The organism is Desulfovibrio sp. Fe33, from assembly GCF_028532725.1.
In the GTDB taxonomy this organism is placed as follows: domain Bacteria; phylum Desulfobacterota; class Desulfovibrionia; order Desulfovibrionales; family Desulfovibrionaceae; genus Pseudodesulfovibrio.
This window is the reverse complement of sequence record NZ_JAQKGU010000007.1, coordinates 115,344-173,014: the sequence shown is the minus strand read 5'-3', so window position 1 is coordinate 173,014 and position 57,671 is coordinate 115,344. Positions and strand designations below refer to the sequence as shown.

General features: G+C 59.1%; 49 protein-coding genes and 1 tRNA gene (2 of these 50 cut by a window edge). 19 read left to right on the top strand and 31 right to left on the bottom strand.

Features of this window, described 5'->3' with window-relative positions; all coding sequences use genetic code 11:
• The 7 genes from PSN43_RS10950 to ybgF form a co-directional block, all read right to left on the bottom strand.
• Positions 1 to 500, bottom strand: the 5' portion of a protein-coding gene (locus tag PSN43_RS10950) for a GGDEF domain-containing protein (protein WP_272700759.1). The gene continues 463 nt to the left of window position 1, outside the view; only the first 500 of its 963 coding nucleotides appear in the window; its start codon is at positions 498 to 500; the stop codon falls past the left edge of the window.
• A gap of 498 nt (positions 501 to 998) precedes the next feature.
• Positions 999 to 2,540 carry an SLC13 family permease gene (locus tag PSN43_RS10945; protein ID WP_272700758.1) on the bottom strand — a complete coding sequence of 514 codons (1,542 nt, stop codon included), beginning with the start codon at positions 2,538 to 2,540 and terminating at the stop codon, positions 999 to 1,001.
• A 659-nt stretch (positions 2,541 to 3,199) separates the two neighbouring features.
• Entirely contained in the window at positions 3,200 to 4,036 is an 837-nt protein-coding gene (locus PSN43_RS10940; protein WP_272700780.1) for an HDOD domain-containing protein, read from the bottom strand.
• A gap of 2 nt (positions 4,037 to 4,038) precedes the next feature.
• Entirely contained in the window at positions 4,039 to 4,437 is a 399-nt protein-coding gene (locus PSN43_RS10935; RefSeq protein WP_272700757.1) for a hypothetical protein, read from the bottom strand.
• 73 nt (positions 4,438 to 4,510) lie between these two features.
• Entirely contained in the window at positions 4,511 to 4,783 is a 273-nt protein-coding gene (locus PSN43_RS10930; RefSeq protein ID WP_272700756.1) for a TMEM165/GDT1 family protein, read from the bottom strand.
• A 15-nt stretch (positions 4,784 to 4,798) separates the two neighbouring features.
• Positions 4,799 to 6,028 (bottom strand): DNA-processing protein DprA, encoded by a 1,230-nt coding sequence (gene dprA / locus PSN43_RS10925; RefSeq protein ID WP_272700755.1) that lies wholly within the window; start codon positions 6,026 to 6,028, stop codon positions 4,799 to 4,801.
• A gap of 87 nt (positions 6,029 to 6,115) precedes the next feature.
• Positions 6,116 to 7,006 carry a tol-pal system protein YbgF gene (gene ybgF / locus PSN43_RS10920; protein WP_272700754.1) on the bottom strand — a complete coding sequence of 297 codons (891 nt, stop codon included), beginning with the start codon at positions 7,004 to 7,006 and terminating at the stop codon, positions 6,116 to 6,118.
• A 195-nt stretch (positions 7,007 to 7,201) separates the two neighbouring features.
• On the opposite strand from ybgF, the gene PSN43_RS10915 reads away from it, so the two are divergent.
• The gene (locus PSN43_RS10915) at positions 7,202 to 8,128 is read left to right on the top strand and encodes a hypothetical protein (protein WP_272700753.1); all 927 of its coding nucleotides are present in this window, start codon (positions 7,202 to 7,204) and stop codon (positions 8,126 to 8,128) included.
• A gap of 72 nt (positions 8,129 to 8,200) precedes the next feature.
• On the opposite strand, the gene PSN43_RS10910 is transcribed toward PSN43_RS10915, so the two are convergent.
• The 6 genes from PSN43_RS10910 to PSN43_RS10885 all read right to left on the bottom strand — a co-directional run bounded on the left by PSN43_RS10910 (position 8,201) and on the right by PSN43_RS10885 (position 17,351).
• Positions 8,201 to 9,829 (bottom strand): amidohydrolase family protein, encoded by a 1,629-nt coding sequence (locus PSN43_RS10910; protein WP_272700752.1) that lies wholly within the window; start codon positions 9,827 to 9,829, stop codon positions 8,201 to 8,203.
• Between the two features lie 207 nt (positions 9,830 to 10,036).
• Positions 10,037 to 12,931 (bottom strand): chemotaxis protein CheA, encoded by a 2,895-nt coding sequence (locus tag PSN43_RS10905; RefSeq protein WP_272700751.1) that lies wholly within the window; start codon positions 12,929 to 12,931, stop codon positions 10,037 to 10,039.
• Between the two features lie 83 nt (positions 12,932 to 13,014).
• Positions 13,015 to 13,383, bottom strand: coding sequence for a response regulator (locus PSN43_RS10900; RefSeq protein ID WP_071546983.1), 369 nt, complete (start codon positions 13,381 to 13,383; stop codon positions 13,015 to 13,017).
• A gap of 59 nt (positions 13,384 to 13,442) precedes the next feature.
• Entirely contained in the window at positions 13,443 to 14,318 is an 876-nt protein-coding gene (locus tag PSN43_RS10895; RefSeq protein ID WP_272700750.1) for a CheR family methyltransferase, read from the bottom strand.
• A 15-nt stretch (positions 14,319 to 14,333) separates the two neighbouring features.
• Positions 14,334 to 16,265 (bottom strand): HEAT repeat domain-containing protein, encoded by a 1,932-nt coding sequence (locus PSN43_RS10890; RefSeq protein WP_272700749.1) that lies wholly within the window; start codon positions 16,263 to 16,265, stop codon positions 14,334 to 14,336.
• A 39-nt stretch (positions 16,266 to 16,304) separates the two neighbouring features.
• Positions 16,305 to 17,351 carry a protein-glutamate methylesterase/protein-glutamine glutaminase gene (locus PSN43_RS10885; protein WP_272700748.1) on the bottom strand — a complete coding sequence of 349 codons (1,047 nt, stop codon included), beginning with the start codon at positions 17,349 to 17,351 and terminating at the stop codon, positions 16,305 to 16,307.
• Positions 17,352 to 17,592: 241 nt separating this feature from the next.
• Here PSN43_RS10885 and PSN43_RS10880 point away from each other — a divergent pair.
• From PSN43_RS10880 to speB, 8 genes are all read left to right on the top strand, one after another.
• Positions 17,593 to 17,669: transfer RNA gene (locus PSN43_RS10880), tRNA-Pro, on the top strand.
• A 361-nt stretch (positions 17,670 to 18,030) separates the two neighbouring features.
• Entirely contained in the window at positions 18,031 to 18,948 is a 918-nt protein-coding gene (locus PSN43_RS10875; RefSeq protein ID WP_272700747.1) for a hypothetical protein, read from the top strand.
• 49 nt (positions 18,949 to 18,997) lie between these two features.
• Entirely contained in the window at positions 18,998 to 19,408 is a 411-nt protein-coding gene (locus PSN43_RS10870; RefSeq protein WP_272700746.1) for a hypothetical protein, read from the top strand.
• A gap of 369 nt (positions 19,409 to 19,777) precedes the next feature.
• Positions 19,778 to 20,959: a formate-dependent phosphoribosylglycinamide formyltransferase gene (gene purT / locus PSN43_RS10865; RefSeq protein WP_272700779.1), complete on the top strand. Its 1,182-nt coding sequence runs from the start codon at positions 19,778 to 19,780 to the stop codon at positions 20,957 to 20,959.
• Between the two features lie 535 nt (positions 20,960 to 21,494).
• The gene (gene speA, locus PSN43_RS10860) at positions 21,495 to 23,408 is read left to right on the top strand and encodes a biosynthetic arginine decarboxylase (RefSeq protein ID WP_272700745.1); all 1,914 of its coding nucleotides are present in this window, start codon (positions 21,495 to 21,497) and stop codon (positions 23,406 to 23,408) included.
• Positions 23,409 to 23,452: 44 nt separating this feature from the next.
• Positions 23,453 to 24,643: a saccharopine dehydrogenase family protein gene (locus PSN43_RS10855; RefSeq protein WP_272700744.1), complete on the top strand. Its 1,191-nt coding sequence runs from the start codon at positions 23,453 to 23,455 to the stop codon at positions 24,641 to 24,643.
• Entirely contained in the window at positions 24,643 to 25,812 is a 1,170-nt protein-coding gene (gene nspC / locus PSN43_RS10850) for a carboxynorspermidine decarboxylase (protein ID WP_272700743.1), read from the top strand. The genes PSN43_RS10855 and nspC overlap by 1 nt, the downstream gene beginning before the upstream one ends.
• Before the next feature lie 10 nt (positions 25,813 to 25,822).
• Positions 25,823 to 26,677, top strand: coding sequence for an agmatinase (gene speB / locus PSN43_RS10845; RefSeq protein ID WP_272700742.1), 855 nt, complete (start codon positions 25,823 to 25,825; stop codon positions 26,675 to 26,677).
• A gap of 183 nt (positions 26,678 to 26,860) precedes the next feature.
• On the opposite strand, the gene PSN43_RS10840 is transcribed toward speB, so the two are convergent.
• The 16 genes from PSN43_RS10840 to PSN43_RS10765 form a co-directional block, all read right to left on the bottom strand.
• Positions 26,861 to 28,975, bottom strand: coding sequence for an FAD-dependent oxidoreductase (locus tag PSN43_RS10840; protein WP_272700741.1), 2,115 nt, complete (start codon positions 28,973 to 28,975; stop codon positions 26,861 to 26,863).
• A gap of 24 nt (positions 28,976 to 28,999) precedes the next feature.
• Positions 29,000 to 29,575, bottom strand: a complete 576-nt coding sequence (locus PSN43_RS10835) for an electron transport complex protein RnfA (RefSeq protein WP_272700740.1) — start codon at positions 29,573 to 29,575, stop codon at positions 29,000 to 29,002.
• A 3-nt stretch (positions 29,576 to 29,578) separates the two neighbouring features.
• A complete protein-coding gene (rsxE, locus tag PSN43_RS10830) occupies positions 29,579 to 30,268 on the bottom strand; it encodes an electron transport complex subunit RsxE (RefSeq protein WP_272700739.1) in 690 nt (229 codons plus the stop codon).
• Positions 30,269 to 30,278: 10 nt separating this feature from the next.
• On the bottom strand, positions 30,279 to 30,848 hold the full coding sequence (rnfG, locus tag PSN43_RS10825; protein ID WP_272700738.1) for an RnfABCDGE type electron transport complex subunit G: 570 nt from the start codon (positions 30,846 to 30,848) through the stop codon (positions 30,279 to 30,281).
• Between the two features lie 2 nt (positions 30,849 to 30,850).
• Positions 30,851 to 31,822, bottom strand: a complete 972-nt coding sequence (locus PSN43_RS10820; protein ID WP_272700737.1) for an RnfABCDGE type electron transport complex subunit D — start codon at positions 31,820 to 31,822, stop codon at positions 30,851 to 30,853.
• Between the two features lie 48 nt (positions 31,823 to 31,870).
• The gene (locus PSN43_RS10815) at positions 31,871 to 33,016 is read right to left on the bottom strand and encodes a 4Fe-4S dicluster domain-containing protein (protein WP_272700736.1); all 1,146 of its coding nucleotides are present in this window, start codon (positions 33,014 to 33,016) and stop codon (positions 31,871 to 31,873) included.
• Positions 33,017 to 33,019: 3 nt separating this feature from the next.
• Complete coding sequence (locus PSN43_RS10810; RefSeq protein ID WP_272700735.1) at positions 33,020 to 33,496, bottom strand: cytochrome c3 family protein; 477 nt, start codon at positions 33,494 to 33,496, stop codon at positions 33,020 to 33,022.
• A 647-nt stretch (positions 33,497 to 34,143) separates the two neighbouring features.
• Positions 34,144 to 35,187, bottom strand: a complete 1,044-nt coding sequence (locus tag PSN43_RS10805) for an FUSC family protein (protein ID WP_272700734.1) — start codon at positions 35,185 to 35,187, stop codon at positions 34,144 to 34,146.
• A gap of 127 nt (positions 35,188 to 35,314) precedes the next feature.
• Positions 35,315 to 36,655: a sigma-54-dependent transcriptional regulator gene (locus PSN43_RS10800; RefSeq protein WP_272700733.1), complete on the bottom strand. Its 1,341-nt coding sequence runs from the start codon at positions 36,653 to 36,655 to the stop codon at positions 35,315 to 35,317.
• Positions 36,655 to 38,145, bottom strand: coding sequence for a PAS domain-containing sensor histidine kinase (locus PSN43_RS10795; RefSeq protein WP_272700732.1), 1,491 nt, complete (start codon positions 38,143 to 38,145; stop codon positions 36,655 to 36,657). Before PSN43_RS10795 ends, PSN43_RS10800 begins: the two co-directional genes overlap by 1 nt.
• 133 nt (positions 38,146 to 38,278) lie before the next feature.
• The gene (locus PSN43_RS10790; RefSeq protein WP_272700731.1) at positions 38,279 to 38,965 is read right to left on the bottom strand and encodes a hypothetical protein; all 687 of its coding nucleotides are present in this window, start codon (positions 38,963 to 38,965) and stop codon (positions 38,279 to 38,281) included.
• Between the two features lie 4 nt (positions 38,966 to 38,969).
• A complete protein-coding gene (locus tag PSN43_RS10785) occupies positions 38,970 to 40,247 on the bottom strand; it encodes a sulfite exporter TauE/SafE family protein (RefSeq protein ID WP_272700730.1) in 1,278 nt (425 codons plus the stop codon).
• Between the two features lie 60 nt (positions 40,248 to 40,307).
• Entirely contained in the window at positions 40,308 to 40,691 is a 384-nt protein-coding gene (locus PSN43_RS10780; RefSeq protein WP_272700729.1) for a response regulator, read from the bottom strand.
• On the bottom strand, positions 40,688 to 41,098 hold the full coding sequence (locus PSN43_RS10775) for a response regulator (RefSeq protein ID WP_336314033.1): 411 nt from the start codon (positions 41,096 to 41,098) through the stop codon (positions 40,688 to 40,690). The genes PSN43_RS10780 and PSN43_RS10775 overlap by 4 nt, the downstream gene beginning before the upstream one ends.
• Positions 41,099 to 41,101: 3 nt before the next feature.
• Positions 41,102 to 41,533, bottom strand: coding sequence for a response regulator (locus tag PSN43_RS10770; protein WP_272700728.1), 432 nt, complete (start codon positions 41,531 to 41,533; stop codon positions 41,102 to 41,104).
• Positions 41,526 to 43,241, bottom strand: a complete 1,716-nt coding sequence (locus tag PSN43_RS10765; protein WP_272700727.1) for a sensor histidine kinase — start codon at positions 43,239 to 43,241, stop codon at positions 41,526 to 41,528. Before PSN43_RS10765 ends, PSN43_RS10770 begins: the two co-directional genes overlap by 8 nt.
• 550 nt (positions 43,242 to 43,791) lie before the next feature.
• On the opposite strand from PSN43_RS10765, the gene PSN43_RS10760 reads away from it, so the two are divergent.
• Both PSN43_RS10760 and PSN43_RS10755 read left to right on the top strand, forming a co-directional pair.
• The gene (locus tag PSN43_RS10760) at positions 43,792 to 44,175 is read left to right on the top strand and encodes a response regulator (protein WP_272700726.1); all 384 of its coding nucleotides are present in this window, start codon (positions 43,792 to 43,794) and stop codon (positions 44,173 to 44,175) included.
• A 109-nt stretch (positions 44,176 to 44,284) separates the two neighbouring features.
• Positions 44,285 to 45,310 carry a glycosyltransferase family protein gene (locus PSN43_RS10755; protein WP_272700725.1) on the top strand — a complete coding sequence of 342 codons (1,026 nt, stop codon included), beginning with the start codon at positions 44,285 to 44,287 and terminating at the stop codon, positions 45,308 to 45,310.
• Here PSN43_RS10755 and PSN43_RS10750 read toward each other — a convergent pair.
• Both PSN43_RS10750 and PSN43_RS10745 read right to left on the bottom strand, forming a co-directional pair.
• The gene (locus PSN43_RS10750) at positions 45,277 to 46,914 is read right to left on the bottom strand and encodes a glycosyltransferase family A protein (RefSeq protein ID WP_272700724.1); all 1,638 of its coding nucleotides are present in this window, start codon (positions 46,912 to 46,914) and stop codon (positions 45,277 to 45,279) included. The two genes, PSN43_RS10755 and PSN43_RS10750, sit on opposite strands and share 34 nt — an antisense overlap.
• Complete coding sequence (locus tag PSN43_RS10745) at positions 46,911 to 48,152, bottom strand: glycosyltransferase family 2 protein (protein WP_272700723.1); 1,242 nt, start codon at positions 48,150 to 48,152, stop codon at positions 46,911 to 46,913. The genes PSN43_RS10750 and PSN43_RS10745 overlap by 4 nt, the downstream gene beginning before the upstream one ends.
• A gap of 241 nt (positions 48,153 to 48,393) precedes the next feature.
• On the opposite strand from PSN43_RS10745, the gene PSN43_RS10740 reads away from it, so the two are divergent.
• The 8 genes from PSN43_RS10740 to PSN43_RS10705 all read left to right on the top strand — a co-directional run.
• On the top strand, positions 48,394 to 50,592 hold the full coding sequence (locus PSN43_RS10740; protein ID WP_272700722.1) for a malate synthase G: 2,199 nt from the start codon (positions 48,394 to 48,396) through the stop codon (positions 50,590 to 50,592).
• A 5-nt stretch (positions 50,593 to 50,597) separates the two neighbouring features.
• A complete protein-coding gene (locus PSN43_RS10735; RefSeq protein ID WP_272700721.1) occupies positions 50,598 to 51,959 on the top strand; it encodes an L-serine ammonia-lyase in 1,362 nt (453 codons plus the stop codon).
• 169 nt (positions 51,960 to 52,128) lie between these two features.
• Positions 52,129 to 52,857: an amino acid ABC transporter ATP-binding protein gene (locus PSN43_RS10730; protein ID WP_272700720.1), complete on the top strand. Its 729-nt coding sequence runs from the start codon at positions 52,129 to 52,131 to the stop codon at positions 52,855 to 52,857.
• A 74-nt stretch (positions 52,858 to 52,931) separates the two neighbouring features.
• The gene (locus tag PSN43_RS10725) at positions 52,932 to 53,756 is read left to right on the top strand and encodes an ABC transporter substrate-binding protein (RefSeq protein WP_272700719.1); all 825 of its coding nucleotides are present in this window, start codon (positions 52,932 to 52,934) and stop codon (positions 53,754 to 53,756) included.
• A 74-nt stretch (positions 53,757 to 53,830) separates the two neighbouring features.
• Entirely contained in the window at positions 53,831 to 55,594 is a 1,764-nt protein-coding gene (locus PSN43_RS10720; protein ID WP_272700718.1) for an amino acid ABC transporter permease, read from the top strand.
• A 530-nt stretch (positions 55,595 to 56,124) separates the two neighbouring features.
• Positions 56,125 to 56,517, top strand: coding sequence for a cytochrome c3 family protein (locus PSN43_RS10715; protein ID WP_272700717.1), 393 nt, complete (start codon positions 56,125 to 56,127; stop codon positions 56,515 to 56,517).
• A gap of 223 nt (positions 56,518 to 56,740) precedes the next feature.
• Entirely contained in the window at positions 56,741 to 57,121 is a 381-nt protein-coding gene (locus PSN43_RS10710; protein WP_272700716.1) for a hypothetical protein, read from the top strand.
• Positions 57,122 to 57,320: 199 nt separating this feature from the next.
• Positions 57,321 to 57,671, top strand: the start of a protein-coding gene (locus PSN43_RS10705; RefSeq protein WP_272700715.1) for a TrlF family AAA-like ATPase. The gene runs 2,277 nt beyond the window's last position; 351 of the gene's 2,628 nt are visible here — the first part of the coding sequence; the start codon lies at positions 57,321 to 57,323; the stop codon falls past the right edge of the window.

Genomic DNA, 57,671 nt, shown 5'->3' with positions numbered 1-57,671 from the left:
GCGAACTCGTCCCCGGAGTCGATGAGCTGCTGGATACGCTGGATGATGGAGGTGTTTCCCGGCAGCTTGGATAGAGGATTGGCGTCCAGCGCCCGCATGGCCCGGCATAGGGTCAGATTGATGCGATCCCGCACCTCGGGGGGATTGAGGGGCCGCACCAGGAAATCGTCCACCTCAAGTTGCTTCCAATTCCACGGCTCATCTTCCTGGACAGCGTCCAGGCACAGGACAACGGGGAGCTGCCGGTAAACGTTCTCGCTCTTGACCAGATTGGCGACCTCTCGGCCGGAGATGTCGGTCAGCCGATCGTCCACCACCAACAAGTCCGGCGGGTCCGTGAACATAAGCTCAATGGCCCGCGCCCCCCTGTCGAACACCCGGAACTCCAAAACATCCGGAGACCAGAGCCGTTGCAACAGCTCGGCCAGGGCTTTGTCGGGTGATAGCAGAAAGGCGGTCTGCTTGCGCTGAAACAGCGAATCTCCAAGGGTATTGGTCATATGGAGAACCTAGCACCACCTACCCTGGAGGTCAAAACAAAGGGGGACTACCCCTTTAACTCCCTAAAGAGGAAAATCAGGCGTTGAGAGCCGCTTCGCGGCAATGATCAGGTGATTTCGCCTCCGGCGGGCAAGGGTTCGCCCCCTTGCATCCCGAGTATGCGCCTTCGGCGCGGACTTTTTCCCCCGTGGCGTTCTGCCTCGAAAGTGAGAATATATTGACCGCAAAAAGGGAAGCTAGCCCTTTAACTCCCTAAAAAGAATAATCAGGCGTTGAAAGCCGCTTCGCGGCAATAATCAGGTGATTTCGCCTCCGGCGGGCAAGGGTTCGCACCCTTGCATCCCTTGTATGCGCCTGCGGCGCGTTTTTTTGTCCGTGACGTTCTGCCGCGAAAGGATGAGGTATAAGATCATGAAACAAACCCCCTCCGCCGTTGGGCGGAGGGGGCGCGCCTGATCGGCTCCTCCGGAGCTGCTCACTTCTCCGGAGGGGAATCCCTATTTTATGATTACCGCCCACTCCGGCAGGGTGTGGAGGTCGACACCCCATACGATGGGCAGCAGATAGAGGACAAACAACGTAATCATGACCGTACCTATAATGTTCAGCCATATGCCCGTCTTGACCATCTGGCCGACGGATATGCAGCCGCTGCCGAAAACCACGGCGTTGGGCGGCGTCGCCACAGGCAGCATGAAAGCGAATGACGCCGCTACGGCCGCGCCCACGATGGTGGCGTAGGGGTGCACGCCTAGGGCGATAGCAGCTGCACCCATAATAGGCACCAGGAGCGTGGCCGTAGCGGTGTTGGAGGTGCTTTCCGTAAGCAAGGTGGTCAACCAGACCACAATTGCCACGAACAACATCAGGTTCAAGCCGTCCAGGCCGGTCAACAGCGAAGCGATGTAAGCGGCCAGTCCGGTTTTCGCAAATCCGTTGGCGATGGCCAATCCGCCGCCGAAAAGCAGAATCACGTTCCAGGGAATCTTAACGGCGGTCTGCCAGTCCAGAAGGAACTGCTTCTTCCGCAGGTTGGTGGGGATCGCGAACATCAGCAAGGCACCGATAATGCCGATGGTAGTGTCATGCACAAAGCTAAAATCCGGGAAAATATCGTTTACGATTGGAAGACTTTCCAGAAAACCACGGCTGAGCCAGCAGATGGCGACAAAGGAACTGACCGCAATAATGCGCTTTTCTTCCGGCTTCATCGGCCCGAGCGCACGGAGTTCGTTTTCAATGATCTCCTCGCTGCCGGTCAGCGTAAGCCCATCCATGGGAAACAGCACTCGGGTCATCAACACCCAGGCGACGGCCATCATGGTTACGCCCAAGGGGAGCCCGAACAGCATCCACTGGCCGAAGCCGATCTGTACGCCGTACATTTTTTCCATCATGCCGACCATGACGGTATTCGCCGGGGTGCCTATAATGGTGGCCACGCCGCCCATGGAAGCGGAATAGGCTATGCCGAGCATCAGGCACTTGCCGAAATTCGACTCCGGTCCGGTGGACGAACAGGCCTTGATCATCCCCGCGTCAAAACCGGTAGCCTGCTTGATGACCGCCAGACCGATGGGAATCATGAGCATGGTGGTCGCAGTGTTCGATACCCACATGGACAAAAAGCCCGTGGCTATCATGAACCCCAGAACCATCCGCCCCGGACTGGCCCCCACAAGGCGTATGGTGTGAATCGCGACGCGCTTGTGCAGATTCCAGCGTTCCATGGTCACGGCCAGGAAAAAACCACCCATGAAAAGGTAGATCAAATGGTTGCCGTAAGGCGACGTGGCCGCACTCGACTTCATGATGCCGAGCAGCGGGAAAAGCGCAATGGGAAGCAGCGAGGTGGCCGGGATGGGGATGGACTCCGTCACCCACCAAATGGCCATAAGGACTGTCACCGCCGCCACACGCCAAGCCTGAATATTCAACCCCGGCGGCGGGGGCAGCATCAACATGGCCACAAAAATCAACGGACCGGCAAAAAAACCGATGTACGCCGCCCTGTCTCCGCTCTTCAACTTGCTACTCATTTCTCCTCGCTCGCGGTTTGCGCTCATCTTCGACACTTCCCGAAGGGGAAAGAGGCAACCATCATGTGCGCCGGCGGTTCAAGGATGCGCTCGCTCAACCTACGTGCTCAACGAACCCGAAACCATGCTGCAAAAGCGATTTTCTGCCCCTCTTGTTACCTGAAACCATTGAGCGGAAAGCAACAGACATGCCATGCCCGTTATACAGAGGAAAAGTCACGAATTTATTGAACCACTTAATATCACAGCTTTTTTAATCGGCAACAATCCGCCTATTCGCCCATTTCATCGGCAGTAAAACGCCAATGCCGTTTTGACGGCGCCCAAGGACAACTTCAATGAGGCAACCTCCCGCACCAACGCCAACGCCGCACCTCCGCAACCGTCCGTCATGATTGATTGACCACTCAACCAATATTTTGCAGCCTATGAAAGCAACGGAGAAAATCAAGCGGACTCCCCCGCAGAATCGGGCTGAATATCGAAACGGAAACGGAGCGATTTTACTGTATATGCATTAATTTATCGGCGGAAATTCGCCGATACGCAGAGAGAACAGGCATTGGATCAGGAGCGTGAAATACCCGCCCGAAGCGCCGCAAGCGGATTGAGCGCGTACCGCGCAACAAACGGAATGAAGGGAAATGGAACCGACAGGATCAGAAGGTCAGGTCAGAAACTTCGAGGAGTTGCCCGGCCATCTCGTCCATGACCTTGTCCAGATCGCTCATGCGGAACTTGAGCTCGATAAGAGCCTCGGGTCGGAGGTAGGCGGTCTGGTCATCCCCGGCGTTGCCGAACTCCAGAAGCCGGACAAGGAAATCGCCGACATGGACGACGCAGGACATGGGCTTGTAGAACTCGGCCAGTTGCGGGGCGTGGTGGCGTGTCATGGCCTCGCGGATATTCGGCGGCAGTCCCCAATGGCGGGCAAGCCAGGCATTGATGCGGTCATGGCCGAAGCCGAGCACGTCTTTCTCGGCCTGAAAGTAGTTCAGGTCCTTGGTCCGAACCGACTCAAGGATGGCGGCGTGGGTATCCGGAAGCTGAACGGCCGTGACGACCTTGCCCAGATCATGAAGCAAACCGGCCACGGCATATTCCTCCGGGTCTTCGAACCCGGCCCGGCGGGCGATGATGTTGCAGGCCGTGGCGCAACCGAGGGAGTGCTCCCACAGCCCCTTCATGGCCTGAACCATCATGTCGAAAACCGAGGTGGAGATGATGATGCCGCGCACCACGTTGAAACCGAGCAGAACAAGGGCGTGCTGGATGGAGCTGATTCGGCCGGGGAAACCGTAGATGGGCGAATTGACCATCTTGAGGACCTTGGCGGAAAGTACCTGGTCCGTGGCGATGACCTTGGCGATGGCCTCGCTTGACGCGTCGGGGTCTTCCACCAGCCGGGTGACCTTGTCCAGCACATTGGGCAGGGTCGGCAGGTCCTTGACCTGCAATATCTCGCCCTTGATGCGGGTTTTGAGATGGTCGTCCATGCTCACGCGCCCTCTCCGCCTTTTTCGGAAGGCTCCCCTTCCCCGGCGGCGTCCGCCTGCTTCACGGCCTTCATCTTCGCTTCCTGAGCGGCGGCCTTGATTTGGAAATACTGGCGCATACGCTCCTTGACCCGCGTCATCCACCTGTCGCCCGAATACCGCCTGAAAAGATGATCCAGACGATCCCGTCGCTCGCCCCAACGCGTCCCGGCCCCGGCGCCGCCCATGTCCACAGGATGGCCTTGCACGGTGATGCGCTCGATATTCATGGCCTCAAGCCGCGAAATGAGACTTTCGGTCAGCTCCATGCCTTCGGCCATGATGGTCATGCCCCCCTCCTTGGTGACGGGCTTGGCCAGCTTCATGCCGGGTGCTGCGAGATTGATGGGTATTTTCTGCATGGCGATTCATTGTAGGAACTGCGGCCCAGGGAATCCAATACACTGCGGCCGCGCGTCCCACAACCCCGCTTAATCAAATCTTATCAAAGAAGATCAGACAGCCCATGACCACAAAAGCCACGGCGGCAATTTTTTTGATGACCTCGGGGGAAATATACTGACAGATGAACTGCGCGAACATGACTCCAAGGAAACTGACCAGGACCAGCGCCAGGGATGAACCGAGAAAGACGGTCCAGGGTTTCTGAGTCTTGGCCGTCATGAGCATACAGGCAAGCTGTGTCTTGTCCCCGAGTTCCGCCACAAACAAGGTGCCGAAGGTGGTTACGAGAAGTTTCCAATCCATATTATCCTCAAATAATCATTCTTCCCGGGCAAGGTACCACATGCCGGGCAGTTGGCTTACCGCGCCGCGCATCTCCAACATGAGAAGAACGCGGCTGACCGTGGCCGAGTCCCAACCGAGCTCTCGCCCCAGGGAATCAATATGCATTTTATCGACGGAATCGAGAATATCCATAATCCGCTTCTCGTCCGCGCTCAAAACCATCGCCTCCCGTTCAACCAGGGGCGGCCGTTTCCGAGGTTTCCGCCCACCGCCGCAATCAGCCATGGCGGGCGCTTTCTTCTTTTTGACCACGGCTCGGGCCACGTCAACCCCCGCGTCCCCGCCGTCGGGGTCAGGGTCGGGGACTTCGGCCAGCTCACGGGCGAAATCGAAGCGCAATATCTCAACGATATCCGAAGCGGACTCCACAAGCGCCGCTCCCTGCTTGATAAGCTTGTGGCAGCCGGTGAAGGTCGGCTGGCCGAGGGGACCGGGAAGGGCGAAGACGTCCTTGCCCTGCTCTCCCGCCAGTCGGGCGGTTATCAGGCTGCCGCTGTTGTGAGCGGCCTCCGCCACCAGCACGCCCAACGACAGACCGCTGATGAGCCGGTTGCGCACCGGGAAATGCCTGCCCCGGGGCTCCATACCCGGAGCGAACTCGCTGACGACAAGACCTTTGCCGTAGAGCTCCCGGCGCACGTCGCTGTTGCCCTGGGGATAGTCCACATTCAGGCCGCAGCCGAGTACCGCGATGGAAGATCCAAGCCCCTTGAGGCCGCCCAGATGCGCCTGGCGGTCAATGCCGAGCGCCAGGCCGGAAATGACCGTTATGCCTATCTCGGAAAGCTGCGCGCTGATCCTTCCGGCGGTTTCCAGCCCGAGCCGGGTGCACTCCCGGGCTCCGACCACGGCGACGCCGGGGTTGCCCAGAAGGGTCGTGTCGCCGCGCACGTAAAGCAAGGCTGGAGGGTCGGGAATTTCCTTCAGGGAAGCGGGAAACCGGGGATCGAACCAGGTGACCACGTCCATGTCCAGCCGCCTGGCCTCCTTGAACTCGGCCTCGGCCTTTTCCCGCCAGACTTCCCGGGCGCAGGCCCGGGCCTGGGCGCGGGACGACAACTCCCGGTCGTACCAGGATGCGGCGTCGCGCACGGCTTCATACGCGCTCGGATACACGGCGAAAAGCTCGCGCCACACCTTGGCCCCCAGCCCGGGAGTATGCTTGAGAGCCAGACAGGCGAAGAATTCTCGTTGCAGGTCCATATACCCAGCTCAACCTCTTAAAAAACGGCAAGGCCGGTTCCCGGACAGGGAAACCGGCCCTCCGACACGCCTGGACGAAACGGCTGACTAGCCGCCCAGCCTGGCCAATTCCTTGCGGCCAAGCCCGGCTGCGGAGGACTTGGGAAAATCCTCCACCAAAGCGCGCAGGTAGAAAATCGCGTTGTCCGGGTCGCCCACCCGGTCGTAGGACATGCCGATCTTGAGTAAAGCCGCGGCGGCCTTGTCATGCTTGGGGAACCCGCCCGTGACTTCCTTAAAGGTCAGGATGGCCTGGGCGTAATTCCGTTCGGAATAATAGGTCTCCCCCTTCCAGTACAGCGCGTTTGCCGCCAGTTCGTCTTTCGGATACCTGACCGCGAAATCGTCGAAGATTGTCCGTGCCCCCGCAAAATCGCCTGCATTGTACAGGGCGTATCCCCGTTCATAAAGCGTCTTCGGGTCAGATGCAGGCGCAGGCTTCGGAGCCGCTTTGGGAGCGGCCTTGGGAGTCGCTTTGGCCGGAGCGGGCGTCACGACCTCGGGTTCGGGCGGGGTCTGGGCGGGGCCGGGCACCTTGGCCCACGGCTGTTCCGCTTCACTTTTCACAGCGGACGTTCCTTCCTCAACAGGCTTGACGCCTTCCACCCAGCCATTTTCATCGGGCTTGAGTTCCTCGGCCCAGGGACTGTCGCCGGACGTGCCCTCGGTCGATACCGCCCCCCCCCCGGCCTGCCCGGCGCGCAATGCGGCCAGTTCGGCCTCGGCGGCGGCGATGCGTGCTTCTAGCTTACTGCGTTCCAAGGCATCCGCGTCCGCCATCTTGCGCTGTTGCTCCCGAAAATTGAGAAAGCTCTCTTCAAGGCTCTTGATGCGCCATTCCGTGCTCGCAGCCTCGGTCCCGGCGTTTTTCCCAGTGGAGGCACAGGCGACCAGCGGCAGGCAGGCCAGGGCAAGCAGAAGAAGTTTCAGGCATTTCATTGGAAGGAATCTCCGCGCGGTCTTGTTTGAACGTTTCATAGGCAATAGGCGATACACGGATTTTTTGCAAGGAATCAGATGGGCCACGTCATCTTCGGCCGGGAAATGCGCCCTTGCGCGCAACACGTTTTTCAGGCAAAAAAGCGCCCACGGGGCACGGTCTCGCCTCGGCAACCCTACCGGAGTCCATCGATCATGAACACCCAAGAAACCCTGGTTCTCGTCGGCTACATGCTGGCCCCCTCCTTTTTCAGTCTGCTCGGCATGGCCGCCCTCGGCAGTCCGGCCATCGCGCTCCTGGCGGAACTCACCGCCAAAAGCAGGAAAAAAGTCTTTTTCGACAAATACGGCCAGCAAACCGCAAGCTTGGGGCTTGTCCTCATTATTGCCCTGGTTCTCCTCTGCGGAGCCTCCATGGGCATCACCATGACCAAATTCCCGACCCTCTATGAGGCCTATCTCACCCCCGGCTCGCCCTTCTTCAACGGCCTGGCCGCCCTGGGCGTGTTCGTGGTTGCCGGACTGATCTATTTCCTGACCTGGAAAAAGCTGCGCAACGCCAAGGCGGCCCACATCGCTTTCGGCATGTTGGCTTCCCTGGGAGCTTTCATCGGGCTGGCCATCATCCTTCCGGCCAAGCTGGCCTTCAATTTTTCCCAGGCCGAACCCGCTGCGGACGCCCTGTCCAGCACAACGATCCTCGCCCTGCCCATGTCGGCTATGTACGCCCTGCTCATCCTGTCCGCCGCCGCCGCACTGAGCCTTCCCTACGTCATCACCCGCAGGAAGAAGGACGATTTCGGACGCGATTACTACAACTTCGCCCTTCGCATCGCCGCCCGCTGGTCCCTGCTGCCCATGATCGGCTTCCTGGCCTGCCAGGGCTGGCTTTTCTCCAGGTTGCCCGAAGACATCAAGACCCTTGTTCTGGGAACCCCGCTCGCCTACGTCTGGGTCGCGCTGGTCGCCATCGGCGCGATCTGCGCCTTCATCTGGCTGTTCATGGGCCGCAGCGAATCCCCCCTGCGTCTCAAGGGGCTGGCCTTCCTTGCGGCCGCCCTGTTCTGGGTCATGCACGCCCTCAACGTCACCCTGTTCATCAATTTCATAACCATGATGTAACCCGACGACGCATGACGGCAAAAAAGGCCGGGAAGCTCTCGCTTCCCGGCCTTTTTGTTGGGTTTGTCCCGTCTAATGAATGCGCGGCTGGGAACCGGGCACGCCGCCGCCGAAATCTACAGGAGACGCGTAAAAAGTCTGCATCCACTCATTCTCGTCAAGCGGTTCGAACCTGCTCTTCACCGGCTCGAAACGAATCGGCAGCCCGGCATTCACACCTTTCAGCGGCTCCTGATCCTTCATGGCCACCTTGCCGTTGACTATCACGTGCAGGATTCCCGTAGAGGGCAGGGTCCCCTTGGCATAGGTCGAATTGTCGGTCACGGTCTCGGGGTCAAAAATCGTAATGTCAGCAATCATGCCCATCTGCATACGACCGCGTTCCCGCATGTCCCGCAAGCCAGTATCGCCCAACGGCTTGGCATAATTATAGCTCGTCATGGCAACCGCCTGCATCAGCGGGATGTCGTTTTCCCTGGCGATACGCAACACCTTGGCGAATGACCCGGCAAAACGGGGATGGGTATTCGGAAAATTTTCGTAAGGGGTATCCCAGGTCAGGCCGTCATCGGGAAACAGCGGCATTCCGTCGCTGCCGATGGCCACTCCGGGCAGTCTGATCCAGTTTACAACCCACTCGTCCGGGCATTTGTAAACGATAACCGCCCGGGTGGGTTCCTTTTCAAGCATCTCCTCGCGGGTCTTCTGGGTATAGAATTCCCCTGTCGCCACGTCCTGAAGAGTCTCTTCATACTTGTTGCCCAACGTTTTCACCCAGACTTCCGGCTCCAAAAAAACGGCGTTCAGGGCGGTGGAACCTGCGCTGTAGGGATAAATCTCGCCCCAGACGTTATACCCCCGCCCCCGCATGTTCACCAACAACTCATGCACGAGGTTATAGCCAGCGTTATTGAAATGCGCAGCAATGGCGGACGAGCCCAGTGCGGCGGCATTGGCCAGCATTTCCTGAATGCCGTTTACTTCGCCGACATCGTCCCCCGGCGTATAGCGGAAATGCATGTCGATAAAACGGCCGTATCGGTTGCCAAGGCGTTGCAGTTCGTAGACCTCGCGGGCCGAAACCCCGGCGCGCATATACCCCAGGGTGGACCCGATGCCGAGACCTCCCTGCTGCAACCCCTCATCGATATTCGCAAGAATCCTGTTGCCCTGCTCCAGGGTCGGACGGGTTATGGACCACCCCTGCTTGACGCGGGAATAAATGGCGTCCGGGGTATTGATATATTTCCACCCGTTGAAGCCGTCGAGTACTGCCGCTCTGGCGAATTCATGCGAAACGGCCACACCGAAATTGACCGAGGCCTGGCCTTCGCGCTGTTTGTACCATTTGTCGACCAACGGACCATAGGCGCCCACTTCCAAGTCCATGATGGTTGTGCGGCCATCCCGAAGCATCAGCCGATAGGCATATGGCTCAATGCAATGCTGATGTCCGTCGATGAATCCCGGCGCAACGACCAGCCCTTCAGCGTTGAGTGTTTCCCGGCCCGAAATCTTGCCTTCGGTGATGATCGCGATGCGACCATCCTTGACGCCGACGTTGGCGACCTTGTCGTATTCCGTTTCCGGGTCCATTACCCGCCCGCCCAGAATAGCAATATCATATTCCTCGGCCATGCCCGATTTCACAGCGACCAAAACGATGGCTACAACCGACAATAATATAAATATTTTTTTCATGCCCACCTCACAAATTTACGGGTAACACACCAAAAGAATCACGATTTCATCTTACCCCCATCTTATTAATTCGCAACCCTATATCGCCCTGCGCGATCATTCAAACTAGACGCAAGGAAAGGTCCAATCGATACACTTCCGGAAAAGAAAAGAGGGAAAGCCCGTTATGCGGCTTTCCCTCTTGCTTTCTCTGGCGTTAGAAACTCTCTATCGGCCGGGAATGGCCCCCGCCACGACAAGCGGCTCCTTGCGGCCAAGCTGGGTGGAGAGGCTGTAAATCTCATGCGGATCGAGAATGAGGACCACCGATCCGTCGCCCATGATAGTCGCGCCGGACAGTCCCTTGAGATTAAAATTGTTGAGATACTGGCCAAGCGGCTTGATGACGATCTCCTGCCTTTCGAGGAGCCGGTCCACGACCAGTCCGAGCCGCCGGTCGTTGTCCTGAATAACGACCATGGGCAGAACGTCGCGCTCTGCCATGGACTGAGGCATGTCGAGCAGTTCGGCCAACTCGACGATGCCGAGAACTTCGCCCCGCAGGGTGACGGCCTTGCGGTTGTTGATATCCGAGAGCTTCTCCACTTCGATCTTGGTGGTCTCGGACACGGCGTCCAGGGGGATGGCGAAGGTGTCGCCCGCTACCTGAACCATGAGCGCGTCGATAATGGCCAGGGTCAGCGGCAGGGTCAGGGTCAGTTTGCTGCCCTTGCCGACTTCGGACTGGGTGTTCACGCTGCCCTTGAGGTTCTTGATGTTGGTCTTGACCACATCCATGCCCACCCCGCGCCCGGAGATGTCGGTGACTTTTTCGGCGGAGGAAAAGCCCGGCGCGAAGATAAGGTCCAACGCCTCGCGGTCATCCATTGCATTGGCCTCTTCCTGGGTGATGATCCCCTTGCGCACGGCCACTTGCCGAAGTTTTTCCGGGTCCATGCCCCTGCCGTCGTCCTCCACCTCGATGGCCACGGAGTTGCCCTTGTGGTAGGCGCGCAGCCAAACGTGGCCCTTGGGCTTCTTGCCCGCCGCTATGCGGGTCTCCTCGTCCTCAAGACCATGGTCGACCGCGTTGCGGACCAAATGGACCAGCGGATCGCCGATCTCCTCCACCACGGACTTGTCGAACTCGGTTTCCTCGCCTTCCATTATCAGTTCAACCTGCTTGCCGGACTTGCGGCTCAGGTCTCTGACCAGGCGGGGGAAACGGGAAAAGACGGTCTGCACCGGCACCATGCGGACCTTCATGATGGTGTCTTGGAGGTCGTCGGAAATGCGGGCCATGGCGTACGTGGTCTCGGTAAGCTGCTGCGCGACCACATGCACGTCCTCCTGTCCCTCTTCCAGGGCTCGGGCGAGCATGGCGTAGCGGTTTCGGTTGATGATAAGCTCGCCGATGACGTTCATGAGGTGATCCAGCTTATGATGATCCACGCGGATCGTGCTGGACGCCTTGGGTTTGGCCGGGGCCTGACCGCCGCCGGTCTTGGCTGGGGCGGCGGAAGCGGCGTTCCTTGCCGTCGGAACGGGCTCGGCCTCAGGCTTGGCGGCGGGACGCGCGGCCGGAGCGGGCTTGACCTCGGCTCGGGGCGCGGAAGGCCGCGCCGGAGCGGGTTGCGGAGCCGGAACAACGGCCTCCACCGGTTCGGGCTCAGCCCCGGAAACGGCTTCATGCACGGCCCCGCTCTCGGGAACGCCGGGCAAATCCTTGATGGCCGCCATAATCATGTCCTTCAAAATGGCGTATTCCTGCTCCAAGATGTCGAGCATCAATGAAAAATCCATGTCCGAGTTGCGGGCTTGGTCCACCAGCCCCACCGTCCGGGCCGCGTATTCCTTGATCTCGTCGAATCCCATATAGCCCGTGGAATTCTGAATGGTCTGGAAAGCCCGGTACAGACCGTCGATGATATCCTTCTGGCCGGAATCTTCGCGGAGGAGCCGGAAGGCGACCACCACGGCCTCAAACTGCTGCTCGACGGTCTGAATGAACAGGGTCACATCCTCGGGATCGTACTCGGCGACGGGTTCGGACTTCGGCGCTCCGGCGGGTTCGGAGGCCGATTCGGCGGCCTGTCTGCCCACGGGCACGGCTCCGGCCACCGCAGCCACACTGCCGTCCTCGGTGACTTTTCGAAGCACCTGAACCATGACGCTCGTATCGAGCGGCGCCACCCGGCCATTTTCCAGGTCGACCTTGCCCACCAGGGCCTCGATGAGGTCAACGGTCGCCAGGAGCAGATCGATAAGCCCCTGGCTGGAGGCCATCTCGCCCTTGCGCACCCTGTTCAACAGGGTTTCTGCCTCGTGCGTCAGGGAATTGAGTTCCTTGAACCCGATGATGCCGCTGTTGCCCTTGAGGTTGTGAAAATAGCGAAACGTATCGTTGATGAGCTCATCGTTGCCGCCCGGATCGCCTTCCAAGTCCAGGAGGCATCGGTTCAGATTCTCGACGATCTCCTGCGCCTCTTCGAGAAAGTCGGCCAGATGCCCCTCGCCCACAGTGGTCAGCGCATACGGAGAGGGATCGAAATCGGGATCGGGTTGCGGATTGAAAGCGTTCATTTCGGCATCTCCGGCATCGCCCGCCATAACGGACTCCGGTTCAAGGTGTTCAGGTTCAGGCATAATCTCGAACTCGACGGCAGGCGCTTCGACAACAGGTTCGGCCCCGGCTTCGACAGGCGGAACGCCGCCCTCTTCCGGAAGCTCCCCGAGCAGGGCCGCCTCGATCCGGGCGATGATGGGAGCGGTGTCCACATTCCCCTCGACGCCGCTGGTCTCCAGGTTGTCCACCATGGTCCGCAGGGCGTCGGTCGCCGAAAGGATCAGGTCCATGATGGAACCGGTCACGCGCATGGAGCCCTGACGCAGTTCGTCCAGAATATTTTCGGCCTTGTGGGCCAGCCCGTTGATCTTGTTCAAACCGAGAAAGCCCGATGCCCCTTTGAGGGAATGCATGGGCCGAAATATCTCGTTGAGAAGGCCGAGGTTGTCCGGGCTCTTCTCCAGTTCGAGCAAATTGGGCTCGATGGTCTCCAAATGCTCTTTGGCTTCAGCGAAAAAATCGGACAAGATTTCCGGATCAATAAAGTCCTGGCTCATCGAGATTCCTTTAGCGGCTGCGGGCCCATAGGCCTGTCGCCCGCCGCATCGATTGCATTAACACGCCGTCGCGAAACGAACGGCTATCCCAACAGCATCTTGACATTGCGAACAAGTTTCTCCGGCTGGGCGGGTTTGATCATGTACAGATTCGCGCCCACGGTCAATCCGGTCTGGATGTCCTTGTCCTGGCCCTCGGTGGACAGCACCACGATCGGAATGTCCCTGTACGCGGCCTGTTCCCTGACGGTTTTGATGAATGTCAGCCCGTCCATACGGGGCATGTTCACGTCGGACACGATCAGGTCCACCTCGGACAGACTGTACAGCTTTTCCAGGCCGTCCAGCCCGTCCTCGGCCGTAGTAACCTTGAAACCTTCCTTCTTCATGATGAAGGCCACAAGGTTCCTGACTGTTTTGGAATCGTCCACTATCAAAATATGTTTAGGCATAACTCCCCCTTAATTAACACGGCAGGCGTCATCTTATCAAATCCGCAACCGAACATGTCCTACTCCTCCTTCTGATAAATGATGGCGCCGGGGTAATGAATGGGCTTGAACGCACGGGTGATGTTGTGCAGCGACTCGGAATGGCCGATGACGAGATAACCGCCGGGAAGCAGGTTGTCGTAAAAGGCGTTGATGACCCGCTTCTTCATCTCATCGTCGAAATAAATGATGACATTGCGACAAAAAACGATCTGCGACCGCTCGACTCGCCTGAGCTGCAAACGGTCCTTGAGGTTGATCTGTCCGAAACTCACGAGCCGCTTGACATCGGGCTTGATCTTGTTCTGTCCGTTATCGCGATCGAAGTAGCGCGCAATGATCTCCTCCGGCGTGGTCCGCAGGGTGTAATCGTTGTACACGCCCCGCCGCGCCGACTCCAGCACACGCTCGGAGAGATCGTTGGCGGTGATGCGAATGTCCCAGGATGCGAGTTCCGCCTTGAGCATCTCGCGAAGAATGATGGAGATGGTATAGGGCTCCTCGCCGGTCGAGCAGCCAGCCGACCACAAGCGCAGCCTCCTCCCCTTCTTCCGGCAGGAATCGAGAACGCGGGGCAGCACCTCTTCCTGAAAGACCTTCAACTGAGGCGGATTGCGGTAGAAGCTGGTTTCGTTGGTGGTGATGACCTCGAAAAGCTTCTTCATTTCCGCGCCCTTGGCCGGGTCGAACCGAAGCAGATTGTAATACTCGTCGAAATTTTTCAGGTTGAGCTTCTTAAGCCGGTTCCCGAGCCGGTTTTCCAACAGGTACTTGCGGTTGTCCGCGATATGGATGCCGCATTCGGCATAGATGAAATCCCGCAGATTGGAAAACTCCTGATCCGTGATCTTGAGTTCCTTGCCGAGGGATATGGTTTTCGAGAAGAGAGACGACATTCCTGTGAGACGCTCCTACATTTCCTGTATCTTGGAGATGGCTTCTTCCGCGGCGCTGACCAATTCGTACTCGTCGCGGTTGGTCACTTCCAGCAGGGCCGCAAAGGCCTCGCTGCCGCCGATGTTTCCAAGAGCCTCGACGGCCTTCATGACCACGAACCGATTGGAGTTGTCCAGCATGTCGATCATGAGCGGCACGGCTTCGGTCGTGGCGTGCTCGCCCAAGGCGTCCATGGCCCGGATTTTGACCCAGTCGTCCTCGTCGTTCAGGGCGTCAAGGAGGTGGGGAACCATCTCCCGGTCATAGTGCCGCCCCATGATCTCGACCACCGTCAGGCGGACATCCTTGCTCTCGTCGAACAGCCTGTGCAGGACCAAAGGCCGCCACGCCGCATCATCGCCGCCGGAAGCGGCCAGGGCCTCCACGGCCACTTTGCGGATGTCGGGGACTTCGTCCTCCGCGGCCTGGGTCAGGATGTCGAGATTCTCCATGGGGCCGAGCTTGCCCAGGGCATAGGCGGCCATCAGCCGATTAATGGGCTCTGGCCTGCCGAACATTTCCTGGAAACGCGCCTGGACGTCGGGGCCGCCGATGGCGATGCACGCATCCAGCGCGGCTTCCTTGACGTCATCGTACGGGTGTTCCATGAGCGGAAAAATCCGGTTCACCACCTCGGACAGCCGGAGCTTCTCGCCAAGCAGGTAGACCGCGCTTTTGAGCACGGTGCCGTCCTGATGCTCGTTGAGAATTTTGATGAAGAAATCCTTTGTCTGCTCATCGCCTTTTGCGGCCACCACGCCGACGATCTGCCGCTGCACGGGCAAAGAGGCCTTCCAAAACGCCTCCATGAGCACCTGACAGACACAGTCGTCCAAGGTACAGGCGTTCGGGGCGATCTGGGAAAGGACCTGCACGGCCACGCGAGCCTCGTCCTGGTCTTCGCCGAGCAGCACGGTCTTGAGGGCCTCGGTCAGACCGATCTGGGCCAGGAAGCCGATAATCAGTTGCAGCCGATCGTGATCGCGGTCAGGGTCCAACCTTCCGGCGATACTGAGGATGCCTGCGGAAGCTTCCTCTCCGCCGACATAGGCCAATCCCTGAATGGCCGCATCCTGAATTTCCTCGTCCTCATCCTGCAACGCCACCAGCAGATATTGCCTGAACCGCTCGCGCTCCTCGTCGCTGAGCAGGGTCAGCGACTTGCCGCCGAGAATTTTGACTATGGCCTTGACGATCTTGTTGCGCAACGCCGTGGGGGAGTCGGCGATCCTTCTGAGGAGCATGGTCACGGCCTTGACGTTGCCCATCTCGCCCAGGGAATCGATTATCATGGAGGCGACCAGGTCCGAGGCCCCGTCCAAGGCTTTGACCAGGGCGTCCACCGAGCTGGTGTGCCCGATCTTGGTCAGGGCCTCAATCACGGAATACTGAACCCATTCCTCATCGTTTATGGCCTGATTCAGGCAGTGAATGGCGTCCTCCATGCCGAGTTCGCCCAAGCTCACAGCGGCCTGATAGCGGACGTTGACCTCGGGGTCGCCAAGGAGTGCTTCGCAAAGGGGCTGAACAGCCAGGAGACTCCCGGTGGAGCCGAGAATATCGGCCACGAAGATACGGATGTCCGGGTCATCGTCCATGGTCAGGTCGATGAGCGACGGCATGTCCTGGTTGCCCACCTCGCGCAGGATATCCATGGCCAGATTGCGCACGGAAGCCTCGTCGGAACGCAACAGCGGTATGACCGCTTCCACGGTCTCCCGACCGCCGATCTTGCGCAGGGAACTGTCCACGGCCTCCTGGATGCCCAGATGATTGGTCTTGAGCAGTTCGGCCAGCCTGGGCACGGCCTCGACACAGTTGTCCTCGCCCGCCCTGAAGGCGCTCTCCCGGACAATCTCCTTGTTGTCGCTGCTCAACAAGGCCAAATATTCGGTACAATCCGCCATGACGTCAGACCTCCCCCCTTCCGGTTCGCGGGTCGTTGGTTATTTGTAAAGATTAGCCAGGATGGACTCGGCCATGTCGTCAAGATCCACTATCTCGTCCGCCAGATTCTCCTCCACCACGGCCTTGGGCATACCGTAGACCACACATGTGGAGTCGCTCTGGGCCAGCGCGCGCCCGCCCTTCGCCTTGAGGTCGCGAATGCCTTCGCACCCGTCGTTCCCCATGCCGGTCAGGATGACGCCGAGCCCACGTCGGCCCACCGCCTCGGCCACCGAGCTGATAAGCACGTTGGCCGAGGGTTTGTAAAGGGCTTCGGCGGGCTCGTCCGTGACCACAATCTCGATGCGGCTGATCTTCTGGTCCAGGACGATATGCCTGCCGCCGGGGGCCACGAACGCATGGCCGGGCTTAAGGATATCGCCGCTCTCGGCTTCCTTGACCTTGATCTTGCTCACGCCGTCAAGCCGGGCCGCAAACGGTCCGGTAAAGGCTGCCGGCATGTGCTGGGCGATAACGATGCCTGCGGGAAAATCCGCAGGCAGCGAGGAAAGGATCTTCTGAACCACAGGCGGGCCGCCGGTGGAAACGCCGATGGCCACCACGTCGCGCAACGGCCGTCCCCCCAGCTTGGGCGCGGACACGGGCCGGGGCGTCCTGCGCTGAACGGCGGAGCGGACGGCGTGGCGCATTTTTCGGGCGGCCACGGTCTTTACCCGTTCAATGAGGTCCCGTTCGATCTTGATGATATCGAGGGACACCTTGGAAAGCTGCTTGGGAATGAAGTCCACGGCGCCGAGCTCCATGGCCTTCAGGGTGGACTCCGCGCCCTCGGTGGTCAGGGAGCTGACCATGAGCACGGGCCGGGGTGATTCCATCATTATGTGCCGCAGGGCGGTCAGACCGTCCATCTCGGGCATCTCGATGTCCATGGTCACGACATCCGGATCAAGCCGGCGCACCATGTCCAGCCCTTCCCGGCCGTTGCGGGCAACCCCCACCACGGAGATGTCGGGGTCCTTATCGAGCATCGTGCTGATGGCCTTGCGCATGAATGCGGAATCATCAACGACGAGAACTTTAATCACGTATGCAACTCCTTGGAAAACGGCCTGTTGCGGATTTCCACTCCCCCGGAACCCCCGGGACTGCGGGAAAATGCCCGCATATGTACGCCTGCGGCCGATTATGACTCGGCAGGATATCATTTTGTCTTTCAATCTCCGACTTTAAGTGGCTTTTGCCTCTTTGTCCACAACCTTAACTTTAATTGAAATTTTCCCTTGCCTTTTCATCAGCCCTACGCTAAACACCTCTCCTCACGTGCATCGGGATGTGGCTCAGTCTGGTAGAGCGCTGCGTTCGGGACGCAGAGATCGGAGGTTCAAATCCTCTCATCCCGACCAGAAAAGATAAGGGTTTACGGAGATACTCCGTAAACCCTTTTTTAATTTATATCCTATTGCTACCCACAACCAATCTTAGCCTCAACTTTCTTACAAAATTTATAAAAATTTTCATGAGCAATGAGAATACCAACTGGTCAAACTTGGGGGCTCGCTCGCCCTTTACAGCGCACAAACACAACTGCCGAAGGCTACGGTTAGAGCTTTCCCACACTGAAACATTCGACAAGACCAATAGATGTCTACTTATCGCATGTTGATTCTTGTTTAAATTGTTTGTATTGAGTGGCGCTACTTACCTACGAGAATACTGAAACAAAGTTGCTTTTAACTCCAACTGGGTTGAGATAAGATGCCAGACATGAGCAAAGCTGAATTTACTATTTTCTATGATGGCGAAGCCTTACGCGGCAGCAAAATGGAGGTACGCGACCTAGCTCCCGCACTACTCGCCGTGGGGGAGTTGCTCGAACGGGCAAATGCGGTCTTGAATGGAGACGAGTTGACCGTAAAGGTGAATATCAAAGCGTTTGAAGCCGGTTGTTTCGGCATCTCGTTTGAGGTGGTTCAATCTTTTACCAGTCAGGTCGCTTCCTTTTTTTCTCCAGGGAGCGATGTGCGCGAGGCCCTAGAGATATTAGGGCTTATCGGCATAGCTCCCCTTGGGCTAGCAGGGGGACTTTGGGGATTGCTGAAAAAGGCTCGGGGAAGAAAGGCAACACGCATCAAATCAATTCCTAACAATATGGCTGAGATCACTTTTGACCAGCAGGGGCAAATTGAAACCATCAAGGTCAATGGTGATGTGGCCTCTTTGTTCGCTAATGCAGCAGTTCGGAAGGCAGTGGATCGGGTCGTGGAACCATTGCGGACTGAAGGCATCGACTCACTTTGCTTGGGTACGCAAAACGAACAAATCCCCTTGGCCGAGAAAAAGACTGTGGACTACTTCAATCCCCCGGACATTGAGCCTGTTCTCCTGAACGCGGGAGAACCCCCACAGGACCGTTTTTTCTCGATAGTCTCCCTAAGTTTCAAAGAAGACAACAAATGGCGTCTTACGGACGGCTCAACGCCCATCAGCGTAAAGATTACTGATAAGAACTTTTTAAAAGACGTCGATGAAAACCGCATCAACTTTGCAAAAGGCGACACTCTCAAAGTTCGTTTGAAAACTATTCAAATGCAAACGGCAGACGGATTGAAAACCGAATATGAAGCATCCAAAATCCTTGATCATATCAAACGAGACAGACAAGCTTATTTACCAGTAGAATAACTGAGGAGAAAGCCCATTTGGAAATAAGGCTTTTCCTAAGATAATGCGAATGGGCGAGAACGACATGACGCTATGGACAGACGAAGATCAGGTCAACTGGAAGCAGGCTTACACCTCACTCATCGAGTTCGGGCGAGCTGGGCTAACGTCTTCGGCCTTCCTGAACGGAGGCGCTGCCGCAGCTATTGTTGCCGCCGGGGCTGCCGATCCAACCGTTATCCTGAAACAGTTGTTCTGGGCCTTATTATGTTTTTGTACAGGTGCAGCATCAGCTCTTTTTGCTCTTGGCTTTGCCTATTTCGCGGAGTTTTGCTTAATGCAACAACATCGAGGGGCCAATAGCATTCCAAAATATAAGCGATACGAAGCCCCCACACGCTGGCTGGCAACAGGAGCAGGAGCAGCTTCTATTATTATGTTTGTTGTAGGGATTTGGGCAGCGTTTTATGTCTTAAGCTAAGCGACGTTCCTGGCCACCGCCCGGCCCAGACTCCAGCAATCCCCCAAAAGACAGAGTCCAGGCCAATTATGCTGCATAGAAATAGGTCCAAGAAACTGAACCACAGTTTAAAGTGGACGCGAGAAAGCCAAATGCAGCTTTAGTGTTCAAAAAAAAGCATAGAATAACTGCGAAATTCAAGCCACGTTCAGCAGTTTATCCCACAACTTCCCGCCGACCATTATGCAGGTTCTCCACTATGTGACCCGGTTCGATGAGAGCCGTATTCTTCCTGAAATCGAAAAGAGAAATCCTTTCAATTTTGGGGGAATTTTGGCATAGGGAGTCCCTGCCTAAAGCATGATTTTAATCAATTCAAAGGGATTTAGAATGACGATATTAGGAACAGCCAAAACGGCATCAGCAAAGAAAATGATGCTTCTCGGTGGTGGGGAACTCGGTAAGGAAGTTGTGATCGAAGCGCAGCGTCTTGGCGTTGAGGTTATTGTGGTTGACCGCTACGAAGATACTCCGGCCATGCAGGTGGCGCACCGCTCTTATACCATGTCCATGTTGGATGGTGACGCGCTTCGCCGGGTTATCACGGAAGAGAAGCCGGACTATATCGTGCCTGAGATTGAGGCCATTGCCACGTCTACTTTGGTCGAGCTTGAAAAAGAGGGATTCAATATTGTCCCTACCGCCAATGCGACGAAGCTGACAATGGATCGTGAAGGCATTCGGCGTCTTGCCGCCGAGAAGGTTGGCCTGACCACGTCGCTTTACCGCTTCGCCGATACGGAAGAAGAATACCGGGCGGCAGTGGCCGAAATCGGTATCCCGTGTGTAATCAAGCCTGTCATGAGTTCTTCCGGAAAAGGACAATCCATCGTAAAGAGTGAGGCTGATATCCAAAAGGCTTGGGATTATTCCCAGTCCGGCGGCCGTACCGGTAAAGGGCGTATCATCATCGAGAAATTCATACCTTTTGATTACGAGATTACCCTTTTAACCGTGCGCCACGTTGATGGAACAACGTTTTGCAAGCCGATTGGGCACCGACAAGAAAACGGGGATTACCGTGAATCCTGGCAGCCGCAACCCATGAGCGAGGCGGCTCTTGCGAAAGCTCAAGAATATGCGCGCAAGATCACGGACGCCTTAGGCGGGCGTGGCATTTTTGGCGTTGAGCTTTTTGTGAAAGATGACGATGTTATCTTCAGTGAAGTCTCTCCTCGCCCCCACGATACAGGATTGGTGACCGTCATCTCTCAGGATTTGAGTGAATTTGCCCTGCATGTAAGAGCTGTTTTGGGCTTGCCGATTCCGGGTATTCGTCAATACGGAGCCGCCGCCTCGAGTGTGATTTTATCTAATGGCACATCCGACAAGCCCGCCTTTGCTGGCGTTGATGTCGCCCTTCGTGAGGCAGATACAAAGGTTCTGATTTTCGGCAAAGGCGAATGCGCTGGAGTCCGCCGCCTTGGCGTAGCGTTGGCCCTTGCCGACGACGTTAAGGATGCTGTAGAAAAAGCCAAAAGAGTTTCTTCTGCTGTAACTATTTCATATTAGTAGGACTTTGAATCGCTCAAATGACCGGCGAACGCCTGTAGAGCGGAAGTTTTACACCCGTTTCTTGTCCCTTAAATCTGACTTGTTCGTTACACGTAACAAAGCCGAGTGCGTATGAACGCGCTCGGCTTTGTTTATCGTATTCAGCAGGGCAATCATAATAAAGCACACCACCCGCTTTCGCGGCAGGACACGCTGAGCGGGATATAGCCCGCGCCGAAGGCGCATACAGGGGATGCAAGGGGGCGAACCCTTGCCCGCCGGAGGCGAAATCACCCGACTATTGCCGCAAAGCGGCTTTCAACGCCTGATTTTCCTCTCCAGGGAGTTGCAGGAAAAGTTCCCCCAAAAAAACACCCTCGGATATATTCAGCAAAGGCGGCGGCGTACGCGCTGCGTGCCGCGCAGGGGGCAAATTTAATATTGACTTTTTTGACCCCCGCCCATACTTCGTTTTCGCATTGAAACGATTAACTCGAATCAATGAACCACAATACCGGGTTTTCCCGAGTCCACTTGGCGGGAGGATTTATGAGTGACCCCTACCCTGGAAAGATGGACCACTGAACGGTCCACGGAACTCTATGGCGTCCGTGAATGGGGTGCCGGCTTTTTCGGCATTTCCCAATCAGGCGAATTACAGGTAACCGCGGAGCCAGGCAATTTTGCCAACGCGGTAAGTATTCCCGAGATTATCGAAGGGGTGCAGGAACGCGGCTTGGATATGCCCGTGCTCCTGCGCATCGAGAACATCCTCGGAACCCAGATTTCCCTGCTCAACAACAGTTTCCAAGCGGCCATCAACAGCCTCAGTTATCGGGGCTCGTATCTTGGCGCTTACCCCATCAAGGTCAACCAGCAACAACAAGTGGTGGAGGCCGTGACCCGTCACGGCAAAAAATACCATCACGGGCTTGAGGCGGGCAGCAAGGCCGAACTGATCGCCGCAATGGGGATGCTCCGCGACCCCGATGCGGTTCTCGTGTGCAACGGCTATAAGGACGAGGAATACATCGACCTTGGCCTTCATGCCACGCAGCTTGGCTTCAAATGCGTCCTGGTCATCGAAATGCCGGGCGAACTGCCGCTCGTCATCGAGCGGTCCAGGGCGCTGGGCGTCGAGCCGATTCTGGGCGTGCGCGTAAAGCTGTCGGCCCAGGCCAACGGTCTATGGGCCGAATCCGGCGGAGACCGCTCCATCTTCGGCCTCAATGCCGCTCAAATCATCGACGTCATCGACACCCTCAAGGAAGAAGATATGCTGGGCAGTCTCCAACTGCTCCACTATCATCTCGGTTCCCAGATTCCGAACATCCGTGAAATCCGCACCGCCGTGGCCGAAGCCGCCCGCGTGTATGCGGGGCTCGTGGCCGAGGGGGCGGGTATGCGCTACCTGGACCTCGGCGGCGGTCTGGCCGTCGATTACGACGGCACCCAGACGAACTTCATGAGCAGCCGCAACTACTCGGTGGACGAATACTGCGTGGACGTGGTGGAAGGCGTCATGACCGTGCTCGACGAGCAGAGCATCGCCCACCCGACCATCATCACCGAATCGGGCCGGGCGCTGGTCGCCTACTACTCCATGCTGCTGTTCAACGTGCTGGATACCGCCCGTTTCGAACCGGAAGCGCTTCCCGAGAAGCTGCCCGAAGGGACCAGCATCCACATCCAGCATCTCTATGACACGTTGGAAACGCTGAACCTGCGCAACGTCCAGGAAAGCTTCAACGACATCCTCTACTACCGCGACCAGGTGCGGCAGGCCTTCTCCCAAGGCAAGCTCTCATTCCGCGAGCGCGCCCTCGGAGACAGCGTCTTCTGGGAGACCATCCACCGCATCGCCAAGTTCGCCAAGGAAATGCCTTCGCTCCCGCACGAGTTGGAAGGCATCACCCAGGCCCTGTCCGATATCTACTACTGCAACTTCAGCGTATTCCAATCCCTTCCCGACTCCTGGGCCATTGGGCAGCTCTTCCCCCTCATGCCGGTGCATCGTCTCAACGAAGCGCCGACACGTGAAGGATTGCTGGCCGACATCACCTGCGACTGCGACGGAAAAATAGACCGATTCATCGACAGCCAGGGCGTCAAACGGACCATGCCTCTGCATGAGTTGAAGGACTCCGAGGAATACTACCTCGGCGCCTTCCTTGTGGGAGCATACCAGGAAACGCTCGGTGATCTGCACAACCTGCTCGGCGACACCAATATCGTCACCGTCAGGATTCGTGACAACGGCGAGTTCGTTTTTGTCAGCGAGCTCGAGGGCGACACGGTGGAGGATATCCTCTCCTATGTGGAATACGACACCAAAGCCCTCCTCAGGCGCTTCCGCAAGACAGCGGAAACAGCCGTTCAACACGGCCAGATAACGCCTATTCAGCGACGGGATATCCTCCAGGCCTACAAGAACGGCCTGCAGGGCTACACTTACTTCGAAAGATAGAAATTCTTACCGCTCCGCGGGGAGCGTTCTACGAGGATACGACTATGTCCAAGGTTCTGATCATCGGCGCCGGAGGCGTCGGCAGCGTGGCGGTGCACAAGTGTGCCCAGGTTCCCGAGGTGTTCAGCGAAATCCACCTCGCCAGCCGTACCAAGTCCAAGTGCGACGCCATTGCCGAATCGGTCAGGAAGCGCACCGGAGTCGACGTCCCCACTTACCAGGTCGATGCGGACAACGTGGCCGAAACCGTGGAGCTCATCAACAGGATCAAACCGGACCTGCTGGTGAACCTGGCCCTGCCCTACCAGGACCTGACGCTCATGGACGCGTGTCTTGAAACCGGCGTCAACTACCTCGACACGGCCAACTACGAGCCGCCGAGCGAAGCCAAATTCGAATACAAATGGCAGTGGGCGTACCAGGACCGCTTCAAGGAAGCGGGCCTCATGGCCCTGCTCGGCTCCGGATTCGATCCGGGCGTCACCAACGTGTTCGCGGCCCACGCCATGAAGCACCACTTCGACGAAATCCACGTGCTCGACATCATCGACTGCAATGCGGGCGATCACGGGCAGGCGTTCGCCACCAACTTCAACCCGGAAATCAACATCCGCGAGATCACCCAGCGCGGCCGGTACTGGGAGCGCGGCGAATGGGTCGAAACCGATCCCCTGTCCTGGTCCATGAGCTACGACTTTCCTGAAGGCATCGGCCAAAAGAAATGCTACCTCATGTACCATGAAGAGCTGGAATCCCTGGTCATGCACATCAAGGGCCTCAAACGCGCCCGTTTCTGGATGACCTTCGGCGACGCCTATCTCAACCATCTGCGCGTGCTGGAGGGCATCGGCATGACTTCCATCGAACCCGTCGAGTACAACGGCCAGATGATCCAGCCGCTTCAATTCCTCAAGGCGGTCCTGCCCGAGCCCGGCTCCCTCGGCCCTCTGACCAAGGGACGCACCTGCATCGGCAACGTCATGAAGGGCGTCAAGGACGGCAAGGAAAAGCAGCTGTACGTCTACAACATCTGCTCCCACGAAGCCGCCTACGAGGAAGTCGGCTCCCAGGCCATCTCCTACACCACAGGCGTCCCGGCCATGATCGGCGCCATGATGATGCTCACCGGCAAATGGTCCGGCGAAGGCGTCTTCCACATGGAACAATTCGATCCCGATCCGTTCATGACTGCCCTGAACAAGCACGGCCTGCCCTGGCAGGAAGTGGAGCTGTAGTGAACGGCCGCCTGGAATACCGTTTCGACCCCAAGCGGGTCGCGACACCATCCTATGTCATCGACGAGGGCCTCCTGAAAGAGAATCTGGAGGTCCTCGCCTCTGTCAGGGACCGGGCGGGCTGCAAAGTGCTGCTCGCGCTGAAGTGCTTCGCCATGCACGCCGTGTTCCCCCTGCTGGCGGAAACACTGGACGGCATCTGCGCCAGTTCGCCCCACGAGGCGCGGCTGGGGCGGGAAGAGTTCGGACGCGAGGTGCACACGTTTGCAGCCGGATATTCCGAGGCGGACATTCGGGACCTGTGCGAAACGAGCGACCACATAGTGTTCAACTCCTTTGCCCAGCTCGATCGTTTCCGTCCGCTGGTGCGGGAGCTGGCCGAAGCCGCCGGACGCAATATCGAGCTCGCCCTGCGCATCAACCCCGAGCACTCCGAAGGGGCCACCCCCATTTATGACCCCTGCTCTCCCGGCTCAAGGCTGGGCATCCGCCGGGCGCAGTTCGACGCGGACAGCCTCGACGGCATCACGGGCCTGCACTGGCACAATCTGTGCGAACAGGACGCCGACTGCCTGGAAAGGACCATAGAAGCCGTGGAACGGAATTTCTCCGACGTGCTGCCGCGCATGAAGTACGTCAACTTCGGCGGCGGGCACCATATCACCCGCCCCGGCTATGACGTAGACCTGCTGGTCAGCCTCATTACCCGTTTCAAGAAGAAATGGAACGTCGAGGTCTACCTGGAACCGGGCGAGGCCGTGGCGCTCAACGCCGGGTATCTCGTCGCGGAAGTCCTTGATGTCGTGCAGGCCGACATGCCCGTGGCGATAATGGATTCCGCCGTGCCGTGCCATATGCCCGACGTCATCGAAATGCCCTACCGCCCGCATATCGTCGGTTCCGGCGAGGTCGAGGAAAAGGCATGGACTTGCCGGATCGGCGGCCCTTCCTGCCTGACCGGCGACGTGGCCGGGGAATACTCGTTCGACCACCCGGTACGAACCGGCGACCGTCTGGTTTTCACCGACATGGCCATCTATTCCATGGTCAAGACGAACACCTTCAACGGCATTCAATTGCCGTCCATGTATCTTTTCAAGCCCGATTCGGATGCAATGACTCTAGTCCGCTCATTCGGCTACGAGGACTTCAAAAACCGGCTTTCCTAGGGAGGACGCCATGGCTTCGCACTTTCTCGAAGGCGAAATCGACAACGCACGGCCGGAAGAGGCCGCTTTCCACGTCATTCCGGTTCCCCTTGAGTCGTCCGTCTCATACGGCGGCGGGACCGCCAAAGGCCCGGCCGCCATTATGGAGGCGTCCACGCAACTGGAACTGTGGGACGGCAAATCCGTGCCCGCGAAGGACGGTATCCACACAGCGGAGCCCGTGGACTGCTCGGGCAATATTTCCAAGACCCTCGACCGAATCGAGGACGCCGTCACATTCGCCATGGAATGCGAGGCGATGCCCTTGGTCCTCGGTGGCGAACACACCGTGACACTCGGCGCGCTCCGGGCATTGAAACAAAAATACAGGAAGTTCGGCATAGTCCAGTTCGACGCCCACGCCGACCTCCGGAATTCCTACGAAGGCTCGCTCTACAGCCACGCATGTGTCATGCGCCGCGCCGCCGACGACCTCGGCCTGAGCCTCTTCCAGATCGGCGTCCGCGCCCTGTGTACGGAAGAGGTGGAATACAGGCGGACCAACGACATCCCCCATCTCGACGCGCGCGAGCTGTTTTTGAAAGGCATCCCCAAACACCTTCTGCCTACCGATTTCCCGGATCGAATCTACATCACATTCGATGTGGACGGACTGGACCCATCGGTCATCCGGGCCACCGGCACTCCGGTTCCGGGAGGCGTCGGATGGCATGAGGCCCTGTCGCTCCTCGAAGCAGCCGTACGGGACAGGACTCTCATCGGCGCCGACGTCGTTGAGCTGGCCCCCGCGGACGGCGATCACGCATCTGATTTCGCCTCCGCCCAGTTGGCCTACTTCATCATGGGCCTCAAACCGGCAAATTAGAGAAAACGGATAGGGGTTGCAGCGACATCGCTGCAACCCCTATTGTCAGGTACCCCGAGTCAGTACCTCCGGCATGTTCGGGATGCCGGATTCCCGTCAGGCTTCGCCGTGCGCATCCGGCTGGCTTCCGGACGCACGGCCAAGCTCGCACGCCGCTCCTTTCAGGCGGTTGATCGAGGCCGCCTACTCCCCGCCCGAAGCGCAGATCAGCTTGACGTCGTCATCCAGGGTGTACTCGGCCCCGGCGTCGGCGTCATAGCAGGTCAATCCGCATCGCAGGCAGCGGCTGGCCTCCTTTCTGGCCGCCTCATAGGTGATGGAACCGGCCACTTCCTCCCTGAAGGTATGCCTGCGCTCGTCCATGCCGATCAGGGGGATCTGCACCCTGGGTATGGAATAGGTCACACGCATGTCCTTGAGGATCGTTTCCGGGATGACCTGGACCTGCTGATTGTCCGGTTCCGGCACGGTCCCCCGAGTCACATGGAAGTGAATGGCGCGGGCTGCGCGGCGTCCGTCGGACACCGCCTGGATCATGATGTTGCGACCCGTGTGGGCCTCTCCACCCACGAACACGTTGGGGATGTCGGTTTGCAACGTGGTTGGGTTCGCGCTGATCCCGCCCGTCTTCCTGTCCATCTTGAATAAAGGCTTGCCTTCCGCATCGCGCAAAAGGCTGTCGTCCACCACGCGGTCCATGGCCGCAACGACCAGATCGGCCGCGACAAACATTGCGGTTCCTGCCACGGGCTTCGGATCGCCCTTGGCCTTTTCCGGGTCGTCATAGGCCAGATCACAGTATTTCACGCCCCGAACGGTTCCGTTCTCCGCCTCGATGCCGAGCGGCGCGGTCAGGTAGCGAAGATCCGCGCCGATCTCCAGGGCACGCAGAACCTCATCCTTGTTGGCGGACATCTTGCGCTGGATGCTCGGCACCAGCGCCACGACTTCGGCTCCCAGACGGGCGGCGGACCGGGCGACGTCCATGGCGGTGTTGCTGCCGCCCACGACCACCACTCTCTTTCCGCGAAGGTCGGTGTATTCGCGCCCCACGCCGTATAGGAAAGAGACCGCGTCCAACACGCCTTGCGCATTGTCGTTCTCGATGCCGAGCGGCGGCACCTTCCACGCCCCGGTGGCGATGAAGACCGCTTCGAATCCTTCCCTTTCGAGGTCGGCGAGGGTCACGTCGCGTCCGAAGGCCACATTGGTACGGGCTTCCACCCCGAGATTGAGAATGGTCTGGACCTCCCAATCCACCACCTTTTTGGGCAGACGGTATTCGGGGATGACGCCGCGCATCATGCCGCCTATGTGGGCCCGCTTCTCGAAAATGACCGGTTCATGCCCCACGCGGCGCAGGAAATAGGCGCAGGAAAGCCCTGCCGGACCACTTCCTATGATGGCCACCCTATGGCCGCTCGGAGGATTGCAAAACAATGGCACGCGAATGCCGGACCGCATTTCCCAATCCGCCGCAAACCGCTGAAGAGTGTGGATGGCCACGCCTTCGTCCACGATCTTGCGGCGGCAGATGTTCTCGCACGGAGCCGGACAGATGCGCCCCACCAACAGGGGCAGCGGGTTATGTTCCTTGATGGTCATGAGCGCGCCGCGCATGTCGCCCTGCCTGAGCTGCTGAATGAAACGGCGCACGTTGATCTGGGCCGGGCACTTCTGCATACACGGAGCGAGGCAGTCGTCGGTCTGGTTGAGGTGAAGCAGTACGCTGGTCACGCTGGATATACGGATGGCCCCGGTGGGGCACGCCTCGGCGCACTTGCCGCAGGACCGGCAGGCGTTCCAGTCCACAACGGGAAGCCCCGCCCCGCTCAGGCGGATGGCGTTGAACCCGCAAACCTTGACGCAGGTGCCCAGCCCGATGCAGCCGAGGCCGCACGATTTTTCGCCGCCGTAGAGCAGAGCCTCGGCGCGGCAGTCCTCCACGCCCTTATAGTCGAAAAGCAGATTGGCCCGGGAGCCTCCGCTACAGATGTTCGTGGCGACCTTGGGCTCCTTGAAACTCACCTCGGAACCGATGATCGCGGCGATGCGAGCCGAAGTCTCCTGGTTGCCCGCCACGCAAACCTCGGGCGGGGCCTGGCCGCTGACTATCGCGGCGGCTGCGGCGGAACACCCGGGATAGCCGCACCCGCCGCAGTTGGCCCCGGGAAGGCAGGCTTCCACCCGGGCAACGCGAGGGTCCTCCTCCACGCGGAGGATGCGGGAAGCGACGGCCAGAATGGATGCGGCCGAAAACCCCAGGAAGAACAGAACCAGTATGGATGAGGCTACCATAATCGTGTCCTTGTGCTTGTTCGGTTATGCGGCCATGCCCTGAAAGGCGAGGAAGACCAGGGACATGACTCCCGCCGTGACGAGCGCCACCGGAATGCCGCGGAAGACGACCGGAACCGGAGAGAGATCCAGCCGCTCCCGGATGGCGGAGACGATTATCAAGGCGATGAGGAAACCGATCCCCGAAGCGAGGGAAAAAGCCATTGCCTTGACGAATGAATACTGGTTGCGCTGAACCATGATGGCCACACCCATGACCGCGCAGTTGGTGGTTATCAGTGGCAGGAACAGCCCGAGGGAGGCGTGCAGCGGCGGCACGACCTTTTTCAGGAACATCTCCACGAACTGAACCAGGGAAGCGATGACCAAAATGAAGACGATGGTCTGGAGATATCCGATGCCGAAGGGAGTCAACACGTACCGTTGCAGCGGCCAGGTGAACGCCGTGGCCATGAGCATGACGAAGATGACCGCAGCGCCCATGCCGAAGGCCACGTCCGTGGACTTGGAGGTGCCCATGAACGGACAGGTGCCGAGATATTGGACCAGAACGATGTTGTTGATGAAAATGGCCGAGATGAACAGCATGAAGTATTCCATGAGCTACTCCTCCCTCTTGGCCGTTATGCAGAGGTTGCACGACGCACAGGAGGCGCAGGCCGCATTCTGCGGTTCGGCGGCGGGCTCGCCCTTTCGGCGGCTCAGATGGCGGTTGAGGGCGTTCATGCCCGCCAGGATCACCCCCAGGCAAACGAACGCGCCCGGAGCCATGACCAGGAAATGCGCAGGCCTGAACGTTTCCCAAACCACCGGGAGGCCGAAAACCGTGCCGTTGCCGAGCCCTTCGCGCAACGCGCCGAGAATGGTCAGGGACAGGGTGAATCCCAGGCCCATGCCCAGCCCGTCGGCGATGGACGGCAGCACCGGATTCTTCGATGCGAACGCCTCCGCCCGGCCCAGGATGATGCAGTTGACCACGATGAGCGGCACGAAGATGCCCAGTTTTTGATACAGGGAGTAGGTGTACGCCTGCATGAGCAGCTCCACGGCCACCACCAGGGATGCCGCGATGACGATGAAGCAGGCGATGCGCACCTTGCCCGGAATGATTTTTCGCATGGCCGAGATGATGGCGTTGGACAGGGTCAGGACGAAAAGCACCGCCACGCCCATGCCGAAGCCGTTCTCCGCCGTGGAGGTCACGGCCAGCGTGGGGCACAGCCCGAGCACCACCCGAAACGGCGGCAATTCGTCCCACAGCCCCTTGAGAAATTCCTTCCTGATGGAACTCATGTCTCGCTCCTTAGGACGCCGGCCAGAGGTCGGCGATTTGAGGCTTGATGTCCCTATAGACGTCCAGAGCCTTGCGCACTGCGTCCACCGCGCCGGAAGACGAGAAGGTCGCCCCGGCCACGGCGTCGATGTCGCCGCTCTTCGAACTCAGGGCCATGGCGTCGAGCCCGTGGCCCTTGAACTGCTTGAGAAAGGCGGGCTTCATGATCCTGGTGCCCACTCCGGGGGTTTCGGTCTGGGTGGTGACGCCGATGCCGATGAGTCGGTCCGCGCCCAGGTCGAAACCGGTCATTACCCCGATGTCCCCGGAATATCCGGGAGCGAAGGTCTCGAAGGCCACGCCCACCAGCCTCCCGTCGCGTCTTGCCGGAAACACCGTGACGCCGCCCACGGTCCGCCGTTCGGCGATTGGATCGTTGTCGCACCCTTCGAGCACCGCCATCAGGGCCGGTCCCTGGACATTGACGAGAACCTGCTGCTCGATCCGCTCCCGGGTGGCCCGCTTCAAATTGACCAGCAGGGTGCCCGAGGCGGCGCAGATGAGCGACAAGACCACGATCATATTGACTATTTCACGCATGATTATCTCACTCCGAAGTATTTGGGGCGAAGACGTTCCAACAGCGGGCTGAGCAGATTCGCCACCATGACGGCGAAAGGCACGCCGTCGGGGTATACCCCGTGCGCGCGGATGACCACGACCATCGCTCCGGCGATAAGCCCGAATACGGTCTGCGGAATCTTGCCCACCGGGCTGGACGCGGTGTCCGTGGCCAGGAAGAACGCTCCGAACACGGTGCTGCCCGCCAGCAAATGGAATATGGGGTCGGCGTAAACCGTGGGATCGATCAGCCAATAGACTGCCGCCGTGCCTGCAACCCCGGCGAGGAAGCCGAACGGGATGAACAGGCGAATCCAGCGGGCGGCGAGCAGAAAGAGTCCGCCCGCGGCCACGGCCGCGACCTGAGAAGAGCCGAGCCCGCCGAGTTGGCGTCCCATGAACAGGTCCATATAGTCGAACTGGCCGAGACTGCCGACCCCGAAATACATGAGCTGGTCCACCGGGCTGTTGAGCGTGAAGCTCGCCAGGTTCAGGTCGATGTCCATGGCCTCGGGCCAGGAGAACCGGCACACGGCCCATGCCACCAGCGGGGCGCAGACCGGATTGCATCCGAACCCGCCGAACACGGCCCGGCCCAGCGCTATGGTCAACGCGCCGCCAATGGCCGCCAGCCACCAGGGCGCAGTGACAGGGAGCAGGAAAGCGAACAACACTCCGGCGTACAGGGCCGAATAATTGTCCACGTCCACATCCCGCTTCTGGAGACGCAGGCACGCCACCTCGGTGAGCACGGCGGCGGTTCCAGCCATGCCCACCACGGACATCGCCCGCCAGCCATACATGAACACCGCCATGACGGCGGCAGGCGTCAGGGCCAGCAGATGGGCCTGCATCATGCCCTGAATTGTCCGCCCGCTCCGCCAATGGGGCGGCGGCGAAACCGTCAGCCTGAGAGAGATGTCGGACATCGCTTTGAGTATGGGAGGATTCATGCGCTTCTTCCTTGTTTGATCGAACATCATTCCCGGCTATGGGACCGGCTAAGACCGTGCATCGCGTCCCTTGGCCAGGATCTGCGCCTTTGCGAAACGGATGTACTGGAGCAACGGACGCCTGGCGAAGCAGTTGAAGGCGCACAGACCGCACTCGAAACAACTGTTCAGGCCGTACCGCACGGCCTCATCGAACCGCTCATATTCGGCGCAACGGCTGATGAGATGCGGCTGGATTCTGGCCGGGCATTGCAGGACGCACTCGCCGCAGTTGATGCACGCCGCATCCTGCACCGCCGGAATGGCGTCCGAAGAGGTGACGAACAGGCCGTGGTCGCCCTTCTTCACTCCCTGGTCCAGGCTGTAGATGGCCTCGCCGCGAAACGGCCCGCCCAACACGGCGATGTCGCCTGGAAACACGGCCATGCTCAGGGCGTTCAGGATATGCCCGACGGGCGTGCCGATGGGCACCCGGTAGTTATGACCGGCTATGCTCATGAGGGTCTCGGTGATGGGCAGCCCGGTCTGGACCACCCTGCCGAGATCGTACAGATCCATGACGCTGATCGCCCGTACGCCCTCGGGAAACTCCTTGCCGGTGATGGCCCGAACCACCAAGGCGTCCAGGGAGTAAGGATACTTCGCCTTGACCCCCACGGTCTCCGCGCCGGGAATGGTTGTTTCCTCGCCCTTGGGCACGGCCAGCACGGTCCGGCCCGGAGAAAGCAGCCTTCGCGCCATGTCCAGCCCTGCGCGGAGCTCCTCGCGGCCGTCGCGCAAAATCTGCTGGGCCACGGAAATGCCGGGTTCCGGATTCTGACCGTTGACCACCAGGACATCGACGTCACTCTCGAACTGAGCCACGTTCACGCCAAGCCCCTGCAAGGCACGCATGAGCTCCAAGCCCTTGCCCATGGTTTCCACGTTCACCGGATCGACGGTCTCCGCCTTGCCCGAGCATTTCACGGTCAGGCTGTGATAATTTACGCCCGAGACCTTGCCGCAGGCCGACGCATGAAACGCGCCGACGCCCTTTGAAGGATGCTCGGCGACGATGTCGCCCTTGCGCAGCTCGGCGCCCTTCCCGACCTTCAGGACGAGATTGCGCACATTGACATGCAGTTCCTTCGGAGGCGTCATTTCCCGGATGGAATTGGCGAGCTGGGAATCAAGAGGATAGCGAATCTTGAGCATGGATCACCTCGCGTGGCACTGATAGCAGGTGTCTTCATCAAAGGGACCGCCGTTGGCCTCATGACACCCCCGGCATTGGGCATGGAAGGCCTCACCCCTGGCGGGAAGGGAGGACATGTCCGGCACCCGGCCGGGGAAAGGCTGACCGTCAGGCTGATCGCCGTGGCATCGAGGACAGGCCTCCCGACCGGGAAACGCCTTGGCATGGCCGACGCGGAACCCTTCGTCGAACTCTGCCGGATGGCAGGCTCCGCACGGCCGGTATCCCTGGCCCTCGACGCCGTCGTGGTGACAATCCCCGCAATCCAGACCGTACTCACCGGCATGGACCTCGTGCGTGAAAATGACCCGGCCGCCGGTGTTGTCCAGAATAAGCCGGGAGGTCGCCCCCGTTTTTCCCGCCGGTATGGCGTACCCGGCCACAGCGCCCGCAAACAGGAGCGCAACGACAACGGAAATCGTGAAATATCTGTTTTGCAATTGGTCAATCCCCGTTCCTGTAAATGGTTCAAGCCCTCTGCGATGGTGTTCTCTCGCCCTTTTTCAGGGAATTTCGTTCCCTGCTTCTGGATTGATTAATCAATCAATAGCGCAAAGAGCAGGAAACATGCCACCGCCCGAACGGAGGACGCCAGATAATGTTATTCAATTAACACATTAAAATAATGGCATATTAATTCGCAAACAGGCCTAAGACGCATTGCACGGAATCGCGCAACAACGTGTCGTATTCTTCGTGTTTGCGTCCTGACAAGATGCCCCACGCCCAGATAAAAAGGCTGAAGCGCACAGCGCACCTCCCCGCACCACGCGACGGCTCGCGCCTTGTTGAGCCATATAATGGTACGATGTACCACTGTTTTGATAAAATAAGCCGATCTTCCTCCGTTCAACCATGCGGGAAGCCGAGCCCCGTTGAATCTAGCAAGACGAAAGCAAAAGCCCATTGCGCGAAACAACATGGCTGGATTTCGGAACAATCGAAACTTATTCGTATATTGCCCAGCTCTTGGGCCGAAGATAACGCGGTCGAACGGCGCCTGCGTTACGGCTGTTTCCCTACGCCACAAAAAAAGGGTATGCGAAACATCCGCATACCCCTTGTCTTTTCCGGCGAAGCTGTCCGATCACTCGGAAGTCTGCTGCTTGTTCAGGACCAGCAGAAGGAATTCACCGAGGTGCTGCGCGGTATTGATGAAGCTCATGACCTGGAAGTAGCGGCGCACGTCGAACCGCTCGATAACACCTTCCTCGCGCAATTCTATGAACCGCTTCTCTACCGCGTCCACGGACCTGGCGAGGTGATGGGAATCATACTTCTCACCCCGGCCGATGGCGCGCAGGGCGTCAGCGATTTCGTTGCCCAACTGGGTGAGTTCCGGAGCCATGATGATGTCGAAACCGTCGCCCTCCACCTCGTTGAGCAGATTGGGCGCGGATTGAATCCGCTCGACCACGGAATTGAGCGTGTTGACCTGAAGGCCGAGCAGATCGATGTCGGCCCGATAAACGCGCCGCTCGGTGGCGTATATCTTGTTGTACAGCTCCCGGTTGGCCTGAACCTCGCGAGCCAGGTCGAAGAACAGGTCCGGATCCGTCTTGCGCTGACGGTGCAGAAAATTGTCAACGAGCAGCAGGAAATTGTCGGCCACCTGATCGTACTGAGTGCGCAGCCGTTCCAGCAGCACCGAAGTGGTTCTGTTGGGCCACACGAGCACCGAAACAACGAAGGCGCAAAGCACGCCGATGCCGATTTCGGCCACCCGGAACAGGGTGTATTCGATACGATGCTGCTCGAACAGGCCGGACAGGAAGACGATGGACACGGTGATGGCCGCCATCCGGTAGCGCGCATCATAACGCGTCAGGTAGGCGCAGGTGCCCGTACCCACGAAGATGGCGACAAGAGTATAGATCGGGGTGGGCGGGAAGATGAGGATCATCAGGATGCCCATGCCCGCGCCGATGGCCGTGCCAGTAAACCGGTACAGGCACATATTGATGGAATCGGCCACGTGCATCTGCATGACGATGACCGTGGTGATGACCGCCCAGTACGCGTAGGGGACGCCGGACCAGCCGGAGACCACATAAGCCAGCACACTGGCCAGGCCGACCTTCATTCCGTGCCGAATATGACTATTGATATTTTTATCGAAGCGAAAAGCCATAATGCCTCTGGAGAAAGGTTTCATTGTCGACCACACCCGCCCACACGGACAGGTCAACACCGACCGGCCCTTTCGCATATGGGCCGGTCTGGGTCAACCCCAAAGGTTTACGCCGGGAAAAATGCCGTTACTGCTTCGACATCTCCTCGACACGCTTGAGCTTTTCTCGCAAAGTCTTGCGGTTTATGCCGAGAATTTCGGCCGCCCTGGTCTTATTATGGCCCGTCATGACCAGGACATTGCGGATGTGTTCGAGCTCGACCTCCTCCAACGTCCGGTTGACGCTGCCTTCCCGCGGCAGGCTGAAACGCATGGTCTCCGGCAGGTCCGTAATCTCGATGGTGTCGTGGTCCACGATGACCACAAGCCGCTGGATGAGATTTTCGAGCTCCCGGACATTGCCGGGCCAGTCGTGCCGACGCAGGGCCTGCAACGCTTCGTCGGAGAGCGTCGGCGGCTCGCGGTGCATGGTGCCGGAGAACTCGGCCAGGAAGTGGTTGATGAGCACAAGCATATCGTCCCCGCGCTCGGACAGGGGCGGCACATTGATGTCGATGACATTGATCCGGTAGAAGAGATCTTCCCGGAAAGTGCCCTCCTTCACCATGCGCCGAAGGTCCTTGTGGGTGGCCGCCAGGATGCGAACGTCCACGGTCTTGACGATGCTTGAGCCTACCTTGCAAAATTCCTTGGATTGAAGAACGCGAAGCAGCTTGGCCTGCATGGTCGGGCTGGCGTCACCTATCTCGTCCAGGAAGATGGAGCCGCCGTTGGCTATCTCGAAGAAGCCCGCCCGGGATTCCTTGGCCCCGGTAAAGGCGCCCTTGACGTGGCCGAAAAGCTCGCTCTCCACAAGGCTGTCGGGAATGGCCGTGCAATTGACCGGCACGAACGAGGCCGTCCGCCTGACGCTGTTGTAATGCACGGCGCGGGCCACAAGTTCCTTGCCGGTGCCGGACTCGCCGCTGATGAGCACGTTGGCGTCCGAGGCCGCGGCCTTGCCGATGCGCTGAAAGACGTGGTCCATTTCCGGGGAGGTTCCTATTATCCCGAAATTGTCGGGCGGCGTATCGGCCGAAGCGAGTACCCGCCTGCGCTGGAGCCGCTCCACGATGCGGCCCACCGACGAGAGCAGCTCCTCGGTGGTGAACGGCTTTGCCAGGTACTCTCCCGCTCCGTCCTTGATGGCCTCCACCGCCCCCGGAATGGACGGGTAGCCGGTAATCATCATGATTTCGACGTCCGGCAGATTGGCCCGCACATGCTTGATGAGGTCGAGCCCCGAGGCGACGGGCATACGGTAGTCCGTGATGACCAAATCTATGACTATGTCCTCAAGCAAAGCCACAGCCTCGTCCACCCGGCCGCAGGTATAGACCTCGTAGCCAGCGGGTTCGAGGTTGCGCTTGAGAACCTCCAGGGTGGACTTGCTGTCGTCCACCGCCAAAATACGGATACGTTTGCTCATCAATCATCCTCCCTGCAACACGGGTGGCAGGGCAACGCCACCTCCACACGCGTACCGGCGTCGGGCGAACTTTCCACCTGAATCAACCCGCCATGGGCCTTGACTATGCCGTGCGTGACGGACAGCCCCAGACCCGATCCCTTGTCCACGTCCTTGGTGGTGAAAAACGGAGTGAAGATCATCTTGAGAACGTCCGGGGTCATGCCCGGTCCGGTATCCTCCACTATGAGATAGGCGTCGCCGTCATGGCTGACGGTCTGAATGGTCACGGTCCCGCCTTCGGTCATGGCCTGAATGGCGTTGACGACCAGGTTGACCACAACCTGCTTCATGTGCTGCGGATCGGCCAGGATCTTGGGCATTGTCAGGTCGAAATCCCGAACGATCTCTATGTCCCCGCGCCTGGCCCCGGACTCGGTGATGCGCAGGGCCTGATCCACGGTGTCGTTGAGATCGATGAAGGTCGGCTGAGGCGGCAACTGACGCCCGAAAAACATGAGTTTGCGTATGATCTCCCGAGCATGAAGGGAGGAATCCACGATATTGTTCAGGTCCGTGGCCACCTGCTTGGGCAGGTTCGGAGTCTGCAAGGCGAGCTCGGCGAACCCCAGGATATTGGCCAAAGGTTCGTTGATTTCATGGGCCACCCCGGCCGAGAACTGGCCTATCTTCGCCAGCCTGTCGGACTGCCGCAACTGCCGTTCGAGCTCCTGTTTAGCCAGCCGGGTCTCGCGCTTGGACACGAGGATCACCACCTGCTGGACCACGGTGGAGAAAAGATCACGCTCGTCCTCGATAAAACCGGGCCTGGCTGCGTCGTTGCGCACGGACACGCTCAGGGTGCCCCGCTTCTCGTTGTTCACCACGAGGTCGGATTTGAGCATGTAATCGCTATCCTCGTAGCCCGGGGTCTCGTAAATTTTGTGCCCGAGCCGAATGCGGGCATAGGTCATTTCCGGATTCTGAAAAGCCGTGGGAAGGAGGTCCACCACCTGTCGCAAAAGGTTGTCCATGGACTTGTGGATCTCGCCCATGAGCTGGCTCAGGGAATAGAGGCAGCTCAACTCCTTATTGCGTTCGAGCAGGGTGAACCGCTCGCGCAAAAGCCCCTTTTCGCGCAGGACCAGATCGGTCACGTCCTGGCCCACGCACAACAGGCTGATTATTTCGCCGTTGGAGTCGGTCAGCGGTTTGAGGTTCCAGTTGACGTAGACCGTGTCGCCGTCCTTGGCGCGGATACGCCCGGCGAAGGCGGTGATGCCCCTGTCCGGTCCGGCAGCGCTTTCAAACAGGGCGCGGCGGGCCATCTCTCGTTCGTTCTTGGGGATAAAGACCTCGAACCAGTCTCTTCCGGCCAATTCCTTGAGGTTGTACCCGGAAAGCTGCTCCAGTTCGGAGTTGCCGTGAATGATCCCCCCGCCGAGATCGAGAGTGACCACGATGCCGTGGGTCAGCTCCATGACGGTTTCATAATAATTCTGGAGATTCATGCACGTGTCCTCATTCAAAGAAAATACAATCATTTCGGTCAGAAGTAAATCCTTTCATATAATCAGGGCGCGGTCCGACGGCCGGGAAACCGCCGGACCGCGCGGGGCTAGGGTATGTTATGCATTCCGTGACTTAATGACTGAGCTTGAGTCCCCATCCCTCGAACAGGAAGAGGATGGCGAAGCCGTACCACAGGGTATAGAGCACATAGAAGACCAGGGAGAAGATCACCAGCGCCAGATCTTCGGTGATGTGCTGGGCGTCGATGCCGTAGTAGTTGTAGGAAGCCTCGATAGCCTTGGTCTGAACCGTTCCGGCAATCTTGGCGGCTTCAAAGTCGCCCTGGGCCTTCAGGACTCTGTCCATCAGCTTGAGGGAAGTCCACCAGTTGAACAACGCGCGGCGAGGCTCGATGGCGTACTTGGCCTTCATGGCGTCGCCGTTGTTGTCGTACATAAGCTTGGCGTCGTCCAGGCTCGAGGCCAGAATGGCGCCCAGAGAGCCGGTGACATGCAGGGTCGAACCTTCGACCGTGGCCGTCGCACCGGCCGTGGTGAACAAGGCGGCCGACTGCACGGCCTCGACCTCGGTCTTGTAAGGCAGCTTCAGGTCCACGCTCTTGTCGTTATACGGTGCGGTTTCCGTCTTCAACTGGCCCGAATAGTCGATGGAGCCCTTGGAGATGGAGTTATACAGATGATCCAAGAACTGCATGGCGTTATGCCCATGGTAGATAGGTTGGAACATCATGAACAAAATGATGAAGAAGATCGCCAGCAGAGCGGCGCCCCCATAGAATTCCTTCTTGTTATAGATCATGGCGTTAGGCCTCCTTTCTCTTCAGCTTGGAAATGTTCATCAGGAAGGTTCCAATCACCCAGACGGAGAATCCTCCGATAACGATGAAAAACGCCCAGATGCCGATGGTGTTGAGGATGCCGCCCATTCCCGGAGAGAGGGAGATAACCTCCATTTCCGCCAGCTTGCCGGGCAGGGCGAAGATACGGTTCATGAAACCGGCCAGCACAGCCATGGCGTAGAACCCGCGGATGGTGATACCGGGGACGACCTTGGTCACCAGGGCGCCGATCTGGATGCCCAGCAGCGAACCGATGAGCATACCCATCGCCAGGGTGTAGAAGATGAATCCGTAGATGGCGTACTGGGTGATAGACGCGAAACCTGCGGTGAAAACGATCTGGAAGATGTCGGTACCCACCGTGGTCATGGAGGACACGCCGAGCACGTAGACGAAGATTGGGAAGGTCAGGAACCCGCCGCCGACGCCCATGATACCCGCGGCCAGACCGACCAGGGCACCGGACAGAACCAGGAATATCCAGGATATCTGACGGCCGCCTGCCACCAGGTCCTGGTCGAACTTAATCATGGGCGGGCACTTGATGTCCTGCAGATTGCGGCAGAGAGCGCCGAGTTCGGCTCCTTCCGAGCCGCCGTGAGCGTCGCCGCCGTGGGCGGCCTTGCGCGAACGCAGATAATCGGTCAGGGCGTAGAAGCCCAGGAAACCGAGCATCAACGAATAGACGGTGGTGATGAAGGCGTCACTGAGAATCGGGTTGATCTCGTACAGCACGCGGTTGATCACGCCGCCTGCCGTGGCCCCGAGTACGGCTCCGACCAGGAACACCACCGCCAGGGAGACCGACACGTTGCCGAGTTTGCGGTGGATGACGCTGCCCATGATCGCCTTGGCGAAGATGTGGAACAGGTCGGTACCGACGGCCAGAATACCCTTGATGCCCGCAGACATGAGCGCCGGGGCGATAATGAAACCGCCGCCCGCGCCGATGCAGCCGGTAATAAGGCCAGCTCCGACGCCGATGGCGATGGAGATAAGGAAAATGCCCAGGCTGTAGAAGGCCGGGCTGTACGCCTTCTTGCCGCCGAGCAGGTCGGGCAGGGCCGGGCCGATATCGTCGGCAAAGGCCACGCCGATCAGAATGATGGGAATTATCATCAGCCCGATGAGCAGAAGTTTTTTCCGGCTGCTCACGATGGACTTGGCATTTTCAATCTCCCATTGGGCCATGGCGCCGGCCCCAGCCATCATGAAATTACCCCATTGCTTGAAAAATCGCATGATTATCCTCGCTTCCTCTTGTTTAGTTCTACCTGTCCGAAGCGCCCACCCTCAGGCCGATCACTTCGAATTGCTTCTTTTTCTCATGGCCGCATCTTCGATTTTGCGAACCAGTTCCTCCACATCCGCCGGCTTCATGAGGTAGTCGTAGGCCCCCATGGCCAGGCTTGAAATGACTATGTCCGTATTGGCGTGGGCGGTCAGCATGACCACTTCCACGTCCGGATGCTGCCGTTTGATGGCGCTCAGGGTCTTGATGCCGTCCATGCCCGCCATCCTGACATCGAGCAGGACCACATCGAAAGATTCCGACCCCATGATTTCAAGGGCCTCCGGCCCGCCGCCGGCCGTCGTCACCGACAGGCCGCGACGATTCAGCCGCTTGGCCAAGGCGTCGGTATACCCGGCTTCGTCATCAATGAGCAGCACCCTGGTTCGGTTCACGCCCGCACCCTCCCGGCGCACACCTCGAGCGCCTTGGCGAGCAGTCTGTCGAAATCAACGGGCTTGGAGAGGTAGCCCGCCGCGCCGAGTTTGAGACACTCGTCGCGAGCCTCTTCGCTGCCGTGGCCGGTAAGCATAAGAACAGGCATTTCCGGAGCCATCAGCCGGAATACCTTGAGGATCTCTATACCATTCATGCCCTGGAGCTTGAGATCCACGATGGCCACGTCGAACTCCTCGCGACGAAGCAGGCGGACCGCCTCGTCGCCGCTGGACGCCGAGGAGGCGTCCACACCGCGTCGGCGCATACGCTTGCACAGGACCTCGGCGAACCCTGTCTCATCGTCCACGATGAGCAGGCGCATATCCCGGCAGACGCCGTTTTCGGTGTTCTTGGCCCTGTCCACGGCTTACCCCATGCGCCCGGCGATGTTGCTTAGCCGGGCCTCGACGGCCTCTTCCTCACGCTCGTTCTTGAGCTCCACGGCCTCGGCGATCTTCTGATTCAGATCCTCGAAGCTGCACGGCTTCATCAGGTAGTCGAAGGCGCCATGCTGGATGCCCTCCACAGCCGAGGGGACCGTGGCGTGGCCGGTCAGCATGATGACCTCGACCAGGGGGTACGCCTCCTTGATTTCCTGCAGAACCACAAGGCCGTCCTTTCCGGGCATCTTCATGTCCAAGATAACCACCTGGATGTTCGGATGATCCGCCAGCCGGACCATGGCCTCGTCACCGTTGAAGGCCTGAAAAACGGTCATGTTGCGCTTTTCGAGCCGCTTGGCCATGGTCTCGACGAACCCCCGCTCGTCGTCCACGATCAAAACAGTGGCATCAGTCATCTCGATTCTCCTGTCGCGTTTCAGGTTGCCATGAGGGCGACGGCATCGGCAGCCGGATGGTAAACCGCGTTCCCACGCCCACTGTGCTTTCCACGTCTATATCACCACCCATCTGGTGGATTATTCCGAAACATATGGACAATCCCAACCCGCTCCCCTTGCCCACGGGCTTTGTGGTAAAGAACGGATCGAAAATCCGCCCCAGGTTGGCGGCGGGGATGCCGGGCCCGGTGTCGCCCACCGCGATGACCGCCTGGCCGTCCTCCATGGTGCAGGAAATGGACAGCTTGCCGCCCTCGGGCTCCATGGCCTGGATGGCGTTGTTGACCAGATTGAGCAGCACCTGTTGCAGCTCGGTGGCCGACGCGCTGATGCGGGGCATGGACTCGTCCAGGTCGAGGGCGAACTCCACCTGGGCGAACCGCGCCTGCTGCATGGAAATTTCCACCACTTCGCGAATGAAGTCCGGCACGGACATTTCGATCACGCGGGAGTCGGTCTGCCGGGCGAAGCTCAGAAGCTTGTGGGTGATGTCCTTGCACCGCCGTCCCTGGTTGCCGACCTGGGTGAGCGCGCGCCGAATCTCGGCATAGGACGGCAGCTCACGCCCCTCGTCCTCCATGAGGTCGCCGACCCAACCCGCCTCCTCGATCATAATGGCCACGGGATTGTTGATTTCATGGGCGATGCCCGCGGCCAGCTCGCCGATGGCCGCCAGCTTGCCGGTCTCGACGATCTGCTTGCTCATGAGTTCGGATTCCTGGTCGATGGCCTGGAACCTGAGCACGAGTTTGCGGGAGATGATAAGGGCCATGGCGACGATGCCCATGCCGCCGATGAGAAAGACGATCAGGGCGACGAACTCGGTACGGGTCATGGCCGAGAAGGCGTCGGAGGCCTTCTGCTGGTAGATCAGTTCCCAGTCCCCGCCCTTGATGGGAGCGGATACGGTGATGTAGTCGTCGCCCTCGGCGTCGAAGGACTCGTAGATGGAAACCCCGGCCAGGGATTCCGGCCGGGTGAGTTCACGGCGCGGAGTCAGTTCCAGGTCCTGGTTGCGCTTGTCCTTGGGACGGGTCTGGTACACGCCGCCGCTGTTGACGATATAGGCGAACCCGGTCTGGCCGATGTGAAGGTTGCGCACCAGGTAGCTGAACGACAGAAAATCGATGGTCGCGCGCAGGGTCCAACGGTCCTCGCCCTGGCCCTGGCTGATGGATATGATGAAATGGGGAGACTGACGAAGCCCCTCGAAAACGTCGCTGATGATGGCGTCGCGTTCCTTGGAGTTGCGGAACCAGTCGGCACCGGAATAGTCGGCGCCGTACAGGCTGAATGGTCCGGCATAGGCCACCTGGCGGCCCTTGCTGTCAACTATGCCCAGATCGACGAAGATGCGGCCGTATTGTTGCTGCATCCCGCGCAGGGCCTTTTCCAGATGCCCCGGAGCAGTAAGATATTCAAAGGAGGAGGTTCGGCTGATGTATTGAACCTCGATGAGTTTGTCCTGCAGAAACGTGTTGATGTTGGCCGCATGTTTATCCACCACTTCGGCCAGGTGGGCAAAAACCTTCTCTGTATATATGGAGCGGAACTGGTGGAAGAGAAGGCCGCCCACCAAAATGAGAGGGGCGAAGGACACCGTGATGACTGTCAGCGACAGATTTCGCGACAGGTTGTCGTATGATGACTTCTTCTCGGGATGCATTCCCCTCTCCCATTTGCAACTTCCGGCCTTCCGGTAAACCCCGTGACCTCTTACTGGCGCACTATGAGCAAACCGTATGCCATCCCAAACCGAGAGAAAACGAACAAACAGTGTAGCAAATTCTTCCTTAACGACTGAAATAAATGTGTTTTATTTTGATCATTCCAGAACAATCCCATGGTATGCCGGACAAAGGTAAACGGCCGTTCGCCTCTTTTAAACGCGATATTCATCACAAAGCGATACTTTTTGTTCCAGTGGTACATAATGAACCGGTACCTCTCTTCCCCTCTCAAGCCCCCATACAAAAGGACGCCTGAACTCCCCATAACACACGGTGGGTAAAAATGTCCCACTTTTAAAAACATTCCCCTGAATCGCCTGACCATTTTTTTGTATGTCCCAATTGGAACGAACTGGTTATTTCCGTACCATATACATTTAACCACACAGTATAACAGGCTTTCTTTTAAACTCGACAAGTGGAGAAAAAAGTATCAAGACGTGTTTTGTTTCCAGTCGCTGGCATGTTCATTGTAAGGAGATCAACGTGAGAAAAAACACCAAGACCGCAACTATTCATATCCTCATTGTCGACGATGAGTCCGACTTCGCATCCACGCTGGCCAAGCGATTGACCCACCTCGGAGCGAAAGTGGACACCGCCGCGAGCGGGGTCGACGCCTATGCCGCGCTGGAATCATCCCCTATCGACGTGGTCCTGCTGGACATGAACATGCCCGACCTGAATGGAATGGAAACCCTCAAGATCATCCGCAAGAACTTCCCCCGTGCCAAGGTCATCGTGCTCACGGGAGAAGGCGACATGAACCGGCACATGCGGTCTCTCGAAGCAGGGGCCTTCGACTACCTGCTCAAACCCGTTCCCCTGGAACGGCTGTGGGAACGCATACAGGACGTCATGAAGGCGTAGGGACGCCGAACAGTCCGATCAAACCGACGCCGTTGGGGTGGCGATAATCTCCCCGCTTAACAAAGAAGGGCCAAGGGACGCATCACAGCCCCTCAGCCATGGAGTTCTCTTGAATATAGCCGTTTTGACTTTCGACAGCCCGGATTCAGCTTGCGCCCGATACCGTGTCCTGGCCCCGCTTCGCCACGAATCCGTAACGGTGAGCTGGGCCGTTCGCAGCCGGGGCGACAATCACGCCGTGAACAATGACGCCCTTCTGGGGGCCGACGTAATCCTGGTACAGAGATTCTTTCCCTTAGACTTCACCGAACAACTGCTCGACGCCTGCTTCAACAGCGGGAAGCCGGTCATCTACGACACGGACGACCTGCTCCAGGCCATCCCCGAGGAAAACCCGCAGCACGATCTCGCCCGCCGCACCATGCGGACGCTGGACAAAATAGCGCACCGCTTCGCAGCCATCTCTGTTTCCACCCGAGCCCTGGCCTCGACCTTCAAACGCCGGAACAGCCGCGTGGCGGTGACGCCCAACAGACTGGACACGACTCTGTGGGCCCCCTCGGAACCAAGGCAGGAGGGAACGCCCGTCCGAATCCTCTACGCAGGCACTCCCACCCATTCGGCCGACCTCGAAATCCTGCGGGCTCCTCTGGCCCGGCTGCTCGAAAAATACGCAGAGGCCGTCGAGCTGACCCTGTTCGGCTGCTCTTCCCCCTCCCTGGAAAGCCTGCCCTGCGTGCGCTTCATGCCCCCGACTGAAAATTACGCGGCCTATGTCGAAGCCATGAACGAACTTTCCTTCGACATCGGCCTAGCCCCGCTTGGGGACGACCCGTTCAACAGGGCCAAGAGCCACGTCAAATGGATGGAATACGCCGTGCGCGGAATCGCAGGAGTGTTCAGCGATCTGCCGCCATACGCCTGTGTCAGACACGGCCGGACCGGCCTCCTGGCCAACTCGCCCCGGGCATGGCTGGACTGTCTGAAAACCCTGATCGAGAACCCCGGCGCACGGACCCGGATGGCGCTCAGCGCGCAGGAGGAAGTCCTGTCCTCCCACACCGTCACCGACGACACTCCCGGCGAATTGCTCGCCCTGTGCTACGAATTGTCGGGCAAGAATCCCGATCTCTGAAGCCGCTCGCGCCTTGCCGTCAGATCCGCCCGCACCGCAGCGCGCTGTATGGCGCACAGTTCGGACCAAACGGGCGCGTGACGTTCTTCCAGAAGGTGACGGTGCATTTCGCTCCGCGCGGCCGCGCCTTCCGACAACTTCAGGAAATGCGTCGATTCCCGCAAATGGGTGATGCGCAAATCGCCCAGGTAGGCGGCGAGCCTGCCCTGCCGAAGCCTGCGCAGGTCGAGATCAAGGTCATCGAACTGGCTGGGAGAGAAAAGCAGATCGAAACCGCCGCTCCCGGCCAGGGAATCCGTTTCGAAGAGATGGCAGCAGCCGGTTACCGAAGCGGCATAGCGGCGATAGCCCAGCAGCGACTCGGCCATGACCTCCACGCAGGGTTCCTGTAATGAGAACCGTCCTCCCCTGCGCGCCGCCTCATCCTGCGGAAGCAGGAAGCCGTCGCCGTGCTGGACGAGACTTGGCGACCGCACATCAGCTACGCGGCAGCCCCACACTCCGGCTTCGGGGAAATCCTTCACGCCCGCAGCCAGCCCGGCCAACCAGTCGCGCGGCACAAGCACGTCGTCGTCAAGGAAGGCGATCCAACGCGCCCCCTCGCGGAGGGCCGCGTCCAGAAGCCAGTTGCGCGCAGCGGGCGCGCCCACGTTCACGGGCAGGACAACGATCTCCATGTTCCCACCGAACCTGTCGCGGGCCGCTTCAGCCACGGCCCGGCTGTCGTCGGTGCTTCCGTTGACCAGCACGCGCACGGTGACGTCGCCGACCTCGGGACCCAGGTTCGAGGCCAGAACGCTCTCCAGGGTCCGTCCCAGCTCTTCTGACTTATTAAAGGAATATATGGAAACCGCGCACTTGCCGTCCAACCCGACATCGCGCCGGGCCGGAAAGGCCAGGCTGTCGAGGAGCAGCAACGCCGTGGTGTGGTCGGGAAAATCCTCCAAGACCCTGACGAGGACGTTCATAGCGCGCTCGATGCGCCCTGCTCCCGCCAATGCTGCAGCCAGCTTGACGCCCCACACCGAATGGCCGCTGCGAGCGACCATTTTGCCCAAGGTCCCAACAGCCTGCCCATACATGCCGCCGGACAGCCAGACATCGGCCAAAAGCAACTCTCCCAATTCCGGGTCCACAGGCAGAAGCGTCCGCTCAAGAAACCGTTCCAGCCAAGCAAAATTCGACAGGATGCCCTGGAAGTGCATGGCCTGCCGAATCACAGGCAACACCGGGCCGCGCGAAACAGCCGTTTCGAAGCAACGCCCCATTTCTTCGTATTCTCCCGAAGCAAACAGTTGTCCGGCCTCCGGCAGATTGCCGCCGTTGTCCGCTCGGGCCACCCTGGCGGCCAATTGCAGCCCGAACTCAGTCAACACCCCGGCCACGGCAGGGACGGCTCCCGACAAGCGCACTAATTGCGTGGCCATAGCGCCGTCCAGAGGGAACTCCCCCCATGCCAAACAGAGCAGCCTGGCCCCGAGGGCGGCCGCTCCTGGGTCGCCGCCCCGTTCGGCCACTCTGAACGCGGACTGCGCCGCTAGGATCAGATGGCTGCGCCCCATTGTTCCCATAGCCAAAAAATCGGCCAAAACAACATCGGTCATAAAGCCTTCCCCGCCAGCCAATCGGCATAAAGATTCGTCAGCGAGGTCTGTTCCAGCCGCTTGCCAAAGACGACCATTTCCCGCGCCATGGCGGCAAGGTCCGAATTCACGGTTAGATTCAAATAGAACTTGATGAGACGTTCACCCTCCCGGCGCAAGCGGCCGTTCCCCGCTTTTCTTGCGGCCACACACAGCCGCCCGGCAGCTTCCCGACTGGGGAAAAACCGGGTCTGAAGAAAACGAATCTCGGCGAGCAGGGAAAGGTCTCCCTCCTCTCGACACAGCTCTGCCAGACGTTCGTAAGCCGGAGCGTACAGCGGTTCCCGCTCCATCATGGATAAACACTCATCACGCCCCAGATCGCCATGTTCGCGGGGAAAAGCCCGATCCAATATCGTCTTCCGCCTCTGCGGAAGCCTGGCAAACGGAACCAGATGCTCGTTAAGCCCCAATTCATAACCATCCTGCCGAAGATGCAAATGAAGGTCGGGGAATATTTCCCACAGATTCCGCTCCTTGAAGAGGTTGGCGTTATGCCGCTCATAATCGTGCCGCCCCGGAGTCTGGCTTTGAAGGTGGTAGATCCGGCTTTGCGGCACACAACGCAAGGCAAATCCGAGCTTACGGACACGCACGCACAGCTCAAGGTCCTCAGCCCCGTTGATGTATCCTTCATGGAACATGCCCGCCTCCATGAACACCGCCTTAGGCAGATGCAGCGCGGCGCCGGTCAGGAATTGCGGGGTGCGCGATCTGCGGGTCACAGGGTGAGAGGCTGGAAAGAATTCATACAAATGGCAAAAATGCAATTGCGGCTGGCAGGCCACACCTAGATGTTGGACCTTGTCGACGGGCAAGACTCCGCCTGCCGGATACATCAACAGCGGACCGGTCACGGCGCAATTGCCTGTATGAGCCTCCAGCAGGGGCGGGTACCACTGCGGCGTCAACAACGTGTCGTTGTTGAGGAAAAGCAGGAACTCGCCGACAGCTTCAGCGGCACCCAAGTTGCAAGCCGGACCAAAGTTGCGGTTTTCCGGCAGGCGAAGAACCCGGAAGGCGTCCCCGAACAGATTCCTGCCCAGAGGATCAAGTTCCGATCGCGTCTCGTCCAAAGAGCCGTTGTCCACCACGAGCACTTCCATGCTCACTTCCGGCGCGTGGTCGCGCAAGGAAAACAGACAGTCCCGCGTCAGGGAGAATTTATTAAAAACAGGTATGATGACGCTTAGTTGCATATAGATCCTTTGCCCAGGACCTTTGTTCGACGCAACGTCAAAAGTCGGACCTGATTCCACAACTGCATACAAGTTCCGTTCCAGCATAAATGCCCCGCGTATTCGAGGAACAAACCGACAGCCATGGAAAACTTGGTGTCATAAGAATCGGTTGTGGTTGCATTGCTCCCCGAGTCAGGGCATTCTACGATGATGATTCCCATGAAAACCGCGCCAATAATCAGCCCTATCAGGAGCAGGCATGACGCAAAGATATCTCGCAGGCGCCCTGTCGATCCACGCGGAACTCGCCGAGGCCGTCAGGACCATTTTGAAAGGAACCGGCCTCGATGAAGCCACCTTCTGGAGCGGAGCCGAATCCATATTCAGGGACTTCGCTCCGCGCAACCGGGAGCTGCTGGCCGAACGGGACCGCATCCAGGCCGCCATGGACGAATGGCACCGGGCGCACCCCGGCCAGCCTGGAGACAAAAAGACATACCACGCCTTCCTGCGCGAAATAGGCTACCTGACGCCGGAAGGCGGTGATTTCGCCATTGCCACCGAAAACGTTGACCCGGAAATCGCCCGAATAGCCGGTCCGCAACTCGTGGTTCCCGTCACCAACGCCCGGTTCGCCCTGAACGCGGCCAACGCCCGATGGGGCAGCCTCTACGACGCCCTGTACGGCTCCGACGTAATTGCAAGGGACGGCCTCCCGGCCAAGGGATACGACCCGGCGCGCGGGCAACAGGTCATGGCCTGGGCCGCCGCGCACCTGGACGTCGCCGTGCCCCTGGCAAACGGGTCCCATCGGGACGTAATCGGGTTCGAACTGGTGGACGGCCCCTCGGGCAGAAACGTCGTCGCAACCCTGCTCAACGGCGGCACCACTCCCCTGCGCGACCCGGCCCAATTCGCTGGCTACGTGGTCGATGAGGACCTCAAGTCCCTGCTTTTCGAAAAGAACGGCCTGCATATCGAACTGCAATTCGATCCCGAGCATCAGGTGGGCCGCGACCATCCGGCGGGCATCAAGGATGTTATCCTGGAATCCGCCGTATCGACCATCTTCGACTGCGAAGACTCCGTTGCCGTGGTGGACGGCGCGGACAAGGCGCAGGCCTTCCTGAACCTGTTCGGCTTGGTCATGGGCGACCTTGAGGCGAGCTTCAAAAAAGGCGGCGGGACCGTTACCCGCACGCTCGCCGACGACAGGACATACACCGCGCCCGACGGTTCCGTCCTGACGCTGCCCGGACGAAGCATGATGCTGGTCCGCACGGTGGGCCACCTCATGACCACCGACGCAGTGCTCATGAACGGCTTCGGCAAGAACGAAGAAGTTCCCGAAGGCATCCTGGACACCCTGCTCGCAGGGCTCGTCTTCCTGCACGACCTCAACGGCCGCGGCCGTTGGCGGAACAGCAGGAGCGGCAGCGTGTATATCGTCAAGCCCAAGCTGCACGGCCCCCTGGAGGTCGCCTTCACCTGCGAGCTGTTCGCGGCCGTGGAAAAGGCGCTCGACATGCCCGCGCGGACCCTCAAGGTTGGCATCATGGACGAGGAACGTCGGACCACACTAAATCTCAAGGAATGCATCCGGGCCGCAAGGGACCGGGTCATATTCATCAACACGGGCTTCCTCGACCGCACGGGAGACGAGATTCACACGGACATGGAGGCCGGCCCCATGGTCCGCAAGGCGGCGATCAAGGACGAACCGTGGATCGCGGCCTACGAGGACTGGAACGTGGACGTGGGCCTGGCCTGCGGTTTTTCCGGCAAGGCCCAGATCGGCAAGGGGATGTGGCCCAAGCCGGACTTGATGCGCGAGATGGTCGAGACCAAAGGGGCGCACCCCATGGCCGGGGCCAACTGCGCCTGGGTTCCCTCGCCCACGGCGGCGACCCTGCACGCCCTGCACTACCATCAAGTGGACGTTTTCGAACGGCAGCGTGCGCTGGCCGGGAAATCCCGCGCCACGCTGGATGCCCTGACAACCTTGCCCCTCATGCGGGGCGAGCGTCCCACGGAGGACGAAATCGCCCGTGAATTGGCCAACAACGCGCAGTCCATTCTCGGCTACGTGGTCCGCTGGGTGGACCTGGGAGTGGGCTGCTCCAAGGTCCCGGACATCAACGGCGTGGGCCTCATGGAGGACCGGGCGACCCTGCGCATATCGAGCCAACACCTCGCCAACTGGCTGCGCCACGGAATCTGCACGGAAGAGGCCGTCCTCGAAACCCTCAAGGCCATGGCCAAAGTGGTGGACCGTCAGAACCAGGGCGACCCAGCCTATCGCCCCATGGCCCCGCATTTCGACAGGAGCTTCGCCTTCCGGGCCGCCCGAGCCCTCATCTTCGAAGGCGCGGCCCAGCCCAACGGTTACACGGAACCGATTCTCCACACCATGCGCCGCATGGTCAAAGCGGCCGACGCAACAACAAACCAGGAGTAACGAGCATGGAGCCCGTGACCACGTCCATTTTCGAGCTGCTCAAGATAGGCCCCGGCCCTTCCAGCTCGCACACTATCGGCCCCATGAAGGCCGGATACGATTTTATGCGTCTGATCCGCGAACTGCCGGAAAAGGACAGACTGGCCGCCGACGACCTCGAAATCAGGTTGTTCGGCTCCCTGTCCGCCACGGGCGAAGGGCACGGCACGCCGAAGGCCGTCATGTCCGGCCTGCTCGGCTCCCAGCCCGACACCTGCGGGGCCGACGCCCTTGAGCGGTTCGCGGACGGGAACAAGCCCTTCGATCTCGATCTGGGCGTCAAGCTCCTATCCTTTTCCCCTTCCCGGATCATCCTGGACGCCATCCACCATGACCACGCCCACCCGAACACCCTTATCTTCCGGCTCAAGGCGGGGGAAAAAATCCTGCTGGAACGAACCTACTATTCCGTGGGCGGCGGATTCCTGCGCTGGGATGGATGGAAAGAGCCTTCACGGGGCGAGCCGGTCTATCCATACTCGACCATGGCCGAGCTGAAAGCCCACCTGAGGGCCAAATCCATCCGCCTGCACGAGCTAATCCTGGCCAACGAAATGTCCATCACCGGAGCCACGGAGGACGAGATATACATGGGCCTGGACCACATCATCGCGGTCATGGAGCAGGCCGTGGAAAACGGCATCCAGACCTCGGGCGTGCTGCCCGGCCCCATCGGGCTGCAACGCAAGGCGGCGGCCATGTACGACCGGGCAAGGCAGGAATATTTTCAGGGTCCCGGTTTCATCAAAGCGCTCAACGCCTACGCCCTGGCCGCCTCCGAAGAAAACGCGGCGGGCCACTGCGTGGTCACGGCTCCCACCTGCGGAGCGGCGGGCGTCATCCCGGCCATCATCTTCATGCTCAAGCGCCACACGGGAGCCTTGCAGACGGAACTGCGCGAGGGGCTGCTGGCCGCCTGCGCCATCGGGTTCCTGTGCAAGCACAACGCCTCCATCTCCGGGGCAGAAGTGGGCTGCCAAGGCGAGGTGGGCGTGGCCTCGACCATGGCTGCGGCCATGATCGCCTACGCCAGGGGCTACCGGTTCCAGGTCACGGAAAACGCCGCCGAAATCGCCTTGGAGCACCATCTTGGGCTGACCTGCGACCCGGTGGGAGGCTACGTCCAGATTCCATGCATTGAGCGCAACGCCATGGGCGCGGTCAAGGCGTTCAACGCCTACCTCATTGCCTCCACCCTGGATGAAAGCTATCAGAAAGTGGACCTGGACAAGGCCATCCGGGCCATGGCCCAGACCGGCCGGGACATGTCCGCGAAGTACAAGGAGACCTCCGAGGCGGGGCTGGCTCTAAGCTTCACAGAATGCTGACGATCCGTCGTCCGCTCGTCTCTCTCCGCTCATGAGGAATTCTTCCCGGAAAAATCCGCTGAACATTGTTCACGACACCCCTCCGGGGCAGAATTTATATTGCTATACGGCCGTTTTTCTGCTAAAAATTCCTCTTGACTTTTGCCCAATTTCTTTCCCGGAGTTCACAGTGATTTCTTTCAGAGGCGTCAATAAATGGTATGGGGACTTCCAGGTCCTCAAAAATATCAACCTCAATGTGACCAAGGGGGAAGTCGTGGTGGTCTGCGGGCCTTCCGGTTCCGGCAAGTCCACCATGATCCGGTGCATCAATCGGCTGGAGCCCATCCAGGAAGGCGACATCCTGGTGGACGGCATGAACGTTTCCGACCCCCGCACCAACATGACCCTGCTCCGCGCCGAAGTAGGTTTCGTCTTCCAGCAGTTCAATCTCTACCCGCACATGACGGTCATGGAGAACATCACCCTGGCGCCGACGCTCGTCCGGGGCATGAACCGGGGCGACGCCACCGCCATAGGCATGGACCTGCTCAAGAAAGTCGGCATCCCGGACAAGGCGGGCTCCTATCCGTCGCAGCTCTCGGGCGGCCAGCAACAGCGAGTGGCCATCGCGCGGGGCCTGGCCATGCAACCGAAGATCATGCTCTTCGACGAACCCACGTCGGCCCTGGACCCGGAAATGATCAACGAGGTCCTGGACGTCATGAAGTCCCTGGCCCGCGAAGGCATGACAATGGTCTGCGTCACCCACGAAATGGGGTTTGCGCGGGAAGTTGCGGACCGGGTCATATTCATGGACGACGGGTATCTCATCGAAGAAAACACGCCCGAGGAATTCTTCCACAACCCGCAGTCCGACCGGACCAAGGATTTTCTCAGCAAGATTCTCAGCCACTAGCGGATTTTCGCCCTTGCCGGACATTGTGCCCGGCAAGGGCTTTTTTCATACGAACTCGACAATAGGAGAGGTAAATGAGAGTTCTCAAAATCGCTGTCATGGCCGCCCTGCTGGTTATGGCTGCATCCGTCGCTTTCGCCGGTCCCACCTATGACCGCGTCATGTCCACCAAGGTCCTCAAGGCCGGTCTGTCCAACCAGGGCATTCCCTTCGGCTTCATCAACGACAAGAACGAGTGGGTCGGCTTCGATGTCGACATGGCCACCGAGATCGCCAAACGCCTCGGCTGCAAGCTCGAAAAGGTCGTGGTCAACAACAACACCCGCATCTCCTTCGTCCAGACCAACCCGCCCAAGGTCGACATGGTCCTGTCCAACATGACCCACAAGCGCGTGCGCGACGAAAAGATCGACTTCTCCATCACCTACTTCTTCGACGGACAGAAGTTCCTGGCCAAGAAGGGCACCGTCAAGGACGCCAAGGACCTGGCCAACATGAAGGTCGGCTCCATGCAGGGCACCACCTCCATCGTCAACGCCACCGCCTACCTGAAGGAACTGGGCAACCCCAACCCGCAGGTCACCGGTTATGACGGCGAAGTCGCCATGTTCGAAGCTCTGCGCTCCGGCCGCGTCCAGGCCATCACCACCGACTCCACCATCCTGCTCGGTTACGCCGCCAAGGTTCCCGGCCAGTTCGAGCTGGTCGGCGACTTCATCTCCGACGAGCCCTACGGCGTCGGCCTGCCCCAGGACGACTCCGCCTGGCGCGACACCATCAACTTCACCATTCAGGACATCTGGATGGACGGCACCTACCTGAAGATCTACGACAAGTGGTTCGGCCCGAACTCCCAGTATCCGTTCCCGCTGACTTCCAAGATCGAAATGTGGCCGTAGGCCCTTTTCCCGAAGCATGACAATCGGGTCCCGGAGCCTTCCGCTCCGGGACCCTCTTTCCTCAAAAGAGCACGATGTTTAAACGGTATTTCGAAAAAATCTGGGTCCAAAACCTGGCCCTCCTGGCCCTGACCGGCCTGGTGGTCTACTATTTCGCCTTCGTCTTCGAATTCAAATACGATTTCGACTGGGCCGTGTTTGCCGTAGAAGGCCAGTACGGCCACATGGGCCACCTCATGGTCAACGGCATCAACACCACCCTGACCATCACGCTTTACTCGGCGGCCATCGCCCTGGCCATGGGCACCATCTTCGGTCTGGCGCGGCTGTCCTCCTTCAAGCCGGTCTACTGGTTCGCCACCAGCTACGTTGAGCTTTTCCGCAACACCCCCCTGCTCATCCAGCTCTTTTTCTGGAACTTCGCCCTGCCCTACGCCTTCCCGGAGGAAATCCGCTTCAAGCTGTTCGACATGAACTTCGAGTTCTGGTGCGCCACGGTGGGTTGCGGCATATTCACCGGCGCGTTCATGGCGGAGATCATCCGAGCGGGCATCCAGTCCATCCCCAAGGGACTGCTCGAAGCCTCCTATTCGTCGGGACTGACCTTCCCTCAGACCCTGCGCAAGGTCATCCTGCCGCTCGCCTTCCGCGAGATCATCCCGCCGCTGGGCAGCGAGTTCCTCAACAACATGAAGAACACCTCCCTGGCCATGACCATCGGCGTGTCCGAACTGTGCTGGTCCATGACCGAGGTGTACTCCCTGACCTACCGGACCTTCGAGGCCTTTTCCGTGGCCACGCTGGTCTATCTCGGCCTGTCCCTGTCCATCGCGGGCATCCTCTACATCGTCAACGAACGCCTCAAGATCATGCCCCGCGACAGGATCACCCCCCTGCGCAGGGTGGCCGATGTTCTCTTCTGGCCGTTCGACTTCCTGGGACGCAAACTCGAATACATCTTCTGGTATTTCCGCAAGAGCCCGGACCAGCGCACCGTCTCCCCGCTCAAGCAGGCGTTGAACAGACTGGGCAGAAATCTGATAAAGGCCCTCAAAATTTTCTTCGTGGCCGCCCTCGCCTACGTCCTCTACATGGTCGTCATGGCCCTTATCCACTTCAACTGGGAAATCATCGGAGCCAACTTCAAGACCCTGCTCATCTGGCGTTTTCCCGAAGGCGACGAGACCGAGTTCTGCTTCGGACTGGGCGGGCTGGCCAGCTCCCTGCTCATGGCCGCCATCTCCATCGCGGGCAGCTTCATCATAGGGCTCGCGGTCGGCATGGGGCGCACGGCCAAGAACCGCGTCTTCCGCATCCCCTGCATACTGTACATCGAGCTTATCCGGGGCGTGCCGCTCATCCTGGTCATCCTCTGGTTCTACCAGGCGATTCTCGAATTCGTCTTCAAGGTAGACGTCCAGGCGTTCTGGGCCGCCACCATCGCCATGACCTTCTTCTTCGGAGCGTACATCGCCGAGACCGTGCGCGGCGGCATCGAGAATATCCCGCCCGGGCAGGTGGAAGCGGCCAAGGCATCCGGCCTGACGTACTTCCAGACCATGCGCAAGATCATCCTGCCCCAGGCGCTCAAGCAAATGCTCCCCGCCCTGGTCGGCATGTTCATCGCCGCTTTCAAGGACACGTCCCTGGCCTATATCATCGGCGTCATGGAGCTGACCCGCGCGGCCTACGCCATCAACAACCGAATCATGATCTATCCCTTCGAAATCTACACCACGGTGGCCGTGCTCTACTTCGTCTTCAGCTACTTCATGAGTCTTTACGCCAAGCGGCTGGAACGTAAACTAAGCCCCGAAACCATTCGCATCGAAATGTAGACGAACTGCATCGAAAGGCATGAAGGGGGAACGGCGACGTTCCCCCTTCTTTTTTTTGGGGGGGGAGTCTGCTTGACTCTTTGAAGAGGAAAGGCAGGTTTGAAAGCCGCTTCGCGGCAATGATCGGATGATTTCGCCTCCGGCGGGCAAGGGCTCACACCCTTGCATCCCTTTTATGCGCCTTCGGCGCGGGCTTTTGCTCCGTTACGTTCTGCCGCAATGCGGAAGTTAATTTTACTGGTCCTTTTTTATTGGGCCTGTCTCATTAACTCGAAGGACAAAATCAGGTTTGAAAGCCGCTCCGCGGCAATCGTCGGATGATTTCGCCTCCGGCGGGCAAGGGCTCGCACCCTTGCATCCCTTTTATGCGCCTTCGGCGCGGGCTTTATTGCATCCCGTACACCGTACGTGCGCAACTTATGCGCTCGGTCTCGCCGATCGAAATTTATTTTCCTTATATTTCAATCGACTATTTCTGGCACACGCCTTGCCATGTCTTAATCGACAACCAATAAAACCCTGGAGGCATCATGCGACGCATCGTCATCACCCTTATGGCCCTTTTCACCTTTGGCCTGGCCGTCTCGGCCTGGGCCGCTCCGTCGGCTCCCGGCGATATCAAGCTCGGTCCGCCCACAGGCATGGAAGCCACCAAGAGTCTGGTGGACTTTCCCCACGGCCGCCATGTGAAGGCGGATATGGAATGCGCCACCTGCCATCACACGTGGGACGGCAAGTCGGAAATCAAGGGATGCAGCGCATCTGGTTGCCACGACCAGCCCGGCAAGAAGGAAGCGACCGCCTTTTACTCGGCTTTCCACGCCAAGAATACCGACAAGAGTTGCCTGGGCTGCCACAAGATCGTGAAGAAGCGCGACGGAAAGCCGGTGCCGATATCCTGTAAGCAGTGCCACGCCGACTAGTTAAGCCGCCATCCCCTCCCCCGAAGGCCCGCCCCGTGCGGGCCTTTCTCATGCCCAAACGGGAAAACAACCGCGCCGGAAGCGTCCCAACAGGGCGCAATCGTGCGCAAAGACTGCGCATCTGGCGAAAGCGTACGTAATTATATCCTTTGAATTCAATGAATTATATGTGGCACATCCTTTGCCATAACTTGGTCATCACAACCCCAACACTGGAGACATTATGCGACGATTGATCCTCATCACCTTGGCCCTTTGTTCCCTCGTCTTAGCCACTTCGGCTTCGGCCGATCCCGGCAGCCACCGCAACTCCGGACCCCAATACTCCCGGCAACAGGGACACCAAGCCATGCAACACAAGCAGGGACGCGCGTACTCCCAGGAGCGGCGGGGACATCAGGAATTCCGTCACGCCCCCCGGCCGGGCAATCCCCCCTTGCACGCCATGAGCAACCGGCCCGAACACCGGAAGTATCCGCACTTCCGTCCCCACAAGACGCACCGCCACAACTACGGTCACGGCTTTCACCGGAACGACCGCTGCGAGACCAAGCGCATTACCCCGATCCAGCGGTTTTCATTCATAATTCAAACCATCAGATAAGCAGTCCCCCCTTAAACGGCATTATGTAGGAAATGCACAAAGCCAGCAATTGCATCCCCTTATCGGCATCAGTTGCTGGCTTTTCTCATTGGATATGAGAAATTATCGTATCTATAATGTAATACACGTTGCATGATTGCTTAACCCTTGATAGTTCGGAAGACATTAATTTTATTCATTCTCTACCAAGGATCTTGCAATGGGCATTTTTGACAACGGCAGCGTTTGGCTGAGAGCGGATTTCCACCTTCACACTAATGCCGACAAAGAGTTCACGTATCCAAACGAGCCGCAGCACTTCTTTCACGATTACGTCCAGGCTCTTAAGGACGCAGGTATATCTATCGGCGTCATAACTAATCATAACAAATTCGAACACGAGGAATTCAAGACACTTCGCCAGAAGGCAAAGCGTGAAGGTGTCTTCCTTCTTCCTGGCGTTGAACTCTCCGTAAATGATGGAGCCAACGGTATCCACACTTTGGTGGTGTTCAGCGACAAATGGCTTGAAAATGGAAACGACTATATCAACAATTTTCTTGCTGCGACC

Bases quoted from the DNA above. Each gene is read 5' to 3' on its own strand.
- PSN43_RS10945 (WP_272700758.1), bottom strand. From the start codon at position 2,540: ATGAGTAGCAAGTTGAAGAGCGGAGACAGGGCGGCGTACATCGGTTTT.
- PSN43_RS10940 (WP_272700780.1), bottom strand. From the start codon at position 4,036: ATGGACGACCATCTCAAAACCCGCATCAAGGGCGAGATATTGCAGGTC.
- PSN43_RS10935 (WP_272700757.1), bottom strand. From the start codon at position 4,437: ATGCAGAAAATACCCATCAATCTCGCAGCACCCGGCATGAAGCTGGCC.
- PSN43_RS10930 (WP_272700756.1), bottom strand. From the start codon at position 4,783: ATGGATTGGAAACTTCTCGTAACCACCTTCGGCACCTTGTTTGTGGCG.
- dprA (WP_272700755.1), bottom strand. From the start codon at position 6,028: ATGGACCTGCAACGAGAATTCTTCGCCTGTCTGGCTCTCAAGCATACT.
- ybgF (WP_272700754.1), bottom strand. From the start codon at position 7,006: ATGAAATGCCTGAAACTTCTTCTGCTTGCCCTGGCCTGCCTGCCGCTG.
- PSN43_RS10915 (WP_272700753.1), top strand. From the start codon at position 7,202: ATGAACACCCAAGAAACCCTGGTTCTCGTCGGCTACATGCTGGCCCCC.
- PSN43_RS10910 (WP_272700752.1), bottom strand. From the start codon at position 9,829: ATGAAAAAAATATTTATATTATTGTCGGTTGTAGCCATCGTTTTGGTC.
- PSN43_RS10905 (WP_272700751.1), bottom strand. From the start codon at position 12,931: ATGAGCCAGGACTTTATTGATCCGGAAATCTTGTCCGATTTTTTCGCT.
- PSN43_RS10900 (WP_071546983.1), bottom strand. From the start codon at position 13,383: ATGCCTAAACATATTTTGATAGTGGACGATTCCAAAACAGTCAGGAAC.
- PSN43_RS10895 (WP_272700750.1), bottom strand. From the start codon at position 14,318: ATGTCGTCTCTCTTCTCGAAAACCATATCCCTCGGCAAGGAACTCAAG.
- PSN43_RS10890 (WP_272700749.1), bottom strand. From the start codon at position 16,265: ATGGCGGATTGTACCGAATATTTGGCCTTGTTGAGCAGCGACAACAAG.
- PSN43_RS10875 (WP_272700747.1), top strand. From the start codon at position 18,031: ATGAGCAAAGCTGAATTTACTATTTTCTATGATGGCGAAGCCTTACGC.
- PSN43_RS10870 (WP_272700746.1), top strand. From the start codon at position 18,998: ATGGGCGAGAACGACATGACGCTATGGACAGACGAAGATCAGGTCAAC.
- purT (WP_272700779.1), top strand. From the start codon at position 19,778: ATGACGATATTAGGAACAGCCAAAACGGCATCAGCAAAGAAAATGATG.
- PSN43_RS10855 (WP_272700744.1), top strand. From the start codon at position 23,453: ATGTCCAAGGTTCTGATCATCGGCGCCGGAGGCGTCGGCAGCGTGGCG.
- speB (WP_272700742.1), top strand. From the start codon at position 25,823: ATGGCTTCGCACTTTCTCGAAGGCGAAATCGACAACGCACGGCCGGAA.
- PSN43_RS10840 (WP_272700741.1), bottom strand. From the start codon at position 28,975: ATGGTAGCCTCATCCATACTGGTTCTGTTCTTCCTGGGGTTTTCGGCC.
- PSN43_RS10835 (WP_272700740.1), bottom strand. From the start codon at position 29,575: ATGGAATACTTCATGCTGTTCATCTCGGCCATTTTCATCAACAACATC.
- rsxE (WP_272700739.1), bottom strand. From the start codon at position 30,268: ATGAGTTCCATCAGGAAGGAATTTCTCAAGGGGCTGTGGGACGAATTG.
- rnfG (WP_272700738.1), bottom strand. From the start codon at position 30,848: ATGCGTGAAATAGTCAATATGATCGTGGTCTTGTCGCTCATCTGCGCC.
- PSN43_RS10820 (WP_272700737.1), bottom strand. From the start codon at position 31,822: ATGAATCCTCCCATACTCAAAGCGATGTCCGACATCTCTCTCAGGCTG.
- PSN43_RS10815 (WP_272700736.1), bottom strand. From the start codon at position 33,016: ATGCTCAAGATTCGCTATCCTCTTGATTCCCAGCTCGCCAATTCCATC.
- PSN43_RS10805 (WP_272700734.1), bottom strand. From the start codon at position 35,187: ATGGCTTTTCGCTTCGATAAAAATATCAATAGTCATATTCGGCACGGA.
- PSN43_RS10800 (WP_272700733.1), bottom strand. From the start codon at position 36,655: ATGAGCAAACGTATCCGTATTTTGGCGGTGGACGACAGCAAGTCCACC.
- PSN43_RS10795 (WP_272700732.1), bottom strand. From the start codon at position 38,145: ATGAATCTCCAGAATTATTATGAAACCGTCATGGAGCTGACCCACGGC.
- PSN43_RS10790 (WP_272700731.1), bottom strand. From the start codon at position 38,965: ATGATCTATAACAAGAAGGAATTCTATGGGGGCGCCGCTCTGCTGGCG.
- PSN43_RS10785 (WP_272700730.1), bottom strand. From the start codon at position 40,247: ATGCGATTTTTCAAGCAATGGGGTAATTTCATGATGGCTGGGGCCGGC.
- PSN43_RS10770 (WP_272700728.1), bottom strand. From the start codon at position 41,533: ATGACTGATGCCACTGTTTTGATCGTGGACGACGAGCGGGGGTTCGTC.
- PSN43_RS10765 (WP_272700727.1), bottom strand. From the start codon at position 43,241: ATGCATCCCGAGAAGAAGTCATCATACGACAACCTGTCGCGAAATCTG.
- PSN43_RS10750 (WP_272700724.1), bottom strand. From the start codon at position 46,914: ATGACCGATGTTGTTTTGGCCGATTTTTTGGCTATGGGAACAATGGGG.
- PSN43_RS10745 (WP_272700723.1), bottom strand. From the start codon at position 48,152: ATGCAACTAAGCGTCATCATACCTGTTTTTAATAAATTCTCCCTGACG.
- PSN43_RS10740 (WP_272700722.1), top strand. From the start codon at position 48,394: ATGACGCAAAGATATCTCGCAGGCGCCCTGTCGATCCACGCGGAACTC.
- PSN43_RS10735 (WP_272700721.1), top strand. From the start codon at position 50,598: ATGGAGCCCGTGACCACGTCCATTTTCGAGCTGCTCAAGATAGGCCCC.
- PSN43_RS10725 (WP_272700719.1), top strand. From the start codon at position 52,932: ATGAGAGTTCTCAAAATCGCTGTCATGGCCGCCCTGCTGGTTATGGCT.
- PSN43_RS10720 (WP_272700718.1), top strand. From the start codon at position 53,831: ATGTTTAAACGGTATTTCGAAAAAATCTGGGTCCAAAACCTGGCCCTC.
- PSN43_RS10715 (WP_272700717.1), top strand. From the start codon at position 56,125: ATGCGACGCATCGTCATCACCCTTATGGCCCTTTTCACCTTTGGCCTG.
- PSN43_RS10710 (WP_272700716.1), top strand. From the start codon at position 56,741: ATGCGACGATTGATCCTCATCACCTTGGCCCTTTGTTCCCTCGTCTTA.